A 57,671-nucleotide genomic window follows, 5' to 3' on the forward strand; every position below is an offset into this window, starting at 1 on the left:
TTTTTTTAATCATATATTCTCCTTCACCTTTCCTTCCTCCTTTAGTCATTGAAGGTCTGGGAACTACTCTTTTGAAAAATATATTGCAGTTTATAGGCGCTATGTGTTCAATTGTCTTGATTATTTATTTGCTTAGACATTTTAAAACCGCACCGAGACGCAGTATGCTATTTATTACTTCATCGATGTTCATGATCATTAGTGATGTTCTTTTCGTTACTTATAAAGATGTGTTTGATTTTTATAATTTTTTAGGTCATATATTTGAACTATTGTCATTCACAGTATTATACAGAGCTATTTATTTTTCTTCCGCAGAAGAGCCATTTAATCGACTAATCGAAGCAAATGAAAAATTAGAAGCCTCTAAAAAAGAAATGTATAACATGGCATATTTTGATGAAATTACAAGCTTACCAAATGAACGTTTTCTATACGAAAAGTTAAATGATTTGTTAACAATGAATAGAAGGCAAATGATGATTGTTTGTGAATATGATCGCCTTGATGCAATTAAATCTTCCCTTGGATCCAACTATTTAGACAAACTATTAAAAATGATAGCCGAAAGAATTCAAAATATAGTACCTAAAAATCATTTTATAAGTAAATTACGTGCTGATCAGTTTGCCATTTTTATTAGTGAAAATGTTAAGCTTCATGAAGTACGTCAAATATGTAGAGTACTTCAGAAAAGTATGAAAGCACCATTTCATATTCAGCATTTTTCCATTGTTGGAAGTTTGAATTTAGGAATTTCTCAATTTCCGAAAGATGCAAATAACGGAAGAGATTTAGTGAAGCATGCCCAATTTGCTATGTATGAAGCAGCAGACGTACCTGATCAAATGTTATTTTATGATCCAACAATGGCTGTTGGACGAACAAATCGAGTTATTTTAGAGAATGATTTACATCAAGCGTTAATAAATAATGAACTATATCTCGTTTATCAACCGCAAATTTGTCTGAAAACACGTGAAATGATATCTTTAGAAGCATTAATTCGTTGGAAGCATCCTGAAAGGGGCATTATTTCACCATTAGAATTTATTCCTATAGCAGAGGATTCGGGATTAATTGTTCCTATTGGAAATTGGGTTTTAGAAACAGCCTGTTATCAAACTAAGCTTCTGCAGAATGAATTTAATAGACCATTTAAAGTAGCTGTCAATCTATCTCTAGGACAATTATTTCAAGAAAATTTTGTCCATGTAGTACAAAGTATTTTATTTAAGACACAGCTCCCTGCAAATAGTTTAGAGTTAGAAATTACAGAAAGCATGACGATGGATAGCAACCATATCACTCCAATACTTCATCAGCTTAAGTGTATAGGAGTATCTATTGCCTTAGACGACTTTGGGACTGGCTACTCCTCTTTATCCTATTTAAAGGACTTTCCAATTGATTGTTTAAAAATAGACCGTACGTTTGTAAATAACATTCGAAGCCATAAAGGACATGAGCCAATTGTTGATATGATTCTCTCTATGGCGAAACATTTAGAACTAAAAGTTGTAGCAGAAGGAATTGAAATCGAGCAACAATTAAATTATTTATTAAGAAATGATTGTGATTTCATCCAAGGGTATTTAATGAGTAAACCATTATCATTCGAATCATTAATACAAAAGTACAATGAAATTCAGGATAGAACTAAAGACTTAATTGAACGTGTAGTGCCAATTTAAAGGGGAAGGGACAGATGATAGAGTGTCTGTCTCTTTCTTTTTGCTTATTTAAGAAAGTTTAAACATATATCAGATCAAATTGTATTATAATGGAACTAGCTGAAAATATTACGTGGATAAATTAATATATAATGAATAACATATGTGCTAATCAACTCTTTTTTGGGATGTGTGGATAATGGATAAGATTTTTGCAATTGGAGACATACATGGTAATTATGATTTATTAGAAAAAATTCTATCCAAATGGAATGAAGATGAAGAGCAGTTATTATTTTTAGGGGATTACATAGACAGAGGTCCTGATAGTTTGAAAGTGCTACATAAAGTAATGGAGCTATCTGTAGAAAAGAACGCTATTGCATTAAGTGGGAATCATGAACAAATCTTTTTATATTGGCTGAAAAATGTCGAAACCTCTTCTGAGTTTTATTTCCATGAAAAAGTTGGTGGTATTGCAACCATCAATAGCTTATTTCCCACAACCTCCTTTCATGAAAAATTAAATACAATGAAGATGACTGAACTTGCTGATGAAGTGAGGGATGTATTTACTCATGAAATTAAGTTTATGAATAAATTAAATAAGTACTATGTTTGGGAGCCTTACCTATTTGTCCATGCAGGAATTGATGCAAAAGTGGAAGATTTTAAGGATTCAAAGGATGATGATTTTTATTGGATTCGAGAGGAGTTTTATGCTGCTCCACATGAAGCGAAAGAAATCGTGGTATTTGGACATACGCCGACGACAAATTTAAATGAGGATAAAAGTCATCGGGTATGGGTATCCCCTTGTCAGAAAAAAATTGGGATAGATGGTGGGGTTATACACGAAGATGGCCAGCTTCATGGTGTCGTCTTTACAAAAAATACAAATGAATTAACGGTTTATGCAGCTAAGAAAGATGAGGACGTATTTTCATATAAAGTCACAGTTTGATGAAGAAAGAAGAGGCTATTCCATTAGTGGAAATAGCCTTCTTTTTTCTTCAAATATTACCCTCGCTCTGTTGGTATAGGTATAGAACAATACCTGCAGCAATCAGACCTAGTACTACAGCAATTGCAACTTTAATCGGTGAAATGGGTGATTGTCCACCTACTTTACCAGTTTGACCATTTACCATAAATTGATAGATTTTATCTTTATACTTAAATGAAGAAAGCCAAAGGGGTAGCATTAGATATTTAAATTTTACATTTGAGTGCACTGTATGGATATTAAGGTTAGATACACGCTGTGCATTATGTCGTCTTTTTATATGAGTAGTGATTTGACTGTATAGCATGCTTTGAATTTCACTTTTCGCATGGTCCCAGCCATCTCTAAGACCAACACTATAACGTTCCGCAATATAACCATGAAGATAATCTTGATTAAAAGTTAATGATTTATTTGTTTCAAAGGGTTCTACTTTTTTTAGAATGCTATCATTGTATCGCTTGGATGCTCGTACGAGATAATCATCTATAAACATTTTATAAGTCCCGCGAGTTGAATACCAATCCGTTACTGTATGAGTCTTTCCGTCCTTATCTGTTACACGTCTATCAATACCGTACCGCGCAGAATAATTTGTCTTTGTGTTTGTATCAAAGGTCCAATAAGGAAGATAAACGCCAGAAAATGCATCTGCCTTAGCGGACTTCTTTGCTTGATTAGGTGCAAACCATCTGCTTTTTATCCATCTTCGGAAGTTTGAGTTTGCTTGCTCTTTGTTTACAGAGAAAGGAACGATTCCATTCGGCTCTAGTGAGTTTTTAGCGGCCGCTTCCATGACATGGTTTGACCCACAATAAGGACAAACATTAGCCACTTCAAGAGCGTCGTAAATCATCTCGGCTGCACACGCATCACAGATGACAACCTTTTTTTCGCTTCCCCATTCAAAGCTTTGCTGAGCTTCTGCTGTTTCAAAGTCAATTTCTTGTGCGTATTGCTCCTCAAAGGATTCGGGTGTTTCAATTTCCTCTTCATAGCCACAATAAGGGCAAGTTAGTTTTCCTGATGATGGATCGAATTTTATCGAAGCACCGCAAGAGGGACATTTTGCGTCATGTTCTTCAACTTCTTTTAAATTATCTTCTTGTAATTCATAAGACATGAAAAATATCCCCCTTTATTGATGATCATTTTCGTTGATGACATCACCACATTCAGGACAGAATTTAGGATTCGATGTTGGGTCCTGTGGTTGCCATCCACATTTATCACAAACAATTCTTGTACTTGCTGGTTTAGGTGTACCGCACTCGGAGCAAAACTTCCCTTTGTTTTTTGCTCCACATTTACATGTCCACTTATCATCAACAGGTTTTTTATTACCGCATTCTGAACAGAATTTTCCGCTGTTTTCTTTTCCGCAAGAGCATTTCCATGTATTTGTATTTGAATTATTCGTTTGTTGTTCTTGCGATGCAGATGGTTGTGAGGCTTGTTGCTTGCCCATTTCGAATAAATTATTTGCATTAAACCCACCAGCTTGGTTTGCCATATTCATGCCAGCAAAACCAACAAAGGAGCCGGCGTCATTTTTAGCAGCAGAACGCATTGCTTCACTTTGAGCATCAACTAATGTAGCACCTGCCATGTTTGGATTACGGAAAACAGCGCTTCTTTGAAGTTGTTTAATCATATCCTCGTCTTCTTCAGATGCTTTAACTGAATTGATACCAAATGAAACGATTTCAATTCCACGAATTTTACCCCATTTTTCTGAAAGTACATCGTTTAGTGCTTTAGCAAGTTCTAACGTATGACCTGGTAGCTCACTATAACGAATCCCGCTTGCAGAAATTTTTGCAAATGCAGGTTGGAGGGCAGTTAATAATTCTGAACGAAGCTGTCCTTCAATGGAAGAACGTTTAAACTCCTCTTCAACATTACCTGATACATTTGAATAAAATAAAATTGGGTCAATTATTTTGTATGAATATTCTCCATGGCAGCGAATCGAAATATCGATATCCAGTCCGATATTTCGGTCAATGACTCTAAATGGAATTGGTGTTGGAGTGCCGTATTTGTTTCCAGGAATCTCTTTCTTATTAAAGAAATAAATACGTTGATCCTTACCTGGCTCACCACCAAATGTAAAGCGTTTTCCTAGCGATTCAAAGCTTTGTTTAATGGACTCATTTAAATCTCCATAAAAGATACTTGGCTCCGTTGAAGTATCGTAAACAAATTCGCCAGGTTCTGAACAAAATTCTACAATCTTTCCTTGTTCTACAATAATCATACACTGACCTTCGTTTACAGCAATGATTGAACCATTTGAAATTATATTTTCACTGCCTTTACGATTGAAGTTTCTTTTTCCTCCGCGCTTTTTCCCTTTTGTAATTAGGATTTCAGCCGATAGTGATTCACAATAGAAATATTCTCTCCATTGATCTGCAAGCACCCCTGATAAGGCCCCAACGCCAGCTCTTAATAAACCCATTTGAAAATCCCTCCATTGTGAATGTTTATGTATCTATTATACTGTGTAATAACTTGAATATATCTGCTGTTTTGTAAAGATTAAATCTTTTATAAAAATTACAATTACAAGTTAAGTTAGCCTATTAGTGAAATTGAAAATAGATTGTTCTATATATTAGTTCTAAAACAAAATTTAAGGAATATATTTTCTAATAAGGTAATAACATAGTTAGTTATATATTTTCTCTAATGTTTAGAAAAAGTTTTGATTTTAAAAGGTCGTTAACGATGATGTATCAAGATAACAAGGTTGAATGCGATAATTTGATTTTACCAAAATCAACTAATATTAGGAACTAAATACAAAGATTTATTTAAATACTTCTTGTAGTGAAACGAAAGTTAAATTAATGAACTTATACAAAGGGGGAGAAGAGATGTTACAAATTAGTAGAAATGTTTTCACTGTACCAACAAGTCATATTTATTTTGATGATAAAACGAAGAAAGGTCGTTTCGAAGCAAAAATTGCACATTATACTCATCGAACTAGACCAAGTCGTCAGCTACAAAAAAAGCAAACAATTCATGTTTTATTACAGCATGATGCCTCTATCTTTTTAAATCAAATCCCCGAAGAAATTAGCGAGATACTTTTTACTCATGTCATCGAGCAATATAAAACAGATACAATTAGTGATGTCTCCATTGAGCAATTAAGACAATTTCAACGTTTCTATAATGAAAATCATCATTCCAAGGACAAGCTTAACCGTACAGAGTTTAATAAACTGCTCTTACTTTGTGAAAAAAAGGGGCTTGTATTAACGAAAATTGAAAATAGTTTAGGGGAAACGATTTGTTACCGTGTTCATATTGTTGATGGTCATAATGTTTTACTACATTATGTTGTTTCTGCTGCCAATCTTCAATTAAATATCGTTGAACAAGCAAACCTTTTATTATGCTGGGAAAATTTAAAACTGTTTAAAAATCTTGGATATAAAACCTATGATTTTGGGGGTCTTGATCAAGATGGGCAATTGTTACGTTGCGGTCATATTTTCGGTGGAGAAGAAGTAACCGTATTTTCAGGATACATTGCAAACTCGTTTCCGTTGAAGGTTTTTGCTAAATTGAAAAACTGGCGAAAGAAAGTAAATTAACTAGAACTGTAAATATTACCACCATTGCAATGAGAAAAAGAGATTCATATTTTGTTATAATAAGAGAACGACAAGTTTAGAGAGGGTATTTATTATGACAAATAAACCACATTTATTAGTAGTAGATGGAATGGCTCTTTTGTTTCGTTCATTCTTTGCTACAAGTGCAATGGGGCAATATTTACGACTAGAGGATGGAACGCCAACAAATGGTGTTCAAGGATTTGCGCGGCATGTACTCACTGCCCAAAGTTTAATGAAGCCAACCCATTTAGCAGTTTGTTGGGATATGGGGATGCAAACCTTCCGCAATGAATTATTTGATGGCTATAAGGCGAATCGCCCCGCACCACCAGAAGAAATGCTTCCGCAGTTTGATATGGCAAAAGAAGTTTCTGAAATGATTGGGTGGAAAAACTTTGGAGAAGTGGGTATGGAAGCAGATGATACGATAGGCTCTATGATTGAAAAGTGGAAAGATGATGCTGATATTACTGTTATTAGTGGAGATAAAGACTTACTTCAATTATTAAATCCAACAACAAAAATTGCTTTTACTAAAAAAGGCTATACGGAATATGATGTTTATACTGAAGAGCGTTTTAAGGAAGAATATAATATCGATCCGCATCAATTTGCTTATGTAAAAGCCTTTATGGGTGACTCAAGTGATGGTTATCCAGGGGTTAAAGGCATAGGACCAAAAACGGCACTACAGCTTATTCAAAACTATGGCACAATTGATGGGGTATTGGAAAACTTGGAACTGCTAAAACCTGCTCAAAGAACGAAAATTACAGAGAACGTGGACATGCTAAAGCTATCTCATAAATTAGCAACCATTGAACGTAATATGTCAATCAACGCGGCTTTGGATGAGCTTCAAGTAAACGATTATACAACAGAACGATTTGTAGAATTGGAACAAAGAGGATTCAGATTAATCGTAAAGCACGCAAAATCATTATATTCTTTTGTATAAAATAAAGGGCCGAGATGATGTCAAAATCATTTCGGCTCTATTTTTACAAATGAAGTCACTTTTTCATTATCAGCATAACGGACTTTCCGAATTTGACTATCTCGGTATTTTCCTCCATTATCATGTATGATGAAAAATAACTCATCATTAAGAAATTCATAACCAATTAAAGGTACCCAGTGATATTTAAAGGCTGGTTTTGCATTCCATTGAAAAGAAAAGTATTTATCAAATTTTAGTGCAACAGGTCTCCCTAAATCGATTTGATTTAAAGCTTCATAAAGAGAACAGCTTGAAACATTCCACAGAGGCCCTAGGTAACGTTGTAAATTTTTTATTAACCGCCATTTAAATAAGCCAATCTTCGTACAGCCAAGACTTTGATAAAGGGCATTTATAGTTGGGATTCTAGCGGATTTATTCATCATATAATTTAAAATCACATGAATAGTCGTAGGCCCGCAAGCAGAAGACTGGTACTTCTGGTCGATTATATTACTGAACTGAGAAATTCCCTTTACATTCAGTTGTGTTTTCATTTCATCACCTTAACACATTATATCATACTATTAAATAATATAAATGGCGTAGAGAACGTATAGACAATTCGGAGGAAAATTAGTTGAAGAAATCATATAAAACTTTACTGTTTGATCTAGATGATACATTATTAGATTTTGCTGCAGCTGAAGACGCAGCATTGACAAATCTATTTAAAGAACTTCAAATTCCTTTAACAGAAGTTATGAAGGAAACTTATAAAATGTTTAATCAAGGTTTGTGGAGAGCTCATGAGAAAGGTGAAATCGGGCGTGATGAGTTAGTGAATACTAGATTTTCCATCTTTTTTGAGCACTATGGAAAAAATGTAGATGGAGCAGAATATGAACAAAAATATCGAAACTATTTGAAAGAAGGGGCTCAACTTATTGAAGGGGCTTTAGAAGTTGTTGAGCGTTTATCCCAACAATTTGATTTATATATTGTAACAAATGGTGTGAAAATAACTCAGCAAAATCGTTTGAAACGTTCTGGTCTTTTACCTTACTTTCAACATGTATTTGTCTCAGAAGAAGTTGGATTCCAAAAGCCGAGGATAGAATTTTTTAATTATGTTTTCTCGTATATTGGGATTACTGATTTAGATAGCACTATTATTATTGGAGATTCTTTAAGTTCAGATATTAAAGGTGCGAATGTTGCGGGAATCGATAGTTGTTGGTTTAATCCCTTTGAAAAAGAAAATGCAACTGACAGTGTTCCAACATATCAAATTAAGAGAATTACAGAGTTATATGAGATATTGAACAAATAAAATGTATAAAAAAAGGATGGCTCTGATTTTAATGTTGAGTCATCCTTCATATAAACTATTTGCCAGCTTTTCTTCTTTCAGTAACAGTTTCTCCACCAATTCCCCAATTGTCTGTATCAACCTCTTCAATTACGACCACAGTTGTAGCTGGGTTTTTACCGAGTACATCTACTAATAACTGTGTAGCTCCTGAAATAAGCTGAGCCTTTTTTTCAGGTGTTACATTTTCATTTGTAATTTTAATATTAACAAATGGCATACATTTCTCCCCTTTCCATTTTCTATTTTTATTGTAAACGATGTTGAAATAAACGTACAAATTGAAAGGGCGAAATAGATGAAAATAAAAAAGCTATCTTCCGATAGAATCAGAAAGATAGCATGATGGAATTATTATTGTGCTTCTAAAAATTCAATAACTTGTTCTGGTGATTTAGCATTCGCACTGTGTAAGTGTGCTAATTTTTCTCCATTTTTATAAATTAATAAACTTGGAATACCCATCACTTGATATTTTTCAGCTAGCTCTGGAAATTCATCACGATTGATTTCATACCATTTATATTGATTGTATTCCTCGATAATTGGATCAATAAACATATTCATACGCGTACAATCTGGACACCATCCAGCAAAAAATTTTACGATGACAGGTTGGTCAGAGTTAATAAGTTCATTAAATTGTTCAACTGATGTAATTGCTTCCACAATAATCACGCTCCTTAATATTAGTTTACACATTTTAGTGAAACACGAAAAGAAATCTGCCTATAAAGGATAGAAATCTATTTATATAAATCTCTTTTATACCATTAATTTTCGGAAAATTCTAAGAAAAAAAGATTGCTAAAATTGACAAAATATCCTACACTAAGAAGAGAAAAGGTGTGGTTTATTTACAGCTTTTATTTTTTACTCAAAAAATGAATGAGTATTCATTCAAAGTTGGAGAAAGGGGATGTGCACGTGTCTTACAACATTAAAAAAGTTGCCGTTCTTGGCTCAGGGGTGATGGGTTCTGGTATTGCAGCACACTTAGCAAATATCGGAATACCAACAATAATATTGGATATCGTTCCAAAAGAATTAACAAAAGAAGAGGAAGCAAAAGGATTAACACTAGAAGATAAGGTAGTGAGAAATCGATTTGCTCTATCAGCTCTTCAAAAATTACAAAAGCAAAAACCCGCACCTTTAACTTCGAAGAAAAGCTTAAGTTTACTAACAGTTGGTAATTTGGAAGATGACTTAGATAAGATAAAAGATGTTGATTGGATTATTGAAGTAGTTGTTGAAAATTTAGAAGTGAAAAAGGATTTATTTGAACGAATCGATACCTTTAGAAAAGAAGGTACTATTATAAGTTCAAACACTTCAGGTATTAGCGTTAATGCCATGGCAGAGGGTCGTACAGAGGATTTCCAAAAGCATTTTTTAGGAACTCACTTCTTCAATCCACCAAGATATTTAAAATTACTTGAGGTTATCCCTACTAAACAGACATTACCTGAAGTTGTTCAGTTTATGAAAACGTTTGCGGAAAATGTTTTAGGAAAAGGAGTCGTTATAGGGAAGGACACTCCTAACTTCGTAGCCAATCGAATTGGAACATACGGTCTTTTAGTTACTCTTCGTGAAATGTTGGAAAGAGGATATTCAGTTGGTGAGGTTGATTCAGTTACCGGACCATTAATTGGACGTCCAAAATCAGCAACATTTAGAACATTAGATGTTGTAGGGCTTGATACTTTTTTACATGTAGCAAAAACTGTTTATGATCAAACGACAGGTGATGAACAAAAAGTCTTTGATGTACCAGATATTATGAAGAAAATGGTGGAAAACGGTTGGCTAGGAGCGAAATCAGGTCAAGGATTTTTCGTTAAACGAGGTAAAGACATTTTTGAAATAGATATTGAAACCCTTGATTATGTGCCAATGAAGAAGTTACAAGCACCTTCGATTGAAATGGCGAAACAGGCAAAGGGTGTTTCTAATAAAGTTAAAACATTAGTATATGCGAATGACCGCGCTGGAGAATTACTATGGAATATTTTTGCACCGACGCTTATTTATTCAGGAGAACTAACAGGTGTAATTGCTGAAAATATCGTTGAGATTGATAATGCGATGAAATGGGGCTTTGGTTGGACTCAAGGTCCGTTTGAAATGTGGGATGCAATTGGCGTAAAAAAATCTGTTGAAAAAATGGAGCAAGAGGGTAGAGTTGTTCCTTCATTTGTAAAAGAAATGTTGGCAAACGGCTTCGAATCATTCTATACAGAAGTAGACGGGGACCTTGCATTTTATAATGGCGCACAATACGAAAAGATCCCTGTCAATGAGAAAGTAATTGATTTGAAGCGTTATAAAAAGCAGCGTGGGGTAATTAAATCAAACTCAGGTGCTAGTTTAATAGATTTAGGTGACGGGATCGCACTACTTGAATTCCATTCAAAGTCCAATGCGATTGGGTTAGACATTGTTCAAATGTTAAATTATGCGATTGATGAAGTAGAGGCAAATTATAAAGGGCTTGTCATTGGTAATCAAGGTAAAAATTTCTGTGTAGGTGCAAATCTTGGCATGATATTAATGGAAGCGCAGGATGACAACATTTTTGAATTAGATTTTGTTATTCGTTCATTCCAAAAAGCGATGAGACGAATTAAATACAGTAAAAAGCCAGTGGTGGCAGCGCCTTTTGGTATGACACTTGGTGGAGGATCAGAAGTTTGCTTACCAGCAAGCCATATTCAAGCATCGAGCGAAACATACATGGGCTTAGTTGAAGTAGGTGTAGGTTTAATTCCAGGCGGTGGTGGAAATCTCGCATTATATGAAAAGTTCTTGAAAGGAATACCAAATGGCGTAGAAATCGATTATCAAGCTATTGCAACGAAAGTATTTGAAACAATTGCACTTGCTAAGGTTTCAACTTCTGGTGAAGAAGCTCGGGATAATAATTTCCTAAGCTTTGCAGATGGCATTTCTGTTAACCCAGATCATTTGATTTATGATGCAAAACAGGCTGCTTTAGCACTTTATGAGGCGGGATATACGCCACCAGTTCCGAAAAAGGTAAAAGTGGTTGGTGCCCCAGGATATGCGACATTATTACTTGGTGCTCAAGGAATGTATCAATCAGGCTATATTAGTGAACATGATTTGAAAATAGCTAAAAAGCTAGCTTATGTTATTGCCGGTGGATTAGTACCTTATGGAACAGAAGTGACAGAGGAATATCTTTTGAATTTAGAAAGAGAAGCATTTTTACAGCTGGTTGCTGATCCATTATCCCAAGCAAGAATGCAACATATGCTTGTGAAAGGGAAACCGCTACGTAATTAACAAAGCCAAGTTAAATTTAAATCAATTAGGAAAATTAGCAAAGATGAAGGGGGATACAAAATGCGTGAAGCTGTCATAGTAGCAGGTGCACGAACGCCAATTGGAAAGGCAAAAAAGGGTTCTCTTGCTCAAATGAGACCCGATGATTTCGGGGCGCTTGTTGTGAAAGAAACATTAAATAGAGCAGGCTACGAAGGGCCAATCGATGATTTAATAATGGGCTGCGCAATGCCAGAAGCTGAACAAGGTATGAACGTAGCAAGAAACATTGGTGCTTTAGCGGGTTTGCCAGATACAACACCTGCAATTACAATCAATCGATTCTGTTCATCTGGCTTACAATCAATTGCTTATGCCGCTGAACGTGTGATGCTAGGTCATTCAAAAGCGATTATCGCAGGTGGCGTCGAATCGATGAGTATGATTCCAATGACTGGTAATACGATTCGATTAAATCCTAAACTTGCTGAGGAAGCGCCTCAGTATTATATGAGCATGGGTCATACAGCGGAAGAGGTAGCAAATCGTTATAACGTTTCAAGAGAAGATCAGGATGCTTTTGCAGTTCGTTCACATGAGTTGGCAGCAAAAGCTATTCAAGAAGGTAAGTTTAAAGAAGAGATTGTTCCAATTGAGGTTGTTCAGCAATACGTTGATGAAAATCATAAGCTTCAAAAGAAAGTATTTACCTTCGATACAGATGAAGGGATTCGACCAGATACTTCTGTTGAAGGGCTGGCAAAATTACGACCAGCATTTCATGTGAAAGGCTCTGTAACGGCTGGTAATTCATCTCAAACATCTGATGGAGCTGCCGCTGTTTTAGTAATGGATCGTGAAGAAGCTGAAGTTCAAGGCCTAAAGCCAATGGCGAAGTTTTTAGGATTCGCAGTGGGCGGTGTTCCACCAGAAGTGATGGGTATTGGCCCAATTGAAGCTGTACCAAAGGCGTTGAAAATCGCAGGTCTAAAACAGGAAGATATCGATCTTTGGGAGTTAAATGAGGCATTTGCTTCACAATCATTGCAGGTTATTCGTCATTTAGAACTTGATATGGAGAAAGTAAATGTGAATGGTGGAGCGATTGCACTAGGTCATCCACTTGGTGCAACGGGGGCTATTCTCACATTAAAACTAATTCATGAGTTAAAACGACAAGGGTTAAAATATGGGGTTGTCACGATGTGTATTGGTGGCGGAATGGGCGCTGCCGGAGTGTTTGAATTATTGTAGTTGTTAATCTTAATTGCTAGATAAGCTTGGTGTTTCATTCAAATTGCCTCCGAATTAAACACCAACGCTTTTCTATAAATCTATTTGAATTCGAATCTTGTAAAAACTGCAAGTAACCTAGTTCAAAATGTGCTAGGCACAAATAGAAAAATGGAGGGAAACGAAATGGTACAAACGACAAACATTGTTAAGGGTGGAAGCTTTTTAATTGAAGATGTAGATTTAAATCGTGTTATTACACCAGAGGACTTTACTGATGAACAAAAAATGATTGCGAAAACGACAGAGGAATTCGTTGCAAATGATGTCTTACCAGTAGTTGAAAAACTAGAAAATCATGAGTTTGAGTATTCTATTGAGTTATTAAAAAAAGCAGGGGAACTTGGCTTACTGGCAGCAGATGTTCCAGAAGAATATGAAGGATTAGGCTTAGATAAAATTTCATCAGCACTGATTGGTGAAAAAATGTCAGTTGCCGGAGGATTCTCATTAACACATGGCGCACATGTGGGGATTGGTTCACTGCCGATTGTTCTTTTCGGTAATGCAGAGCAAAAGAAAAAATACTTACCGAAATTAGCGAGTGGTGAGTTGATTGCTGCCTACGCATTAACGGAGCCGGGATCAGGTTCAGATGCATTAGGAGCTAAAACGATAGCAAAATTGAATGATGCAGGGACACATTACGTTTTAAATGGTGAAAAACAATGGATTACTAATGCCGGCTTTGCAGATGTATTTGTTGTATATGCAAAAGTAGATGGAGAAAAATTCAGTGCATTCATCGTTGAACGTTCATTCCCAGGTGTTTCCGTTGGTGCAGAAGAAAAGAAAATGGGAATTAAATCTTCTTCTACTCGTACATTAATTTTACAAGATGTTGAAGTTCCTGTAGAAAACTTACTCGGTGAAGTAGGTAGAGGTCATGTCATTGCATTTAATATTTTAAATATTGGACGCTATAAATTGGGTGTTGGTACTGTTGGTGGATCAAAACGTGCACTAGAACTTGCTATTCAATATACAAACCAACGTCAGCAATTTAAAACAAAATTATCTAGCTTTAATTTAACGAAAGAGAAGCTAGCGACAATGGCTGCAACATTGTATGCATCAGAGTCCCTAAATTATAGAACTGTTGGTTATTACGATGAAGTGATGAGCCAACTTTCAGAAGAGCAACAAAAGGATCCAAAAGCTATTGCTCAAGCTGTTGCAGAATATGCTATTGAATGCTCTATTGCAAAAGTATTTGGTTCTGAAACTTTAGACTATATTGCTGATGAAGCTGTTCAATTACATGGTGGATATGGGTTTATGTCTGAATATGAAGTGGAACGTATTTATCGTGATTCACGGATTAACCGAATTTTTGAAGGAACGAATGAAATTAACCGATTAATCGTACCTGGCACATTTATGAAAAAGGCATTAAAAGGTGAATTACCACTGCTTAAAGTAGCGCAAGATTTACAGGAAGAATTACTCATGTTAATGCCCGAGGAAATTAGTGATGAGCCATTAGCACAAGAAAAATACTTAGTAAAAAATGCTAAGAAGATTGGCATTTTAGCTGCTGGTATCGCTGCACAGAGATTTGGAACGAAATTAGAGCAAGAACAAGAAGTATTAGTTAACATTGCAAATATCGCAAACCAAATCTATGCAATGGAATCGGTTGTGATTCGAACTGCAAAAGCAATTGAGCGTGATGGAGCAGAGAAGGCCAAACAAAAAATTCTTTACGCACAAATTTTCTGTCAAGAAGCCTTTGGTGAAATCGAAAAAGAAGCAAAAGAAACAATTTTAGCATCGGCCGATGGTGATAATGGACGTATCATGCTATCTGCGCTTCGTAAACTAACAAGATATAACCCTTACAACCTTATTTTGAAAAAACGTGAGGCATCAGAAAAACTTATCGAAGCTGAAAAATATGTTGTGTAAAAATAGCCTACCATTTTAAAAGGTAGCATTCAAACATAGGTAAACTCAATGGGAATTGGGTTTGCCTATGTTTTTGTTTGAAATTGAATTGATGGAATTTATACCGAGTCACTTAAAATAAAGGACAAGCATGGTATACTTATTTCAAATCACATAAAAATGGAGGACTTGCTCATGACAGTTCAATTTATTCAATACCCAAAATGTACTACTTGTAAAAAAGCACAAAAATGGTTGGACGAAAACGGTATAAATTATAATACAATTCATATTGTGGAAGAAAGACCTTCTAAAGAACAGATTAAATCCTACTGGGAATTAAGTGGCTTACCCCTTAAGAAATTTTTCAATACTTCTGGTATGAAGTATAAAAGCTTAGGCTTAAAGGACAAATTAAGTTCTATGAGTGAAGATGAGCAATTAGAATTATTAGCTTCAGACGGTATGTTAGTAAAACGACCAATTGTTACAGACGGTAAAAAAATTACACTCGGATTTAAAGAGTCAGAATTTGCTGAAACATGGAAATAAGTAGCTGTATTAACTTGTTTTTACGGTAAAAATATGGCAAACTGAATTTGAATACTACATATATAGTTGGAGGGGTTTTATGAGCACACCGAAAGATTTACGATACTCAGAAGAACACGAATGGGTGAAAGTTGAAAATGGAAAAGTGCGAATTGGAATTACACATTTTGCACAATCTGAACTAGGCGACATTGTATTTGTTGAGCTACCTCAAGTTGGAGATGAAATTCAATCAAATGAACCATTTGGTAGTGTTGAATCTGTTAAAACAGTTTCAGAACTTTATGCACCAATTACAGGTAAAGTTGTTGAAGTGAACTCGGAACTAGAAGATAGCCCAGAACTAGTAAATGAATCCCCATATGAAAAAGCATGGATGATCATTGTAGAACCTAGTGATATTTCTGAAGTTGACCAACTACTAACTCCAGAACGATATGAAGAAATGATTGTAGAATAATTTTATGTTTAAAACTCGCCAGCTAAAAAGAACTGGCGTTTTTTTATAATATTAATATAATATAGTACCACTCGCATATTTTCACCCTTCTGTATTCTTTTCATTTGTACTTACATTTCGTGAGGTGAGCATGATGGCTGTTGAAAAGTGTATTATTGTTGAAGGCAGGTCGGATATGTTGAAATTAGCTCCAATTTTTGCAGAGGATGTCCAAATTGTTTGTACAAATGGGACAATTAGTGAAGATGCCTTAATTGAATTGATTGAACCATTTGAAGAGTGCAAACTTTACACATTCTTTGATGCTGACAAAGCAGGAGAAAAACTGAGAAGTCTTACTAAAAGAATATACTCAGAAGCCGTACATTTATTAATCCCAAGAACTTATATGGAGGTTGCTAATGCACCGAGCAAAGTTTTGGCTCAACGTTTGAGAGAAGCTAGATTTTCGGTGAATAAACAATATTTAGTATAGTTTAAGTAATATAACTTCGAAAGTTCTCGAAGATTTTATAAATAATCAAAGGTGACATAATTCGTATCAAGCGAATTTTTGTCACCTTTTTGATATGATAGATGAAAATTATTATTATTGTTTAGGATGAGTGGAATGGAAGAATGGAATCGCAACCAGTGGGAACAAGCCATTAAAAATCATAATAAAGTTGCATTTTATCTTTATACACCGATGTGTGGAACGTGTGCAGTTGCAACAAAAATGCTAGAAGTTGTAGAAAATGTCGTAACGGATGTCCCTATTGGAAAAGCAAATATTAATTTTCTTGAAGAAATAGCTAACGAGTATCGCATTGAAAGTGTTCCTTGCTTATTAATAAGCGAAAACGGTGAAATAGCAGAAAAAATTTATGCTTTCCAATCCGTACAAAATGTATATGAAAAATTGAAAAAATAGGTTGACGAAAAGAAAGTAACATGATAAAGTAACATTCGTAATCATTAAAATTAAATAACAATACTCTTATGAAGAGCGGTGGAGGGAAGTGCCCTATGAAACCCGGCAACCATCACATTTGTGAAAAGGTGCCAAGTCACGCGAAGTGGATACTTTGAAAGATAAGAGAAAGGTTAATGTGATATTATAATTATGCACTTTACACCCTTCTACTTATTAGGTAGAAGGTTTTTTTATATGTAAATACTTATAAAATAAGAACGTAGCTGTGTTATTTTGTTATTAAATGTTAGTAATTCTATAAGTTTAATAATAGATTGTGATAAATCCTTAAAAGAGTAGTTAGGATCATTCATAATAATACATTTACGTTAATTGTAATATGATTATCAAATTAAGCTATATACTAAAGCTTCCCTATTTCTAATAGGTAAGTTTGTATGATTAATAATTGTGGCAACTACTTTCGAGCAGAAGGTTCAACAAGGAATATCGATTGTATGTTGGTTACAATAAACGCATTCTGGAAACGATACGAATATCGTATTGGTAAAGGAGTTCCTAAAATGATTGAATTAAAAAATATATCCAAAATATATAAAACCAATAACGGAGAAATCGCCGCAGTTAAAGATGTAAATCTTACTATTGAAAAAGGCGAGATTTTCGGTGTAATTGGGTATAGTGGAGCAGGAAAAAGTTCATTAATACGTTTATTAAATGGCCTTGAAAAACCATCAACTGGATCGGTTAGCGTAAATGGACAAGAAATTTCATCTATTTCCGGAAAACAACTTCGGAATGCCCGTCAAAAAATAAGTATGATTTTCCAGCATTTTAATCTACTTTGGTCTCGAACTGTTGAAGAAAACATTGCATTTCCATTAGAAATTGCAGGGGTACCAAAACAAAACCGTGATACTCGGGTGAAGGAATTAATCGAGCTTGTTGGCTTAAAAGGGCGTGAAAAATCTTATCCTTCACAATTATCTGGAGGGCAAAAGCAAAGGGTTGGTATTGCTCGAGCTTTAGCAAATAATCCAGAAGTATTACTTTGTGATGAGGCGACAAGCGCACTTGATCCAGAAACAACCGATCAAATATTAGAATTATTACTTGATATTAATAAGCGATTCGGCTTAACGATTGTTCTTATTACCCATGAGATGCACGTAATCAGAAAAATTTGTCATCGTGTAGCAGTGATGGAAGCTGGACAAGTTGTAGAAGAAGGAAAAGTGTTGCAAGTATTCCAAAATCCACAGGCACCTATTACCAAAAACTTCGTCATTCAAGTTTCAGGGGCGAAGGAATCCAAAGAGTCAATGGAGCAAATTTTACAAAACTATCCTACTGGCAAGCTAGTAAAATTGACTTTTGTAGGCTCAAAAACAGAGCAACCAATTATTTCTCATTTAATTAAAGAGTTCAATGTAGAAGTAAATATCGTTCATGGAAATATTTCGCAAACAGCAAATGGGCCCTATGGGACACTAATTGTCCATGTCGATGGTGAAATACAAAATGTTCAAAAAGCAATGGAATTATTAGATTCCCTAGAAATTCAAACGGAGGTGATTGAGAATGATTAATCAATTATTTCCAAATGTAGACTGGGAAGATATGTGGCAAGCTACATATGATACCATCTACATGACGACTGTCTCAACAATCGCAACATTTATATTAGGCTTAATAATAGGGATTATTCTATTTTTAACGAGTCCTAATCAGCTTTGGGCAAACAAAGTAGCTTACTTTATCACAAGCTCATTTGTAAATATTTTTAGATCGATACCATTTATCGTTTTAATTATTTTGCTTATTCCATTTACTAAATTCTTACTTGGTACAATCCGTGGTGCAAACGCCGCATTACCAGCATTGATTGTAGGAGCTGCTCCTTTCTATGCGCGGATGGTTTTAATCGCACTACGCGAAATTGATAAAGGTGTTATTGAAGCGGTTCGTTCCATGGGGGCTAAAACCTCAACGATAATTTGGAAGTTACTTATTCCTGAATCGATGCCGGCTTTAATTTCAGGTATTACTGTTACAGCAATCACGCTAGTAGGATTTACAGCGATGGCTGGAATAATCGGAGCTGGTGGACTTGGTAACCTTGCATTTATTGACGGTTTCCAACGAAGCAGATTTGATGTAACGGTAATGTCTACAATTATTATTTTAATTATTGTATTTGTTATCCAATTTATCGGAGATTTTGTTACTTCGAAAACGGATAAGCGTTAATTCATTGGTGATTCGGGTGTTAAACGCCGTTCACATATAAATAAAAAACAAAGGAGTTTGAGGAAATGAAAAAATTATTATCATTTTTACTACTATCAGTTGTTATGTTAGTATTAGCAGCTTGTGGTTCAGGTGAAGATACAGATACAACTGCTAATGAAGGTCAACCAGCTGACAATGAAGAAGCTACTGAACAAACAACTGAAACAGTAACTATAAAAATTGGTGCTTCTCATACACCGCACGCAGTAATTTTAGAAAAAGCAAAACCAATTTTAGCTGAGCAAGGTATTGAATTACAAATTGAAGAATACCAAGATTACATTATGCCAAACCAAGATTTAGAATCTGGTGAAATTGATGCGAACTACTTCCAACACATTCCTTATTTAGAGAATCAAATTGCAGAAAATGGATATGATTTTGTAAATGCTGGATCAATTCATATTGAACCAATCGGTATTTATTCAAAAAAATATAAATCATTAGATGAGCTTCCAGACGGGGCAGAAATAATTATTTCAAACTCTGTTTCAGACCGCGGTCGTATTTTAGCGATGTTAGAAACTGAAGGTTTAATCAAATTACGTGATGATATCGAAAAAACTGCAGCAACAGTTGATGATATCGTTGAAAATCCTAAAAACTTAGTATTCAAAAGTGAAAACGAAAGTCCAGCACCAGAAATGTTAGTTTCTTTATACAATGAAGGTGAAGGTGATGCTATCGCAATCAACTCAAACTTCGCTATTGACGCTGGAATTAGCCCAATTGACGAATCAATTGCAATTGAAGGTACAGAAACTCCATACAAAAATGTAATTGCAGTTCGTGCTGAAGATAAAGATAAAGAAGCGATTAAAACATTAGTAGAAGTACTACGTTCAAAAGAAATCCAAGACTTCATTAACGAAGAATGGAAAGGTGCAGTAGTACCTGTTTCAGAATAATATATTAATAGGAAGAAACTCTTGGTAATTTAACCAAAAGTTTTCTTTTTATAATGGAAAAAGCTCATTTGTTTTTGAATGAGCTTTCATTTTATTTTAACGGAATTGAGTTAGTCGTGAGAAAAAAGAATTGATAAAATTCAAAAATACTTGTTCAGATGGTGCCATATCACGATTGTTTGGATAAATAATACCTACAGTACGCGTGATGTTGGGGTTTTCAATCGGTACTCTTACTGTATAGCGCGGTGTAGAGTCATTTAAAGAACTATCGGGCAACAATGTAATACCAATACCAGCTGCTACTAGCCCTTTTAATGCATCAAGATCTTCTCCTTCAGAAGTCACATTTGGAACAAAGCCAGCAGCTCTACATGCATCCACTGCAACCTTATTTAAAATGTATTCTTCCGGGAATAAAACAAACGCTTCATTTTTTAAGTCGGATAGGTTTAATTTTTCTCTTTTTGCTAACGGATGATTCGCAGGAAGGAGTGCATGGATATTTTCACTAAACAAAATCATTGTATCCAAAACTTCATCCTTTTGTGGAACTGGTCCTAAAAAAGCGAGGTTTAACTCTCTATTTTTAACAGCATCAATTAAATATCGATAGGATCCTTGACGTAAATGAAAAGAAACATCAGGATATTCTCTTTTAAACGCTGAAATAACTGTCGGCAATACATAGCTAGCCAAACTTGTAGGGAAACCGATTCTGATTGTTCCTTTTGCAGGATCTAAATATTCTTCTACTTGTTTAACTGCAAAGTCAATCGCTTTCAAAGCAGATACTGAATGCTCTAAAAAAATTTTACCAATCGGCGTAAGTTTAACATTTCGCCCAACACGTTCAAATAGAGGTGTCCCAAGCTCATCTTCAAGGTTTGCTATTTGTCTACTAACAGCTGACTGTGCGACATGAAGATGTTCAGCTGCTTCTGAAATATGTTCCCGCTCAGCAACTTCGACAAAGTATCTTAATTGCCTTAATTCCAACGTTCCCACCCCATTCATCTAAAAAATAGATTAATTCCATGCAAAGTATATATTGTTAATATTAATTTAAAAACCGTACAATGTAAATACGCTATTTTAGAAGATTTGGGGGGGTTATCATGACTTTTCATAAACTACCGAACGCACAAGGCCTTTATTCTCCTAGTTTTGAGCATGATGCTTGTGGTATAGGATTTTATGCAAATATTAAAGGAAAAGCTTCACATGACATTGTAAAAAACGGATTAGAAATGTTATGTCGATTAGATCATCGTGCTGGACGTGGGGGCGACGGCAAAACAGGTGATGGCGCTGGACTAATGGTTCAAATTCCAGATGCTTTTTATAAATTAAATTGTTCCGAATTACAATTGCCAAACAAAGGTGAATATGGTGTTGGACAATTGTTTTTTACTGATAATGAAGAAGATAGACTTTCTATTGAAAATAAAATTAATGAACTGATTGAACAAGTTGGGCAGAGTTTAATAGGCTGGAGAACAGTACCTACTAACAAAAGTATGTTAAGTGATACAGCAAAAGCAACTGCTCCTGTTGTTCGACAAGTATTTGTAAAAGCAAATAATGTTAAAGATTCGTTAGCATTTGAACGTAAATTATACTTAATCCGTAAACAAGCGGAATTTTGGGCGAAAGAAAATGATAAAAAATTCTATTGTCCAAGTATGTCAAGTCAAACAATGGTATTCAAAGGTTTACTTACACCAGAAGAAGTAAGTGAGTTTTATATTGATTTACAAGATGAAAGCTTTGTGTCAGCCTTTGCAATTGTTCACTCACGCTACTCAACAAATACTTTCCCTAGCTGGGAACGTGCGCATCCAAATCGCTATATCGTACACAATGGTGAAATCAATACTTTACGCGGTAATATTAACTGGATGACAGCTCGTGAACAACGTTTTATTTCAGAAGCCTTTGGTGAAGATTTACAAAAGGTATTACCTATCGTTGATAATTCAGGTTCTGACTCATCGATGCTAGATAATGCTTTTGAATTCTTTGTATTAGCTGGTCGTACACCTGCCCATACAGCTATGATGTTAATTCCAGAGCCTTGGACTGAAAACCCTCATATTTCAGAAGAGAAAAGAGCTTTCTATGAATATCATGCGAATTTAATGGAGCCTTGGGATGGACCGACTGCAATTTGTTTCACAGATGGCAAACAAATTGGATCAATCTTAGATCGTAATGGTTTACGTCCAGCACGTTACTATGTGACGAAAGATGATATGATTGTCTTTTCTTCAGAAGTAGGGGTTGTTGACATTGAAGAAGAAAACGTTTTATACAAGGAACGTTTAAGCCCTGGTCGTATGCTTTTAGTAGATTTAGAGCAAGGTAAAATCGTATCTGATGAAGAATTGAAAAGCCAAATGGCAGCTTCTGAGCCATATGCTGAATGGTTAGAAGAAAATAAAGTAACGGTAGAAGTGAAAAACGAAGAACAAAAAGAAATTGACCAGCTTACTACTCGTCAAAAAATATTTGGCTATACATTTGAAGATGTTCATAAATACATTCATCCGATCGCATCAAGTGGTAAAGATCCAATTGGTTCTATGGGGAACGACTCTCCATTAGCCGTTCTATCTGACAGACCACAATCGCTATTTAATTATTTTAAACAGTTATTTGCACAAGTAACAAATCCACCGATTGACTCAATTCGTGAGCATATCGTGACATCAACAATGACTTTACTAGGTGCAGAAGGTAACTTACTACATCCTAATGGTGAAAATGCGAGAAGAATCTTTTTAGATACACCTATTTTAACGAATAATGAATTAGAGCAAATTGTAAATATAGAAAACAAACACTTCCAAAGTGTAATCATTTCTTTAGAATTTACACAATCTTTAGAAAATGAGTTAAATAGAATTTTTGCTGAAGTAGATAAAGCAATTGATGCTGGAAAAACATTAATAGTTTTATCTGATGAGTTGGAGGATGTAAATACGCCGACAATTCCGATTCTGCTTGCTGTAAGTAGCTTACATCAATATCTAGTTCGTACAGGAAAACGTACGTTAGCAAGTATCATAGCAAATAGTGGTGAGGCTCGTGAAGTACATCACTTTGCAGCATTAATTGGTTTTGGTGTCGATGCAATTAATCCTTATTTGGCTTATGCAACGATTGGTGAATCTATTGAAAAAGGACATTTAGAGCTCAGCTACCATGACGCAGTGAAAAAATACCGTAAAGGCGCTGCGGATGGTGTTGTAAAAGTAATGTCAAAGATGGGTATTTCGACTGTTCAATCTTATCGCGGTGCTCAAATTTTTGAAGCTGTTGGTATTAGTAAAGAAGTAATTGATCAACACTTCACAGGAACAGCTTCTCAAATTGATGGAATCGATTTAGAAACAATTGGTGAAGAGGCGAAACGTCGTCATGCATTAGCCATGAATTTAAGTAAAGAGCTTGAATCAGGTAGTGATTTCCAATGGCGTGCAGATGGAGAGCATCATGCCTTTAACCCGAAAACAATTCATACATTACAATGGGCAACTCGTAAAAATGATATCGGCTTATATAGAATGTATGCTGAAATGGCAAATGAAGAACGTATAGGATTTTTAAGAAATCTATTAGAATTTAAAAAAGATTTAAAACCGATTCCTTTAGATGAAGTTGAATCAGTTGATTCGATTGTTAAACGCTTTAAAACAGGTGCGATGTCATTCGGATCAATTTCCAAGGAAGCACATGAAACGCTTGCAATCGCAATGAATCGTCTTGGTGGTCGTTCAAATTCTGGTGAAGGTGGGGAAAACCCAGCGCGCTACGAAATTGATGAGAATGGTGACAATCGAAACAGTTCCATTAAACAGATTGCTTCAGGTCGTTTTGGTGTTAAATCTCATTATTTAGTGAATGCAAAAGAGTTACAAATTAAAATGGCTCAAGGTGCTAAACCGGGTGAAGGTGGGCAATTACCTGGTAATAAAGTATACCCATGGGTAGCAGAGGTACGTGGCTCAACTCCTGGTGTTGGTTTAATTTCACCGCCTCCACACCATGATATTTATTCGATTGAAGACTTAGCGGAATTAATCTATGATTTGAAAAATTCAAATCGATATGCTCGAATTTCAGTTAAGTTAGTTGCAAAAGCAGGTGTTGGAACAATCGCTGCTGGTGTTGCTAAAGGTGGCGCTGATGTTATCGTTATTTCTGGTTATGACGGAGGTACAGGTGCATCACCAAAAACTTCAATTAAACATACTGGTTTACCCTGGGAGCTTGGATTAGCGGAAGCACACCAAACTTTAATGTTAAATGGACTTCGTGATCGAGTAACTTTAGAAACAGACGGTAAATTAATGACTGGTAAAGATGTTGTAATGGCTGCTTTATTTGGTGCAGAGGAATATGGCTTTGCAACGGCTCCATTAATTGTACTAGGTTGTATCATGATGCGTGCTTGTCACTTGGATACTTGCCCAGTTGGTGTTGCAACTCAAAACCCAGAGCTTCGTGCGAAATTCATGGGTAAACCAGAGCACATTGTAAACTATATGCGCTTTGTAGCTGAAGAAATGCGCGAATATATGGCGAAGCTTGGTTTCCGTTCAGTTGAAGAAATGGTTGGGCGGACAGATGTATTAACAGTAAGTGACCGTGCAAAATCTCATTGGAAAGCAGGTCAACTTGATTTATCTGCATTACTTTATCAAGTACAAGGTACTCGTACAAAACAAGTTAATCAAGATTTACGTATTGAAGAAACATTTGATATGCGCGAGCTTTTACCAAAAGTTGAAGAAAGCATTGACAATAAAGAAAAAATTGAGCTTGAATACGAAATTAAAAATACAGATCGTGTTGTTGGAACAATCATCGGTAGTGAGATATCAAGAAAATATGGTGAAGTAGGTTTGGCTGATAATACGATCACATTAAAATTCAATGGCCATGCAGGTCAAAGCTTTGGCGCATTTGCACCAAAAGGTATGACATTATCTTGTGTTGGTGATGTAAATGACTACTTTGGTAAAGGTTTATCTGGAGGTAAATTAGTTGCCATCGCACCAATAAAAGGCGAGCAAGAGAAAAACGTAATCGCTGGTAACGTATGCTTATACGGTGCAACAAGCGGCACAGCATATATTAATGGTCGTGCCGGAGAACGATTTGCAGTACGTAATAGTGGTGCAAATGTAGTGGTAGAAGGTATTGGAGATCATGGTTGTGAATATATGACTGGTGGCCGAGTTGTTGTATTAGGTGATGTTGGCAAAAACTTCGCAGCAGGTATGAGTGGTGGTATTGCTTACGTACTACCAACAGACGAAGAATCATTCAAAGAAAAATGCAATATGGAAATGATTCAATTTGAGAGATTAACAGATAAAGAGGAAATTAATTTAGTACGTGCTATGATAATTCAACATTTAGAGCATACAGATAGCACAGTAGCACTGGATGTTTTAGCGAAATGGGATCAAATTGTTCCTAAATTTATCAAAGTCGTACCTACAGATTATAAAGCAATGATTGAAAAAATTAATCGTCATAAATTTGAAGGATTAACAGAAGAGCTAGCAGCAATGCAGGCGTTTGTTGAAACAACTGGCGCAAAAGAGTTAGCCATTTCCAAATAAGAGGGGGGTTCTAGCATGGGAAAACCAACAGGATTCATGGAGTATAAAAGGGAAAAAACGAAAGAACAGCCTCCACAAGTTCGTATAAAAAGTTGGAATGAATATTCTACAAGGCTGTCAGATGAAGCATTACAAACGCAAGGTGCTCGTTGTATGGATTGCGGAACACCTTTCTGTCATATGGGAATTGAAATTCGTGGGACTGCTGCAGGATGCCCAATCCAAAATGTTATCCCGGAATGGAACGATTTAGTCTATAAAGGTCAATGGAAAGAAGCATTGGATCGTCTTCATATGACAAATAACTTTCCAGAATTCACAGGGCGTGTATGTCCAGCGCCTTGTGAAGGATCTTGTACATTAGGGATTAATGAACCAGCAGTAGCCATTAAGTCTATTGAACGTTCTATTATTGATAAAGGTTTTGAAAACAATTGGATTACACCAAGAATTCCTGAATCTCGCACCGGCCAAAAGGTAGCGGTTGTTGGTTCAGGTCCAGCTGGCTTAGCAGCAGCAGATCAGTTAAATCAACTTGGCCATACTGTGACAGTTTATGAACGAGCAGATCGAGTTGGTGGATTATTAATGTATGGCATCCCTAATATGAAGTTGGAAAAAGAAGTAATTGACCGTCGTGTTAACTTACTTCGTCAAGAAGGCATTGACTTCGTATTAAATACTGAAATCGGAAAAGATATTTCTGCACAAGAGCTAAAAGCACAATATGATGCAGTCATTTTATGTATCGGTGCTCAAAAGCAACGTGCCCTTCGCATTGAAGGTAGCGAAGCAGAAGGTGTTCATCTTGCAATGGATTATTTAACAGGTGTTACAAAAAGCCTATTAGATTCCAATTTCAATGATGGAAATGCGATTGATGTAAAAGGAAAAGATGTCATTGTCATTGGTGGTGGAGATACAGGTGCTGACTGTGTTGCAACAGCTATTCGTCAAAAGTGTCGCTCAGTTTATCAATTCGGTAAACATCCACAATTACCAGCCACAAGAACAGATGATACACCATGGCCACAGGATCCAAACGTGTATAAACTTGATTATGCATATGAAGAAGTTGAAGCTGTTCAAGGAAAAGATCCGCGTGAATATTGTATTCAAACGAAAAAAATTGTTGCAGACAAAAACGGTCATGTAAAAGAGCTTCATACTATTCAAATGGAAAAAATACTAGGTGATGACGGTTTCTATTTCTTTAAAGAATTACCGGGAACTGAAAAAGTTTGGCCAGCACAATATGTATTTGTAGCCATTGGATTTGAAGGTGTCGAAAAATCACTGCCAGAAGCATTTGGTGTAAATGTAACAAATAATCGAATCAAAGCTTCTTTAAGAGATTTTGAAACAAATGTTCCAGGTGTATTTGCCGCAGGTGATGCTAGACGTGGTCAAAGTCTTGTTGTATGGGCAATAAAAGAAGGTCGCGCAGTTGCAGCAAACGTTGATGCTTTTTTAGCTACAAAAGTTAAATAAGATAAGTGAAAAATAGTAGTGCAAACCGTGTAGACAGGTTTGTGCTACTTTTTTTGCGGTTATTACGAAAGAAAGGTAATATATGCAGCACCCCAATAAACACCACCCCACAAAAACCACCAATTAGCACCCCTACATCATAGACCGATAGAATCAAGATTTAAAATATACTAATATAGTTAAATTGATTTATGTTAATATTAAAAAATGCCAACAAAGATATAGGAAATAGGAGTGATTTTTAATGAAGGAGAATAAATTATTATTTTTGTTCACTCTTTGTGCACTAATACTTTCAGCTTGTTCAACTAGTGATTCAACTTTAGGGAATGAAAGATTAAAGGTTGGTATTATGCTTTCGGATGCAGGGTTAGGTGATCAATCATTTTCAGACCTGGGATTTGCAGGTTTAGAAAAAGCGCGTGATGAATTGAATATCTCTTTTGATTATAGAGAACTCGAAGAATCCGGTACTTATGAACAAGGAATTGAAGAATTAGTCCTACAAGGAAATGATCTTATCATTGGACTAGGCTTTTCTATCCAAGAAGCACTTGAAAAAGTAGCAAAGAAATATCCTGATACCTCATTTTTATTAATTGATTCTCAATCTGAATTATCGAATGTAAATAATATTACATTTAAAGAGGATGAGGGTTCTTTTTTAATAGGTGTATTAGCAGGTTTGAAGACTGAGACAAATACAGTTGGATTTGTTGGTGGTGAAGATGCCCCAATTATACATAAGTTTGAGCAAGGTTTTATAAAAGGTGTTAAAGCTGTTAATCCTGAAGCACAAATTATGACAGAATATGCCGGGACATTTGGAGATGACAAATTAGGAGGAAACATTGCAAAAGAAATGATTGTAAATGGAGCTGATTTCATTTATCCTGCAGCAGGCTTTACAGGTGTTGGAGTTTTATTAGAAACTCAACGTTCTGGGGTGTATTCCTTTGGTGTAGACAGTGATCAGTTTTATTTAGCAGAGAAGTCGGTTGTTTCTTCTATGGTGAAACAAGTAGATATTGCAATTTATGACACAGTAAAAGAACTAGTTGAGACTGGTTCAATTGCTGAAAAAAATAAAGTGTTAGGATTAAAAGAAAATGGAGTTGCACTAGCACCTATACGGGTAATTCAGCTTACAGAGGAAGAACAGTCTATTCTTGAACAACAAAAACAAAAAATATCTAATGGTAATATTTCTATAACAGAGTAAGGCGGAGAGTAAATGAAATTAAAACAAAAAATATTACTTATATCGATAATTCCATTATTGCTTTCTGCTTGTATTATTGGATTTAATATTAGTCAATTAGCGACATTGAAATCTTCCACAGAGGAGATTGTGAATTCACTCGTAAAGGTAGAAGAATTAAATAGTTCAGCAAAGAGCCTTCAAAAATCCTTAAGTGTGTACGCTTTAAATATTTCAGAAAGTAATAAAAATGATATTGAAGAAGATTTGAAATTAATGAAAACCATTTATGAGGAATTAGCGCCATCACTTGAAACTTCTGAACAGCAAGCATATGCAGAAAAGATTTCTCAAAAATATCAAGATATTTCAACGAAAGCAACTAAGGCAATAGATGAGAATAATCAAGCGGAAATTAAAAAGCAATCGTTCCGAACAAAAGGTGTCCTTAATGATGTAATTGAATTAAAACGCAATATAACAACTCAATATCAAACGATGCAGCTAGACTTACAAAATAAAATTAATAGCATTATGATCATATCAATCATATTAGTTGCGGTACTTTTAATCAGTGGAATTTCTGTTGTCGTCATTATTTTAAATCGGATCATTGGCCGTATTAGTAATTTAACACGTAATGCTGAAGAAATAGCTAATGGCAACCTAGCGATTCAACTTGAAAAGGCAACAGGTAAAGATGAAGTAGCCTCATTGCAAAATTCATTTACCAATATGACAAACAATTTAAGAGAATTGCTTCTCCATGTAAATGATAGCTCAAATCAAGTTGCAGCTTCTGCTGAACAATTGATGGCGAGTGCAGATGAAACAATGAGAGGTGCAGAGTCAATTTCTGCATCAATTCAAGAGGTTTCAAATGGTGCAGTTAAACAGTCCATTATGTCAAAAGAATCTGCACATTCAGCTAAAGAAAGTCAATCTGCTGTTGAGGAAATAGCGAATAATGCTATTGAAGCGGAAAAGTTATCTGTTTCTACAAGTGAAAAAACAATACAAGGATCCCAGTTTGTAAAAGAAACAGTATTACAAATGAATAGAATTAACGAATCTGTTGTGGAGACAGATAGCGCATTAGTTACGTTAAATAATCAAACTAAAATGATTGTACAAGTATTATCACAAATTACAGAAATAGCAGAACAAACGAATTTACTTTCGCTAAATGCTGCTATAGAAGCTGCTAGAGCCGGTGAGGCTGGAAAAGGATTTGCAGTGGTTGCCCAAGAGGTAAGAAAATTAGCAGATCAAACGAAAAATCTAGTTTCCAACATTAATCAGATTGCATCACAAATTGAAGATGATACGGAAAAAACAGTAAAGTCCATTAATGATGTCAAAGAACGGGTAAATAATGGATTAAAAATCACATCTAATACGGAAATGACATTTAATGAAATTCTTTTAGCTGTTGAACAAGTAAAAACACAAGTAAGTAATATTTCAATTGTATCGAGTAAAATTGAAAAAGAAGTATATAATGTTGTAAATCAAGCTCAAGAAATGACAAATCTGAGTGCAATAACTTCCGATAATTCGAGCAATGTTGCTGCAACATCAGATGAACAATTAGCGTCAATGGAAGAAATAACGAGTGCATCTATAGCATTAGCAAATCTTGCAGAGGATTTGCAAAAAAGGTTAGCAAAATTTACGCTATAAATAATGAAAGAAAGATCCATTATTGATGGGTCTTTCTTTTTTATATACAAGCAATTCACTTAGATTGTCCTTTTTACATATAACATTCTGCTAATTTTGAAATTCGGTAGGTTTTTCATAAACATGCAACATGTTCAGCATGATAATATTTACTTATTTTCGGGTATAGTAAATATATTGCACTTAAAACAAGACATATGTTTGGGAAGGTTATAAAATAAAGAATAAAATAGAATAATGAAATACATTCTCAATTAGAAATTCTTTATTGAAAATGAACGATTCGACTTTTTTACTACAATATTTTATGGAAAAAGCAAAAAATAATCATCATTATCTTAATTTTATTGGTTTTTATCGTTTAAAATTCATTGCAGAATAAATGTTTTGCATGACTCGATGTTTTCGGTTAAGATTAGAATGATAATAAATTAGTAATGGTTCTACCATTTAATGTTCAATTACGGAGGGAAAATAATGTCTACACTAGTAATTAAAGATCTTCATGTATCAATTGAAGACAAAGAAATTTTAAAAGGCGTTAACTTAACGATTAATACAAATGAAGTACACGCAATCATGGGTCCAAACGGAACAGGTAAATCTACTTTAGCTTCTGCAATTATGGGACACCCAAAATACGAAGTAACACAAGGTACAATTGAAATAGATGGCGAAAACGTTCTTGAAATGGAAGTTGATGAAAGAGCTAAAGCTGGTCTATTTTTAGCAATGCAATATCCTTCTGAAATCTCTGGTGTAACAAATGCTGACTTTATCCGTTCAGCTATTAATGCACGTCGAGAAGAAGGTGATGAGATTTCATTAATGAAATTCATCCGTGAATTAGATAAAACGATGGATTTCTTAGAAATGGATCAAGATATGGCTCAACGTTATTTAAATGAAGGATTCTCTGGTGGGGAAAAGAAACGTAACGAAATTCTTCAATTAATGATGATTAAGCCAAAATTTGCTATCTTAGATGAAATTGACTCAGGTCTTGATATAGATGCTTTAAAAGTTGTAGCTAAAGGTATTAATGAAATGCGCGGGGAAGGATTCGGTTGTCTTGCAATCACTCACTATCAACGCTTATTAAACTACATTACTCCTGACCATGTACATGTTATGATGCAAGGTCGCGTTGTAAAATCAGGTGGTCCTGAATTAGCTCAACGTTTAGAAGCTGAAGGTTACGACTGGATTAAAAAAGAACTAGGTATTGAAGATACAGACGCGGTAACAGAAGAAGCATAAGAGAGGACGGATTAAAATGACAGTTGAAACAAAATTGGCGTTATCAGCTGAGGAAGTACGCTCGTTCTCAAAAAACAACAATGAACCATCATGGTTTACTGATTTACGTGCTACTGCAATCGAAAAAGCGGCTGAACTACCAATGCCAAAACCAGACAAAACAAATATTACAAATTGGAACTTCTTAGATTTCCCAGTTCATACAGTTGAAAGTGCACCTTTTGCATCTCTTGATGAACTTTCTGAAGAAGTAAAAACAATTATCGATATAGAAGGTCAAGAAAACTTATATATTCAACGCAATAACACTCCATCATTCCTTAAAGTTTCTGAGGAATTAAAATCACAAGGTGTTATTTTTACAGATATTCAAACTGCTATTCGTGAACACAGCGATTTAGTGAAAAAGTATTTCATGACTGAAGCTGTAAAAGTAGACGAACATAAATTAACTGCTTATCATGCAGCTTTAGTAAACGGTGGGGTATTTGTATACGTTCCGAAAAATGTTGTATTAGAAAAACCGCTTCAAGTTGTATTTATTAACGATAATGAAGAAGCTTCTCTATTCAACCACGTATTAGTTGTTGCAGATAGTAATTCAGCAGTAACGTATGTTGAAACTTATGTATCAACAGTAGGTGAATCTCGTGGGCAAGCAAACATTATTGAAGAGGTTTTAGCTTTAGATAATGCTCAAGTGACATTTGGTACTGTTGATGTTTTAGCAAAAGGCTTTACGACTTATGTAAACCGTCGTGGGTACCTAGCTCGTGATGCAAAATTAGACTGGGCTTTAGGTTTGATGAACGATTCAGATACGATTTCAGAAAACATTACACATCTAGTTGGTGATGGTTCAACAGCAAATGCAAAAACTGTAGTTGTTGGTCGTGGTGAACAAAAACAAAACTTCACAACTGAAGTTCGCCATTGGGGTAAAAATTCTGAAGGCTTCATTTTAACTCATGGTGTTATGAAAGAAGCTGCTCAAACAATTTTCAATGGAATTGGGAAAATTGAACATGGTGCTTCTAAATCAAATGCAGAACAAGAGTCACGCGTGTTAATGCTATCTGAAAAAGCTCGTGGAGATGCCAACCCAATTTTATTAATTGATGAAGATGATGTAATGGCAGGTCACGCTGCATCAGTTGGCCGTGTAGATCCAATTCAGCTTTATTATTTAATGAGCCGTGGTATTTCGAAAACAGAAGCTGAGCGCTTAATAATTCATGGTTTCTTAGCGCCAGTAGTTTCCAGCCTTCCAATTGAAAGTGTTAAAGATCAATTGACGAAGGTAATCGAAGGGAAAGTTCGCTAATGAATGAAATTAGAAAATATTTTCCGATTTTGAATCAAGAAGTAAACGGGCATCCGCTCGTTTACCTTGATAGCGCTGCTACTTCACAAAAACCAGTTCAAGTGTTAGACGTTATAAGAAAGTATTATGATTTTGATAACTCTAACGTGCACCGCGGTGTACATACGCTTGGTAATCGTGCAACGGATTCCTACGAAGGAGCACGTGAAAAAATCCGTAAGTTTATAAATGCCAAATCTACTAAAGAAATTATATACACAAGAGGTACAACAACATCCCTTAATACAGTTGCCTCTGCTTATGGCAGACAAAATATTAATGAAGGTGATGAAATTGTCATCTCATACATGGAACACCATTCAAACTTAATTCCTTGGCAACAGCTTGCCAAAGAGAAAAAGGCAGTTTTAAAATATTTCGAACTAGAAAAAGATGGAACGATTACTCTTGAAACTGTTGAAAAAACTATTACAGACAAAACAAAAATTGTAGCTATTACAATGGCGTCTAATGTTCTAGGAACGATTAATCCAATTAAGGAAATTGCAGAGATTGCACATAAACATGATGCGATTATCGTTGTGGATGCTGCTCAAGCCGCGCCGCATATGCCGATTGATGTTCAAGATTTAGATGTTGATTTCTTAGGTTTCTCCGGACATAAAATGTGTGGTCCTACAGGAATTGGCGTACTATATGGTAAACAACAGCTTTTAGAAGAAATGGAGCCAATTGAATTTGGTGGTGAAATGATCGACTTTGTTGATTTATACGAATCAACATGGAAGGAACTACCTTGGAAATTTGAAGGCGGTACACCAAACATTGCTGGAGCAATTGGGTTAGGTGCTGCGATTGATTTTCTCACAGAGATTGGCTTAGATAAAATTGCTGAACATGAACATAAATTAGTAGAATATGCAATGAGTGAAATGGAAAAAATCGAAGGCCTAACAATTTATGGTCCACGTGATCCTAAGAAACGTTGTGGATTAATAACATTCAACTTAGAAGGCGTACATCCACATGATGTTGCAACTGTATTAGATATGAATGGTATTGCAGTAAGAGCAGGTCATCATTGCGCGCAACCATTAATGAAATGGTTAACATGTACTGCAACAGCAAGAGCAAGCTTCTATATGTATAACAATACAGAAGATATTGACCGTCTTGTTGAAGGGTTGAAGGGCGCGAAGGAGTATTTTAACGATGTCTTTTAATAATTTAGATCAACTTTATCGCTCGGTTATTATGGATCATTATAAGAAACCTCGTAATAAAGGCTCTCTTGAAGAAAACAGCGTTACAATTGATATGAATAACCCAACTTGTGGGGATCGTATTCATCTTACCTTGAAAATTAATAATGGAATCGTTGAAGATGCAAAGTTTGATGGTGAAGGTTGTTCAATCTCAATGTCATCTGCATCGATGATGACAGATATTATTAAAGGTAAAAAAGTAGAAGAAGCACTTGAATTAGCGGATATTTTTTCGAAAATGATGCTAGGCGAAGACTATGATGATAAATATGACCTAGGGGACGTAGAAGCACTTCAAGGTGTTTCAAAATTCCCAGCACGTATTAAATGTGCAACATTGGCTTGGAAAGCAATGGAGAAAGGTGTAAAAGAAGAATCAAAATAAAAGTTTGAACGGAGGAGAAAAAATGGCAAAGCAAATGCCTGAAATCGGCGATTATAAATACGGTTTCCATGATAAGGACGTATCAGTTTTCCGTTCAAAACGTGGATTAACTGAAGAAATCGTTCGAGAAATTTCAAATATGAAAAATGAACCTGAGTGGATGTTAAACTATCGCTTAAAAGCGTTAGAAATCTTCTACTCTAAACCGATGCCACAATGGGGTGGCGATCTTTCAGCTTTAAACTTTGATGAGATTACTTATTATGTAAAACCATCTGAAGCAACTCAAAAATCTTGGGATGAAGTACCTGAAGAAATCAAAGCTACATTTGATAAATTAGGTATTCCAGAGGCTGAACAAAAATACTTAGCTGGTGTTTCTGCTCAGTATGAATCTGAAGTAGTATATCATAACATGAAAAAAGACCTTGAAGATCTAGGTATCGTATTCAAAGATACTGATTCTGCATTACGTGAAAATGAAGACATCTTCAAAAAATATTGGGGTACAGTAATTCCATCTTCAGATAACAAATTTGCTGCATTAAACTCAGCTGTTTGGTCTGGGGGATCATTCATTTACGTACCACCTGGTGTTAAATTAGAAACACCTTTACAAGCATACTTCCGTATTAACTCAGAAAACATGGGTCAATTCGAACGTACATTAATCATTGTTGACGAAGGTGCAAGTGTACACTACGTAGAAGGATGTACAGCGCCTGTATACACAACAAACTCACTGCACTCTGCAGTAGTTGAAATCATCGTTAAAAAAGATGCATATTGCCGTTATACAACGATCCAAAACTGGGCAAATAACGTATATAACCTAGTGACAAAACGTACTGTTGTTGAAGAAAACGGAACGATGGAATGGGTTGATGGTAATATCGGTTCTAAACTTACAATGAAATATCCAGCATGTATCCTTAAAGGTGAGGGTGCACGTGGTATGACATTATCGATTGCGATTGCTGGTAAAGGTCAACACCAAGATGCAGGTGCAAAAATGATTCACTTAGCACCAAATACATCTTCTACAATCGTATCTAAATCGATTTCTAAACAAGGTGGTAAAGTAACTTACCGTGGTATCGTACGATTTGGTAAAAAAGCAACAGGTGCACGTTCAAATATCGAATGTGATACTTTAATTCTTGATAACCAATCGACTTCAGATACAATCCCTTACAACGAAATCTTAAATGATAACGTATCTTTAGAGCACGAAGCAAAAGTTTCAAAAGTATCTGAAGAACAATTATTCTATTTAATGAGCCGTGGTATTTCAGAACAAGAAGCAACTGAAATGATCGTAATGGGCTTCATCGAACCATTTACAAAAGAACTTCCAATGGAATATGCTGTTGAAATGAACAGATTAATCAAGTTTGAGATGGAAGGTAGTATCGGATAATTAACGAAAAACCCTTGTCTATCAAGGGTTTTTCTTATTTTTGTTACGAGCCAAGTTCATTATTTGCCGATTTCTAAAATGGTAAAGGTGACCCTTACCTTGACTTGAAATTTATTAAATAAAATAGCAGGTTTTTTCAAAAAGAAATGGTAAAATTGAAGAAAAAGTAAAGTTATTTTTTAGGGGAAAGTATTATGTTTATTCGTAAACTAAAAATAGATGAAGAGCCTCCAATAGATTTATTGTTATTAGCTGATCCTTCTAGAGTCATCGTTGAAGAATATTTGCAAAGAGGAGAATGCTTTGTAGCGGAAAGTGATAATCAACTGATTGGGGTCTATGTACTACTGCCGACTAGACCTGAAACGGTGGAATTGGTGAATATTGCAATAATCGAAACTCAGCAGGGTAAAGGGTTGGGGAAACAACTAGTAATGAATGCAATTGAAATGGCTAAGTTAAAAGGATTCAGAACCATAGAAGTCGGAACTGGAAATTCAAGCATTGGACAATTAGCCCTCTACCAAAAATGTGGTTTTAGAATTGTTAGTGTTGATACTGATTTTTTTACTAGGCACTATCCGGAAGAGATTTTCGAAAACGGTATACAATGTAGAGATATGATTCGATTATCTCAAGATTTATAATCAAGTTCGAGATAAAAATGATTAATCTTTTATCTTTTAGTGTTGGAATCAAGCTGTAGATGTTATCCTTTTAGAAGGATTCTATCTTTTATCATGTTTTATAATCATTATGACTAATAATCCAATAATGATACTAAAGTTTATCTGGAAACCTATAAATGCTCTATACTCAAACAAATAAACCATTATTCCTGTGTAAATGATCATTCCTAAAAGTAAAAAACCGATCCACTTATCATCATTCATTTATATTCCTCCCTTAAAATATAGATTCAATAACAGTTTGAAAATTCCTATATAATTTCTTTAAATTTTATAAAATAAGAAATTGGAAAAACTTTTAAAAGTGAGTTAGCATTAAGCTAGCTCGCTTTTTTCTTACATAAATGTGGCAATATTAATAAATTCATGAAATTCTAAATTTTAACTATGTTATCATAATAAAAAAGGAGTGGGGAGCTTGATTTATATTGGGCTTACTGGCTGGGGTGACCATCCAATTTTATATAGCGAGCTTTCAACAAGTCGAGATAAATTGTTTGATTACAGCGGACATTTCCCTGTTGTGGAGGTGGACACTTCATTTTATGGAATTCCATCTCTAAAGAGCGTTGAAAAATGGTGTAATGATACACCTTCGAATTTTAAATTTGTTTTAAAAGCCTATCAAGGTATCACGGGGCACTTAAGAGATGAGCTTCCCTTTGAGTCGCGTAATGACATGTTTAATGCATTTAAAGAATGTGCAAGAGGCTTTCAATTGCAAGGTAAGCTTGCCATGGTTTTAGTACAGTTTCCGCCATGGTTTGATTGTCAAAATAAAAATGTTCAATATATACGTTATGTTAAACAGCAATTAACGGATTTTCCGATTGCCATCGAATTTCGAAATCAGTCTTGGTATTTAGAAAAAAATCGAGGCGAAATGTTCAAATTTTTACAAGAAAACGAACTTATCCATACCGTATGTGATGAGCCACAAGCAGGCAGTGGTTCCATTCCTTTAGTAGGTAAAGCTACATCAAAGGAAGCGGTCTTATTACGTATACACGGGAGAAATATTCATGGTTGGCGAAATGCTGGGAACAACCAAAATTGGAGAGAAGTTCGCTTTTTATATGATTATAATGAAGAAGAACTTGAAGAAATTGCAAATGTCATACTTGAATTGAAACAGCAGTCCAGAGATGTTTTTGTACTGTTTAATAATAATTCGGGGCATCACGCTGCAAAAAATGCAAAAAGAATAATGGAAATGCTAAATATTGAATATAGCAATTTATCACCTAAGCAGTTAAATATGTTTGAAGGAGACTTTTAAATGGAATATGTAATATTACTAATCATTGCACTCTGTTCAGGAATTATCGGATCTCTTGTCGGTTTAGGTGGAGGGGTTATATTAGTCCCAGCAACTTTATTTTTTGGTATCACACTAGGATTTATTTCCGATTTAACACCTCAAACAGTCGTTGGTTTATCGGTCATCATGATGATATTTACTGGACTTTCATCAACTCTATCGTATATGAAGTCGAAAACGGTTGATTATAAAAGTGGGGTAATTTTTTTTATCGGTAGTATTCCGGGTACAATGTTTGGCGCTTGGGTGAATAAGTTTTTAGATCTGCCTTCGTTTAATTTGTATTTTGGGATATTATTAATTATTTTATCGACAATCTTATTAATAAGAGATAAATTAAATCCGGTAAATTGGTTTGTGGAGCACGGTACAAAAAGACATTTCGTAGACCTTCAAGGAAACGAACATATTTATGGATATCCAATTTGGTTTGCCATAGCTCTAACCTTTATTGTTGGTTTTTGTTCAGGCTTGTTTGGAATTGGTGGGGGATCAATGATTGTTCCAGCCATGCTATTATTATTTAGATTTCCACCTCATGTGGCTGTAGCAACTTCCATGTTTTTAGTTTTCTTATCTTCTTTAGTCAATTCTGCTAGTCACATTACTTTAGGAAATGTTCCTTGGATTTATACAATACCAGTCATTATTGGTGCATATATTGGAGCAAAGATAGGTGCTTCCTTAAACAAGAAAATGAAATCAGAAACACTTGTTTTTGCTCTTAGAATTATTTTATTGCTATTAGGTATACGTAGCATTTACGATGGTTTATTTTAACAATATTGATTGATAATTGAAAGATGGTGACGGACATGATCGAAACAATTCATATATTTCACACGAATGATGTACATAGCCATTTCGAGTATTGGCCTCGCATGCAATATTATATTAAAGAGCAAAGAAAGGCCTTTGCAAGATTAGGAGAACCAAGCTTTTTATTAGATATTGGTGACCATCTTGATCGTTCTAATATTTATACAGAAGCAACGTTAGGACAGGGCAATATCGAGTTATTGAATAAAGCGGAGTACGATGTTGTAACGATTGGGAATAACGAAGGAATAACTTTGTCCTTTGAAGATTTATATCATCTTTACGATCGTGCTGAATTTGAAGTCGTTGTTGCCAATTTGAAGGTGAAAAATGGGATTGATCCACAATGGATAAAACCATATACAATTTTAACAACGAAATATGGAACAAAAATTGGGGTAATTGGTGCAACTGCTGTATTTACTGTTTTTTATGATGAACTAAATTGGGAGATTAAGGAGCCAAGAGAAGTTATAAAAAAAATCGTAAGTGAAATACAGCATGAAGTAGATGTGATTTTTTGCCTCTCCCATTTAGGAATTACTGAAGATGAGTTACTTGCAAATGAATGTTCTGAAATAGACGTTATTTTCGGTTCACATACCCATCATTTATTTCTAGAGGGTAAAATGATTAATAATGTTTTATTAACTGGCTGCGGGAAATTTGGAGCCTATACAGGCCATTTAACAATTGAATTTGATCATCAAAAACGACAAGTCATTAAAAAAGAAGAAATCGTTGTAGAAAATGCTTTATTACCTGAAATTGAAGGGGAATCATCCTTTGTTGCTTCATTATATAACCAAGGTAAAGAATTGCTTAAACAACCAGTTTTTGAAACAATGAAAAGCTACAATAAAGAATGGTTCCATCATTCCCAAATTTCTCGTTTGTTTGCAAAGTGTTTAATGGATTATACAGATGCAGACTGTGCCATGTTTAATGCAGGTATCTTTTTAGATGGGCTGCCAAAGGGAATTGTAACTAAATATGACCTTCATAAAATACTTCCCCATCCTATCAATGCATGTGTAATAGAAATAAGCGGTAGAGAATTGAAGGAAGTATACTTGCAGTCAGCAAATGAAGATTGGCCCCTTCTTGAATTAAAAGGACTCGGTTTTAGAGGAACAATCTTTGGCAAGATGTTACTATATAAACTCTCATTAAATGAAAAAAACCAATTGTTAGTGGATAATAAAATTGCAGACCTAGATAAAACCTATCGTCTAGCTACATTAGATATGTTTACATTCGGGTATTTCTTTCCAACTTTCAAACGTGCAAAGAAAAAATATTATTTACCGCTTTTTCTACGAGATGTTTTAGCAAATTTTGGAGAAAAATATCTTTAATTGACAATTTATTGCTGAATCTTTATCATTTAACTATTCGTAATAGTTAAAATGAAACGGAGCAAAAGCAGCATGAGACTAATATCAATCGATGCGCTTCAACCTGGAATGGTAGTAGCCAGAACGATTTGGAATGAGGCAGGTCTACCTCTATTGCAAAAAGATGCGAAAATTAGCATACCGATTATTAATCGACTAAGACAACTAAACATTAAGTATTTGTACATCGATGACAAGCTCTCTCAAGGTATTGAGGTTTCTGAGTTAATTGCTCCTGAAAAACGTTTGGAAGTTGTTAAAGTGATTAAAGATTCGTTTAAAAAGCTTAGAGGGATTGAAGGTAAAGATGTATCCTATGTTTTAGACAAGCAGTCTAATGAAATAAAAATGCTCGTTGATAATTTACTTGAATCCATATTAAATAGTAATGAAATGTTGACGGTACTTACAGACTCTTATCTATATGATGAATATTTATATCAACATTCCTTCCAGGTAACATTATATTCCATTGCTATAGCAAAAGAGCTTGGCTATAAATATGATGATTTAAGATTAATTGGTATTGGCGCAATGCTACATGATGTTGGGAAATTACAAGTTCCTACTAATATAATAATGAAGCCGGGGCATTTAACGAATGAAGAATTTGACATCATGAAGGAGCATGCACGGTTTGGATTTGATATATTAAGAAACTTGCACTCTATATCTCTACTTGTTGCCCATTGTGCATTTCAACATCACGAACGATTGGATGGAAGTGGGTATCCAAGAGGGCTAGTCGACCATGAAATACACCCATTTGCTAAGATAATAGCTGTTGCAGATGTATTTGATGCTGTTACATCCAACCGGGTTTATCGTGAAAAAATGTTACCTTCACAAGGGATTGAAATCATTGAGGCTGGAAGCGGAACAATGTTTGATCAGCGTGTTGTAGATGCGTTTAAACGGAGCGTTGTGCACTTTTCAAATGGTACAATCGTATTACTATCTGATGGACGAAGAGGAATCGTGGCAAAACAAAATATGAACAACTCTGCAAGACCGTATATTCGAATTTTTGAAGAAAACAATACTATGCTAAAATCTACTTACATAATTAGTTTAGAAGAGTACCCTGAACTGTCTGTTAATAAAATTGAAACAGAATACATTTCGCATGTCGAATAGATAACTCCTCCTATTCATAAATATATAGAATAGGAGGAGATTTTTTGTTTTCTCGTCGAAATAGCGTTATGTTTTCTCGCCGAAATAACAGGAGATTAAATAGGCGAAATTTTGGAAGATCGAATCGTCTTGCCATATTCCTTATATTTTTTGTAGCATGTTTAATATTCTTTATCGTTTATATTAATGAAAAATTATTGCCAACTTATTTAGATTATGCAGAGGTACAAACATTTAAAATTGCTTCCCATGTTGTTAGTAGAGCTATTAGTGCAGGTACATCTGATGTAATGGATGTAAATGATGTTATAGAAAATATGCCTGGTGAAAATCAAATGGTTACAGTAAAGTTTAACACTGAAATTATTAATAAAGTAAGAGCAGAAACGGTTTCATTAGTAAAAGAACATTTACAACAAGCAGAACAAGGTAATTTAAGCCATCTTCCTGAATTAGATAATGTAGAATATGATGTAGGAAGCATGGAAGCAGGAGATGGTATTGTATTTTTTGTTCCGTTGGGGCAAGCTTTAAACCTCCCGATTATTGGTAATCTCGGACCTAAAATTCCAATCCGTTTTCATATCATTGGGAATGTTAGTAGTGACGTGGTTTCCAATATACAAGAATTCGGTATCAATAGTGCGAAAGTAGAAGTAGGTATAAAAGTAAGGGTAAACGTACAAATTATCATTCCTTTTGCTTCTTCGACATCAACGGTTGAACAATATATTCCTGTTGCAATAGGTCTTGTTCAAGGCACTGTACCACATATTTGGTCTGGAGGAGGAGATGGAGCACAGCCTTCAATCGAAGTTCCAGTTCCGCTTCCGCTTGAGTAAAAAAACTAGTTTATTTAGTAACATTTAGATACACTAAAAGGAAGTTAATTGTTACAATAGTTATAGTGTTTTACATTGACAAAGGTAAGATGAGAGTTAGACAGGGGCGATATTTATGACAGTAAGTAATAAAAATGAAGAAATTTTACGTAAACCCGAATGGTTAAAAATAAAGCTTAATACAAACGAAGAATACAAAGGCTTAAAAAAATTAATGCGAGAAAAAAATCTGCACACTGTTTGTGAGGAAGCTCGCTGTCCGAACATTCATGAATGTTGGGGAGAAAGAAGAACGGCGACAATGATGATCCTAGGGGCAGTTTGTACACGTGCTTGTAGATTCTGTGCTGTAAAAACAGGATTACCGAATGAACTGGACTTAGCAGAACCAGAACGTGTCGCAGATTCAGTACAATTAATGGATTTAAAGCACGTCGTTATTACAATGGTTGCTCGTGATGATTTAAAAGACGGAGGAGCAGGCGTATTAGCAGAAACTGTTCGTGCTATTCGTAGAAAATCTCCACAAACTTCAGTCGAAGTGTTACCTTCAGATTTAGGTGGAGTAGAAGAAAATTTAAAAATGCTCATGGATGCAAAACCTGATATTCTAAACCATAATATCGAAACGGTTCGACGTCTTACACCAAGAGTCCGTGCCAGAGCAAAATATGATCGTTCTTTAGAGTTTTTACGTCGAGCAAAAGAAATGCAGCCGGACATTCCAACAAAATCATCTTTAATGATTGGTCTTGGGGAAACATGGGATGAAATTTTAGAGGTTATGGATGATTTACGTGCAAATAACGTAGACATTATGACGATTGGTCAATATTTACAACCAACGAAAAAGCATTTACCAGTAAAACAATATTACACACCACTTGAGTTCGGTAAACTACGTAAAATTGCAATGGAAAAAGGCTTCAAGCATTGTCAAGCAGGGCCTTTAGTTCGCAGTAGTTATCATGCCGATGAGCAAGTAAACGAAGCTACAAAAAATAGACAATTACAAGCTGAAGGGTTAATTGAATAACCAATTTTAAATCTTAATTCAGCAGTAGAATTTTTTAGTATTATGTAGATGTAGCAAAAGGGATTTCCTTCGAATGGATTCACCTACTCTTGCATCTCTTTGTTTATTCTGTTGCAAATACTATTTAATACATGAATAAACAGTAAAAATGATCAAATGGATGTATGTACAAATAGAAGGGAGAATTTCGATGATAATAGCAGAAGGATATGCATATGAAATTATCGAAAATGTCCGAGATGGGTTTCAGGAAGAAGTGTTTCAAGCTCGTTACAGTGATGTTCTAGCAAAATATGATTATATTGTAGGCGATTGGGGTTATGGTCAATTAAGAATGAAAGGATTTTTCGATGACCGTAATCAAAAGTCGACCTTTGATACGAAAATCAGTACTTTTGAGGATTATTTATATGAGTATTGTAATTTTGGCTGTGCATATTTTGTGTTACGTAAAACAGGAAGAGCGCCAAAACAAGAAACACTACCAGTTGTTGAAGAAAGCTCAACAACGAATGAATCATCAGAAACAATTGAGCAAATTTAAAATTTTAGAAGCTAATAAAAAGTACAATCCATCAATGGATTGTACTTTTTATGCGTATAGGGATAGCCTATACCTTGCTTTTAAGCTAATAATTCTGTTAAATACTCCCGCAAATCAATAGCTTCTTCTTCTGTTTTATTATACACATGCTCTAAATATCCAGGTTCTTCAACATCGTCCGGACCGATAATCGCAAATCGATTGGATTGCATATCTAAAACTAGTACTTTTCCAAAAAATCGACTGGATTGCACAATAGCTAGGTCATAACGTAGCTTGTTTCCTGTAAAGCTAACAAATCTTGTTTTTGTATCTTCAATATCATCATATAAGAAAAAACGCTCCATATGGTTTTACTCCTCCCAATTCTCTAGAATATGTTACTATAAATAAGAAACGACTATCAACTTAATTGATTAATGGGGGCTTTAACATGTATTTTGTCGATCGTAATAAAATAATTAGCACATTAAAGCATTTAGATGAACTACTTTCTGTGTTTGAATCAAAACAAGAATGGTTAAATGATGATATTTCAAAACTTGCTCTACAAAGAATTGCACACAATACGGTAGAAGCTTTGATGGATGTGGGGAATTTGATTATTGATGGTTTTATTATGAGAGATCCTGGTAGTTATGAAGACATAATTGATATTTTAATCGATGAAAAAGTAGTATCTATAGAAATGGAAACACCATTAAAAAACGTTGTAGATCTTCGTAAAATCGTAGTAAGAGAATATGTGGATGCAGACAATGAGGTAGTAGAAAAAGTATTAAAAGAAAATCTAGCGAGCATAAAACAATTCTCATCAAGTGTTATTAATTATTTAGAAAATGAGTTGGGGCCAGTATCAGCATTTTTACCGGAGAGCGAAAAATGAAAAGATATAAAGCTTATTGCTTCGATTTAGATGGAACGGTTTATAGAGGAAATGAAGGGATTGAAACTGCAGTACGATTTATCCATCGCTTGCAGGAAGAAGGTGTTGAATATTATTTCATCACGAATAATTCTTCAAAAACACCTACACAATTGCAGAGTGCACTAGCTAAAATAAATATTGAGGCTCCAACAAGTAGAATTTATTCTAGTGCAATTACGACTGCAAAGTATATTTCTCAACATTATAAAAACGCCATCGTACATGTAATTGGTTCTGATGGATTAAAAGAAGCATTAGTCGAAGAAAATATTGCTCTGACAGATGATTTAAATGCTGATGTTGTCGTGATGGGAATTGACCAAACTGTTGACTATATGAAGCTTGCAAAAGCAACTGTCGCTGTTCAAAATGGCGCAACATTAATCGGTACAAATAAGGATATAAAGTTCCCTAGTGAGTTCGGATTTTTACCGGGAAATGGTTCATTTGTAGAGCTAGTTGCAAACGTAGGGAATACGGATCCAATCTATGTTGGAAAGCCTTCTCCAGTGATGCTTGAAGTGATTCAAGAGGAATATGGATACGATAAAGAAGACATGGTGTTAATAGGGGACAATTACGATACGGATATTTTATGTGGTATCCAATTTGGTTGTGATACAATCCATGTCAATACAGGTGTAACGAGCACGGAACAGGTGCTAAAAAAGGAAATCCAGCCTACATATTGTTTGGAAGACTTAAGCGAGATATAAATAAAGTAAAAGAAAAGATCCACGTACATATAGAATGAACAATAAACTTATGATTAACGGTTCATTCTTAAAAAGTACGTGGATTTTATGTTAGAATAAAGGATTTTCTTCAATGTATTGATAAATCTTCCCTGTTAATTCTTCAGGAGTGTCAGCCTCTACAATATCACCATTCACAAGTGCGTAAAATGTGCTGTCACATAATGTACAGTAGCTTAAACAACCGTACTCAAGTACATCTATATTAGGATCTTTTTCTAATATTTCATAAGTTTCTTGTGCGCCCTTTGCTAGATTGCTAATACAAAATTCTACTAATGGGTTCATTGGAGTCACCTCAAATAAAAATCCTACTCTGTTTTTAGGATTTCGTCAATTTATCCGATTTAAATGTGGTTTATCCATCCATCTTGTGGGGGCTATTATATTAGTGATTAGTCTATTATCAGCACGAGATTGTCTAATATCCGCCTCGGAATGTCTAATATCATACTCGGATTGTCTATTATCCTAAAGCTTTTGTCTATTATTTAGAACACGCTCCTGCTCTTGTCTAATATCCGTCCGGGATTGTCTATTATCGGATCGCCTTTGTCTATTAAACCTGCATGCTCGTCTATATCAATCCCTAGTCACAATCCAGATACCTAGCCATTTTAATTAGTAAGAATAAAGGGCTTAAAACTTTTTGTGAAATTTTTCACAAAAAATTTCGAAATGATATTGTGAAAAGTATCACAATGAGCTATACTCGAATGTGTATTATTTGTGAACGCTATAAAATTAGAGGGAGAGTTATATGAAAAACTTAGTATTATTAGGCGGAGGTTATGGCAACATGCGTATTTTACATCGCCTTTTGCCAAACAATTTCCCTGAAGACACGATGATAACATTGATTGACAGAACACCGTTTCATAGCTTAAAAACAGAGTTTTATGCATTGGCAGCAGGTACTTCTACTGATAAAGAAGTTCGTGTTACATTTCCAGAGCATCCTAGATTAGATACTGTATACGGTGAAATAACTAAAATTGATACTAAAGAGAAACTTGTTTATTTAGATAAAGATCGAACTGTACAATACGATGATTTAGTAATTGGGCTTGGTTGTGAAGATAAATATCACGATGTACCAGGAGCTGAAGAATATACATATAGTATTCAGACAATCGCTAAGTCACGTTGTACGTTTGAAAAACTATGTGGTTTGCCTGCTGGTTCAACAGTTGCGATTGTTGGAGCTGGTTTAAGTGGTATTGAATTAGCAAGTGAATTACGCGAAAGTAGAGAAGATCTTAAAATTAAGCTTTTCGATCGTTCACACCGTATATTACGAGAGTTCCCTGAGAAACTAAGTAATTATGTGAAATCATGGTTTGAAAAAAATAATGTTGAAGTGATTGCAGAATCAAACATTACAAAAGTTGAACCAAATCTTTTATTTAATCACGAAGATGTTATAGAAGTTGATTCAGTTGTTTGGACTGCGGGAGTTCAGCCTGTAAAAGTTGTAAGAGATATTGAGGATATTGAAAAGGATTCAAAGGAACGCCCGATAATAAATCAATATTTCCAATTAATCAATGATGAACATGTATATGTGATTGGTGACTGTGCTTCATCAGAGCTACCTCCAAGTGCTCAATTAGCAGAAGAACAGGCTGAGCGTGTAGTAAAAGTACTGAAAGCACGTTTTAAAAATGAACCATTACCTGAAAAAATGCCTGAAATTAAGTTGAAAGGCTATTTAGGTTCATTAGGTAAAAAGCACGGCTTTGCCCATGTTATGGATACGGCTGTAACCGGACGCCTTGCTAGATTAATGAAATCTGGCTATCTTTGGTTTTATAAACGTCAAGTTGAATCATAATAAAAACAGGAGTCTAAAATTCATTTTAGACTCCAAATTTTAAAACAGTTTATTTCAAACTTCTGAGGTAAAACCAATATCCTCTAGTGCAGAGAATACAGGCTTTAATTGAATATACCCTTCACCGATTACTTCATTATTAAGTAATACTAGTGGATAAAAGAATTCATCGTTATGTATGCGTTCTGCCCAATGTATTTCTCTAGGATCAGTCAAAGGTTGCTCGATGTCAACATAACGAATTGTAAAAGGGTGGTTAGGAAATTTACGGCTAATTGCAGCCTCTAGCCATTCATAGGTGTCTTTAGATGAAGGTGCATTAACACAGCTAGCACATAATATATCTGCGCCAAAGATTTCAATCACTGGTTTATTTTTCATTATAAATCTAACAACCTTTCTGACTTAACTATTGGATTTTTTCGTTTCTTCACATTATAATTATTTTAATGAAAGGAGTCGAGGGAAATGACAGATTTAGAACAAAAAGAACAAGTGCAAGAAGTTTTAGATAAATTACGTCCGTTCTTACTTCGCGACGGGGGCGACTGTGAATTAGTTGATGTTGAAGAAGGTATTGTTCGCTTGCGTTTATTAGGTGCATGCGGAAGCTGCCCAAGTTCAACAATCACTTTAAAAGCAGGTATTGAACGCGCACTTTTAGAAGAAGTACCTGGTATCGTGGAAGTAGAACAAGTATTTTAATTTACATGATAAATTTGGCTATCTAATGTGAAAATGTTAGATAGCCTTTTTTTAATTTTTCGGAAGTTCCTCACGCAGTTTCTCACGTTCTTCACGAACTAGCTGCCATTGTTCTTTTGCCATATCGATCAGCTTTGCCTCACCACCAATGTGCTGCTGTTCGATTACTTTAGAGAAGAATCGAGTAGCATTTTCTATATCATTGATGCGACGAGATAGTTCTGCAATCATATACATAACTCGAACACCTGACATTTGAGTACTTGCATAATCTTCATTTGAAAAAGATTCTAAATAATAGTCACGAGAAAGCTTGATAAAACGCTCTTCCTGCTCCAGATTTCCCATTGAACGGTATAGCCAGCCAATTCTTAATGATAAACCAGCAAGTGATACGTTTTTTTCTTTTTTAATCGTCCCACATAAAAGGGCAAGTTTGTAAGCTTGAACAGCTTGTGAAATCGTTCGTTCGCCACTAAAAGTATGATGTACCCACTTTTTCGTAATTTGCTCATCAATTTGTTCTTTTACACCAGGAGCAAAGTATTTATTAAAGTCTTCTGTGAAAGAAAAACCACAATGTTCACAAACAAATACATTATAAAAAAGTGCATTAACATTTGTATCAGCATATATAGGACGAAAATCACTTTCGGTTTGATTTACTTTTATAAATTTTGAACGTACCTTATAAGAAGGGAATGTCTTTTTACAGTTAATGCATTCTATTTGTTTTTCATAATACGGTGACATTTCCATAATACGTACTCCTCCAATAACATATAATAAGACTATTATAACAGTTATCAATTAAAAGTTGTTAAACCCATTGTCCTATTTTTTTCAGAAGCAGTATTGTTGAATCATCATGTGAAAACTTGATATTATATAAGATAGAAGGAAGGTGACTACAGAGATGACAAGTGAAAAAAATGTGATACATTTAACTGAAGCGGCAGCATTTCGTGTGAAAGAAATGCAAAAGCATAATGATGAGGAAGGTTCATTTTTACGTGTCGCAGTTCATGGTGGCGGATGTAGTGGACTTTCATACGGCATGAATTTTGACCAAAACCAAAGCGAAGACGATTATATAGACGAACAATTTGGCTTGAAAATTCTTGTTTCTCGCGAGGATGCACCAATCTTAACGGGGACTAAAATTGATTATAAGCAATCTCTAATGGGTGGCGGTTTTACCATCGACAATCCGAATGCAATCGCTTCATGTGGCTGTGGAACGTCTTTTAAAACGGCTAAAGTTGAAGGTACGCCGGAAGTTTGTGAGTAATAGTTAAATATCAGGTAATATTTATGAGACTTTTTTCTTTTTAATGAAGAAGGTCTCATATTTTTTATAAATTCAACTCATTATCGGAATCAATACAAGGTTTATATAATTAAATTTTAAGAATGAATTATATAATATTAAATATAGGGAATATACAAAGGGTGATTAGATGAAAAAGGATCGGGGAAAGGTTTGGCTTGGTGTTGCTGGAGTTGTTATTAATTCAGAAGGTAAGTGGCTCGTAGTGAAAAAGAAATATAGTGGATTAAAAGGGGTATGGTCACTGCCAGCAGGATTTGTAAATGACGGTGAGACAGCGGATGAGGCGGTCGTCCGTGAAGTAAAAGAAGAAACGGGCATTGATTGTGAGGTTTCGGGCTTAGTCGGTTTCAGATCAGGCGTTATTCGAGAGGAAATAAGCGATAACATGGCTATTTTTTATTGTAGACCTATTTATGATATACAGTCCATTTCCATCCAAGAACGGGAATTATCAGAAGTAGCTTGGTTAACAGTTGAAGAACTAGTTAACGGTGGAGAATCTTCCGTTATGCTTCGAGAAATGGCTAGTCATGAGTTGAAAGAACACCAGCTATTTAAAAAAGAAGGCATTAATCCAGGGGAAGTATTTGAATACTCAGCTTATAAATTATTTTTTAATAAATGACTACATAGTTGGATTGAACTAGTTGTACCGATTCGTATAACTAGTTTTTGTTGTGACGGAGAAAATCAAATAAATGTCACAAAACGTGCGTCATAACCATTTGAAAGCATTTACTGAATAGGTTACACTAGTTAAGAGAAAACGGAGGTATACATAAAATGAGTGGATCAGTTTCCATAGTACAATTGATCATATCTATCGTACTATTTTTTGTTATGTTCTTTGGAATAGGATTTTTATTAAACATGCTCCTTCGTATGACATGGTTAATGGCAATAATCTATCCTGTAGTCGTAATATTTATTATTGATGAAGTTAGTTTTTTAGACTACATATTTAAACCAGGAATGGCTTTTCCCGCTTTATGGGATAAAATTTTATCTTTACATTTAGTAGATATATTAATTTTGGCTGGTGGTTTTGGGGGAGCTATTGTAGCAGGCTTCGTTATGATGTTTTTAAGAAAAAGTGGATATCGAATGTTTTAATCAAAAAAGTGCTTTGGATATTCCCGAAGCACTTTTTGTTATCCTATAAAATTGTAATAAATAATGGCAATAAGAATTCCAGTGACTGCACCAGATAAAACTTCGCTTGGTTTATGGCCTAATAGTGTTTTTAACGCTTGGTGTTCTTCCGTCTCATTTTTATCTGGCCAACGAGAAATTTCTCTAAAAAACACATATAAATCATCGCGTATTTGATTTAAAATGGCTGCATGCTGTCCAGCTTGATAACGTACGCCACTAGCATCATACATTACAATACCTGCAAACATAGTCGCTACTGCAAAGGTAGGGGAATTCAAGCCAGTTTCAAACCCAACTGCAGTGGCGAGACTTGAGACAGCAGCAGAATGAGAACTAGGCATACCTCCTGTAGAAGTCATTAAAGCCCAATTTATTTTTTTTGTCAGGATAAAATGAATAGGTACTTTAATAAATTGAGCAAACAGAATTGAAAATAAAGCTAATAATAAAGGTGTATTCTGTAGTAAAGCCAAAAGAAAAATCCCTACCTTTCTTATTCTATGCTTAAAGTATAGCACAACTACGTTGCTAAAAATAAACGATTGTTATTAAATTTGAAGTAATCTTCAAATAACATTTACAATTACTATATTATAAATATTAAAGGAGGCTGTTAAGGATGAAAATCATACATGAGTCAAAAAATTTCGAGCAGATTAATGCGGAATTATTAATTGTTGGAGTAAGGAAAAATTCAAATCAAATAAAGAATTGGGAATCATTTGTATCCTTTTTTGGAGATTCCATTGAAGAGTGGCTAAAATCAGGTGATATACAAACTAATCAAAAAAAATTAACAAAGATTCCACTGATAAGTAAAAATCAGCATGTTAAAAGAGTTTTGTTTGTTGGAATAGGCGATCAAAAGAACTTAACTGATCAAGTATTACGTGAAGTATTTGGGACAGTGGGGAAAGAATTAGATAAATTAAAAGCGAAAAACTTTGCAATTTGGCTTGAGTCTTTTACTGCTGCACCCATTGATGAAAAGGATATTGCCTTCTTAGCTGCTGAAGGAATTACGTTAGGATATTACTCAATCCCACATTACAAAACAACGATCAATGAACCTGATTCTTATCTTGAATCAGTCGAATTTGTAACAGAAGCTGATATTGAAGAAGTAGCTTCAAGCTTTAAGGTTGGTAAAGTATATGGAGATTCAGTAAATGAAGCACGAAGTTTAATCAATATGCCACCTAATCTTTTAACGGCACCAGATTTAGCTGATTACGCTATGAAATTGGCAAAGGATTATGATTTTGAATTAGAAATTTTAACTAAAGCAGATTTAGAAGAGTTGGGTATGGGTGGTATCCTAGCAGTTAATCAAGGATCTTCCATTGAACCACGTATGATAACACTTAAATATCAAGCAAAAGATACATGGGAGGATGTCATTGGTTTAGTAGGTAAGGGAGTTACTTATGACACTGGTGGATATTCAATCAAGTCAAAAACAGGTATGGTGGGCATGAAAGGTGATATGGGTGGTGCAGCAGCTGTATTAGGAGCTATGAGAATTGTAGGTGAGCTAAGGCCAGAACAAAATGTAGTGGCGGTTATAGGTGCCACTGATAATATGATATCAAGTAAAGCGATGAAGCCAGACGATGTCATAACAACATATAGTGGTAAGACAGTAGAAATATTAAATTCTGATGCGGAAGGTCGTCTAGTTTTAGCAGATGCTGTAACCTATGCGAAACAGCATGGTGCAAATTATTTAATTGATGTAGCTACATTAACCGGTGGTGTAATTACTGCACTAGGGTATGATAAAACGGGCGCTCTTTCTAATAACGAGGCATTATTTGATGCTTTTATAGAGACAAGTATCGAAACAGGAGAATTTGTTTGGGGTATGCCTCTGACAGAAAATGATAAAAAGCGTATTCGTAAATCAGACGTTGCGGATTTAAATAATTCTCCAGGTAGTGATGGACATATGATTTTTGCAGGAGGGTTCGTAGGTGAATTTGTTGAAAATACACCATGGATACATCTTGATATTGCGGGTACCTCAGAATCGAAAACAGGGCATGATCTAGGTCCAAAAGGTGGAACTGGTGTAATGGTTAGAACATTAGCAACATTTATTGAACGTTTTGCAGATTTAAAAGAGGAAAGACAGAGTTTTTAAATAGATTCTTTCTACCGTGGGCAACTGCATAACTACATTCTTCTTTTTGACATATGTTACTAGAGAAAAGGAGGAGTAGCAGTATGACGAATTTTTATGGAGGCGGAGGATATGGTTTTGGCTATCCTTTTTTAGGAGGATTATTAGGAGGTTTTCTAGGAAACGTTCTTTATCCAGATAATCGTTATCCGTATTATTATAGACCACCATATCCTTATAATCCTTACCCACCAAACTATTATCCATATAGAAGACGTAGAAGATATTATTAAAAAGAAAAAGCGCGAAAATATTCGCGCTTTTTTGCTTTCTAAAGGTGGAACTTATTTTATACCTTGTTCCTTTTTCATACGTTCGAATTCTTCCTTTAGGTCATCACGAACGGTTCCTTTCCAAGGTTTAACTCCTGCTAAATAGGAGGAGCGGCTCATAATATGAGCGCCTACCGGACCTGTTATGAATAGAAAAAGAATTCCTAAAAGAATGCCAGGGTTGAAATGTCCCTCATTGAGCCAAAAATGAAAGAAAACCCCTAATAATATACACATAACTCCTAATGTAGAACTTTTAGATGCTGCGTGAGCTCTTGTATATAAATCTGGTAAACGGAATAATCCAATGGCTGTAACAGCTATAAATATCAAACCGACTGATATAAAGAATATAACTAGAATATTAGCGAGAATCGTCACGAGTAATGATATCTCCTTTCTCTATGAATTTAGAGAAAGCAATTGTTCCGATAAAGGATAAAATCGCTAATAATAAGATAATCTCTAGGAAAAAACTTGTCTCAACCAAGATAGTAAATAGAGCCACCAAACATATCAATGTAATGCCTAAAGAATCTAATGCAATAACTCGATCAGAAGGAGTAGGCCCTTTTACAACACGATATAGAAGGGCAACCATTGATAATGCAATAATCACAATTGCAGTCCAGATAAAGTAAATCATGAGCGGCTCACCTCCAATATCGCTTTTTCAAAGGAATTTTTAATCGAATCAATCGTTTCATCAATATCATTACTATCAATAACATGGATAAACAATGATTTTGAATCATCGGAAACATGAACTACTACTGTCCCAGGCGTTAAAGTGATTAAACTTGATAATAGAGTAATCTCCCAATCGTTTTTTAATTGGGTATCATACTTGAAAAATGCTGGCTGCATTTGTAATTTTGGTTTAAGCACAAGTACTAACACTGAAATATTTGCCAAAATTAATTCTTTAATGAAGAGAATAATCAACTTAATAACTGCCCATACACGGGTGATATATAGACGTGATTTAAAGAATTTTCTCAAAACAATGATAGATATCAAACCAAGAATATAACCAATCACAAATCCAGATGGTGTATAGTTTGATGTTAAAAACATTAAAAGAAATGCTAAAAATACATTTAATAATATTTGAAAGGACATTTTATTCTCCTCCTTTCAACACTGCATCAGTGTAAATAGAAGGATCAGATAATACCTTTGCAGCATCTTCCATGTAAGGAAGGATAAATTCTGTTCCAACTCCATATGCAACCGATACGAGTACTAAAAGCATGGTAGGGAAAAATAAACGATTATATGTTGTTTTATTTATATCACTAGATAGTTGGCCTTGTTCGCCCCAAAACGCATATATAAAGATACGAATAACAGATAGTAACACAACTAAACTGGAGGCTAATATAAAAATACTAGTCCAAATATTCCCCGCCTCGAATCCACCTTGTATAATCAATAGCTTCCCAATGAAACCACTTAATGGCGGTACACCAGTTAAACCTAGTGCTGCAATGAAGAAAAACCATCCTAATGCGGGATAGTGCTTTATTAAACCACCCATTTTTCTCAAGTTGGATGTTCCTGTTAAATAAATCACAATACCAATTAACATAAACAATGCAGCTTTTATAATCATATCGTGGACTAAATATAACATAGCTCCTTCAAGTGCCACTTCGTTCATTTGTGCCACACCAAAAAGGATGACACCTACAGCAATTACAATGTTATAAATGATAATCTGCTTCACATCGAAGTGTGCAAGTGCACCAATTCCACCAGCGATGACTGTTATTACTGCAAGTATCAATAATAAATCATGTGTGAAGGCGATATCATGTGTAAAGAATAAAGTATATGTACGCATGATTGCGTATATCCCTACTTTAGTCAGTAAGGCACCGAACAATGCTAATACCGGAATCGGTGGAGCTGCATACGCACCTGGTAACCAAAAGTACAATGGGAAAATTGCTGCTTTCATACCGAATACCAATAAGAATAATACGGCAATAACCGTAATGATCCCTGGTTGATTGAATTCAGCTATTTTAACTGAAATATCAGCCATGTTTAATGTACCAATAACGGAATATAAATAGGCTACGGTAATAACAAACAAAGCAGATGAGATTACATTTACAAGAATATATTTAATCGATTCTCTAAGCTGAGCCTTTTCTCCACCTAGAACAATTAATAGATAAGAAGCCATTAACAGCACTTCAAAGAATACGAATAGGTTGAAAATATCGCCTGTTGTGAAGGCACCGTTGACTCCAGTAACGATAAACATTACACCAGAATAATAGAAAAATTGTTCACGTTTCTTATTGATTGATTCGAATCCATACCAAACAATAAAGAAAGTGAGTACTAATGTTGTTAAAACGAGTAGGACTGAAACCATGTCTGACACCATCGAGATTCCGAATGGTGCTGGCCAATCACCGAGTGTTAAGGTTTGTGGACCGTTTTTGTAGACATTTATTAAAAGTCCAAATGCACTTAAAATTGCTAGTAGTAAACCGAATAAAGTCGTAATTCTTTGATACTTTATACTTTTTTGATTAAACATCAAAATCATACCGAAGAAAAATGGGATGATAATAGGTAATAAAAGAAAGTTAATCAATTTCCTCACTTCCTTTCATTAATGTCATATCATCCGTTTTTAGTTCATGGTAAGAACGATAGGCTAAAACTAGGAAGAAAGCCGTAACACCAAAACTAATAACGATCGCTGTTAATATAAGCGCCTGTGGAAGTGGATCCACATATTCTGTTACACCATCAGCTAACACTGGAGGGTTCTCTCCACCAAATCCACCCATCGTAAGGATAAGTAAATGTGCTCCGTGACTTAATAAACCTGTACCAATAATAATTCGAAGTAGGCTTCTCGACAAGATTAAATAAATTGCTGACATAAACAAGAAGCCACATACAAATGCCATAACTATCTCCATTATTCATCCTCCCCAATCGTTTGAATAATGGTCATCGTAACGCCAACAACAACCAAATAAACACCAAAGTCGAATAAAGCTGCTGTGTGAAGTGAAGTTTTTCCAAACAACGGCAAATAGAAATAATCGAAGAAATGTGTAAAGAACGGCTCATTTACAAACATTGCAATCGAAGCTGTCCCTAATGCAATAAGTAACCCTATTGCTACCATATAAATGTAGTTAATAGGTAGCAATGATCTGACAGTTTTTAAATCAAATGCAACTAATAACAATACAATTGCACTTGCTGTCACTAATCCTCCAACAAATCCACCGCCTGGTGTGTAATGTCCAGCAAAGAAAATGTGAACAGCAAAGAAGAAGATAATGAAAAAGACAATTTTAGTAGTAAATTGTAGTATGACGTTATTTACTTTCATGATTCTTCTCCTTTCTGCTCATCCGTAGTTTAATCATTCCGTAGATTGCAATTCCAGCGATAGCAAGAACGGCAATTTCAAATAATGTATCGAACCCACGATAGTCTACTAAAATTACGTTTACGATATTTCCTCCACCTGCGAGTGAATAAACGGTTTCTTTATAATATTCAGCAATCGAAGTAACTAACTTTTGTGAGTGTGCTGATAACGCCACAAGTGTAACCATAACCCCAACACCTACTGAGATAAACACTCTTCCAAATTTGAAACGTGTTCGCTCCTCCACCTTTTGGAATTTCGGTAAATGATAAAAGGCAAGTAAAAATAAAGCAACGGATATTGTTTCAATGACAAGCTGTGTTAATGCTAAATCAGGTGCATTAAAGATAACAAAGAATAGTGATACAGTATATCCTACAGCACCTAGTGCAATAATTGATGTTATACGGGATCTTGCATAAACTGTTGTAATTGTACCAATAACTAATACGAAAATTAGAATGATTTGGTACAAATGAATAGGTGAAGCTCCTTCAAATGAAACAACGAATGCATTTTTAATAAATAATGTTGCAATCACAATAATCGGTATTGCAGTAAACATGTATCCTAGATAATTTCGAATGGAACCTGTCATATATAGACCAGAGAAACGAGTCATCCATGATCCTAATAGTTCGTTTACTGTAAAGTCGTACAAGCGATTTAATGTGAATTGTTCAGGAAGTGTATTATAGTATTTTTGCCATTTTGATAGAGTTACAAATAATAACAGTCCGACTACAATAATTCCTAATGTCATCCAAAGCTCAGGAGAAAATCCATGCCATGCAGAGACATGAATATGCACATCTTCAGGACTTGAATATAAAAACGGTTGAATAGCCATTACTGCTGGCTTTACAAAAGTATCAGTCACTAAATTCGGAATAAAGAATATTGTGACAACTAAGCTTGCTAAAATTACTGGAGAAATTAACATGCCAATTGGAGCTTCATGTGGCTTCGTAGGTAACTCATTTTCTTGAAGCTTCCCAGTAAATGTTTTAAATACAAAATAGAAACTATAGACAAATGTAAACACACTAGCAACCCAAGCGATGATAGGGAAGAGTGGTGCCCATGTTGAAAAGTTAAATAAATCGAATTCTGTAACAGAGAGCATAGCTGTTAAAAACATTTCTTTACTTAAGAAACCATTAAACGGGGGTAACCCAGCCATTGAGAAGCTTCCTATCAATGCAACGGTAAAGCTTACAGGCATAATACTCATTAAACCACCGAGTTTTCGAATATCCCGAGTACCTGTTTCGTGGTCAACAATCCCAGCAATCATGAACAGACTACCTTTGAAAGTAGCATGATTAATCAGATGGAAAATTGCTGCAAATGAAGCATATTTAAATACAGTATCAGCAGCATCGTTTACATGGTAAGCAATTGCACCAACCCCAAGTAA

60 protein-coding genes and 1 riboswitch (2 of these 61 cut by a window edge) are annotated in these 57,671 nt (G+C 35.0%); of the genes, 41 read left to right on the plus strand and 19 right to left on the minus strand.

Annotated features, from left to right (window positions below; genetic code table 11):
* Positions 1 to 1,694, plus strand: partial view of a bifunctional diguanylate cyclase/phosphodiesterase gene (locus CD30_RS04620; RefSeq protein WP_084077643.1) — the 3' portion only. It extends 484 nt beyond the left edge of the window; only the last 1,694 of its 2,178 coding nucleotides appear in the window; the start codon falls outside the window, past its left edge; the stop codon is at positions 1,692 to 1,694.
* A 178-nt stretch (positions 1,695 to 1,872) separates the two neighbouring features.
* Positions 1,873 to 2,637 (plus strand): metallophosphoesterase, encoded by a 765-nt coding sequence (locus tag CD30_RS04625; RefSeq protein WP_052126045.1) that lies wholly within the window; start codon positions 1,873 to 1,875, stop codon positions 2,635 to 2,637.
* Between the two features lie 49 nt (positions 2,638 to 2,686).
* On the opposite strand, the gene CD30_RS04630 is transcribed toward CD30_RS04625, so the two are convergent.
* Together CD30_RS04630 and CD30_RS04635 are read right to left on the minus strand one after the other, a co-directional pair.
* Positions 2,687 to 3,802 (minus strand): hypothetical protein, encoded by a 1,116-nt coding sequence (locus CD30_RS04630; protein ID WP_036173058.1) that lies wholly within the window; start codon positions 3,800 to 3,802, stop codon positions 2,687 to 2,689.
* A 15-nt stretch (positions 3,803 to 3,817) separates the two neighbouring features.
* Positions 3,818 to 5,143 (minus strand): SPFH domain-containing protein, encoded by a 1,326-nt coding sequence (locus CD30_RS04635; RefSeq protein WP_036173061.1) that lies wholly within the window; start codon positions 5,141 to 5,143, stop codon positions 3,818 to 3,820.
* Between the two features lie 418 nt (positions 5,144 to 5,561).
* Between CD30_RS04635 and CD30_RS04640 the strand changes: the two genes are divergently transcribed.
* Entirely contained in the window at positions 5,562 to 6,290 is a 729-nt protein-coding gene (locus tag CD30_RS04640) for a hypothetical protein (RefSeq protein ID WP_036173064.1), read from the plus strand.
* A gap of 94 nt (positions 6,291 to 6,384) precedes the next feature.
* Positions 6,385 to 7,272 (plus strand): 5'-3' exonuclease, encoded by an 888-nt coding sequence (locus tag CD30_RS04645; RefSeq protein WP_036173067.1) that lies wholly within the window; start codon positions 6,385 to 6,387, stop codon positions 7,270 to 7,272.
* A gap of 26 nt (positions 7,273 to 7,298) precedes the next feature.
* Here CD30_RS04645 and CD30_RS04650 read toward each other — a convergent pair whose 3' ends face one another.
* Complete coding sequence (locus CD30_RS04650) at positions 7,299 to 7,811, minus strand: C39 family peptidase (RefSeq protein WP_036173070.1); 513 nt, start codon at positions 7,809 to 7,811, stop codon at positions 7,299 to 7,301.
* Positions 7,812 to 7,894: 83 nt separating this feature from the next.
* Here CD30_RS04650 and CD30_RS04655 point away from each other — a divergent pair, with 83 nt between their 5' ends.
* Positions 7,895 to 8,587, plus strand: a complete 693-nt coding sequence (locus tag CD30_RS04655) for a YjjG family noncanonical pyrimidine nucleotidase (protein ID WP_036173073.1) — start codon at positions 7,895 to 7,897, stop codon at positions 8,585 to 8,587.
* A gap of 55 nt (positions 8,588 to 8,642) precedes the next feature.
* On the opposite strand, the gene CD30_RS04660 is transcribed toward CD30_RS04655, so the two are convergent.
* Entirely contained in the window at positions 8,643 to 8,846 is a 204-nt protein-coding gene (locus CD30_RS04660) for a 2-hydroxymuconate tautomerase family protein (protein ID WP_036173077.1), read from the minus strand.
* Positions 8,847 to 8,980: 134 nt separating this feature from the next.
* On the minus strand, positions 8,981 to 9,328 hold the full coding sequence (locus CD30_RS04665) for a thioredoxin family protein (protein ID WP_408056730.1): 348 nt from the start codon (positions 9,326 to 9,328) through the stop codon (positions 8,981 to 8,983).
* A 225-nt stretch (positions 9,329 to 9,553) separates the two neighbouring features.
* On the opposite strand from CD30_RS04665, the gene CD30_RS04670 reads away from it, so the two are divergent.
* The 10 genes from CD30_RS04670 (at position 9,554) to CD30_RS04715 (ending at position 20,225) form a co-directional block, all read left to right on the plus strand.
* Positions 9,554 to 11,938, plus strand: a complete 2,385-nt coding sequence (locus CD30_RS04670; protein ID WP_036173082.1) for a 3-hydroxyacyl-CoA dehydrogenase/enoyl-CoA hydratase family protein — start codon at positions 9,554 to 9,556, stop codon at positions 11,936 to 11,938.
* A gap of 60 nt (positions 11,939 to 11,998) precedes the next feature.
* Positions 11,999 to 13,171: an acetyl-CoA C-acetyltransferase gene (locus tag CD30_RS04675; protein WP_036173085.1), complete on the plus strand. Its 1,173-nt coding sequence runs from the start codon at positions 11,999 to 12,001 to the stop codon at positions 13,169 to 13,171.
* A gap of 165 nt (positions 13,172 to 13,336) precedes the next feature.
* Positions 13,337 to 15,118: an acyl-CoA dehydrogenase family protein gene (locus tag CD30_RS04680; protein ID WP_036173088.1), complete on the plus strand. Its 1,782-nt coding sequence runs from the start codon at positions 13,337 to 13,339 to the stop codon at positions 15,116 to 15,118.
* A gap of 174 nt (positions 15,119 to 15,292) precedes the next feature.
* Entirely contained in the window at positions 15,293 to 15,649 is a 357-nt protein-coding gene (locus tag CD30_RS04685; protein WP_036173091.1) for an arsenate reductase family protein, read from the plus strand.
* Between the two features lie 79 nt (positions 15,650 to 15,728).
* Positions 15,729 to 16,109: a glycine cleavage system protein GcvH gene (gene gcvH, locus CD30_RS04690; protein ID WP_036173094.1), complete on the plus strand. Its 381-nt coding sequence runs from the start codon at positions 15,729 to 15,731 to the stop codon at positions 16,107 to 16,109.
* A 133-nt stretch (positions 16,110 to 16,242) separates the two neighbouring features.
* Positions 16,243 to 16,584 carry a toprim domain-containing protein gene (locus CD30_RS04695; RefSeq protein WP_084077646.1) on the plus strand — a complete coding sequence of 114 codons (342 nt, stop codon included), beginning with the start codon at positions 16,243 to 16,245 and terminating at the stop codon, positions 16,582 to 16,584.
* A gap of 135 nt (positions 16,585 to 16,719) precedes the next feature.
* A complete protein-coding gene (locus CD30_RS04700; protein ID WP_036173100.1) occupies positions 16,720 to 17,022 on the plus strand; it encodes a thioredoxin family protein in 303 nt (100 codons plus the stop codon).
* Between the two features lie 63 nt (positions 17,023 to 17,085).
* Positions 17,086 to 17,190: riboswitch (SAM riboswitch) on the plus strand.
* A gap of 398 nt (positions 17,191 to 17,588) precedes the next feature.
* Positions 17,589 to 18,614 carry a methionine ABC transporter ATP-binding protein gene (locus CD30_RS04705; RefSeq protein WP_036173103.1) on the plus strand — a complete coding sequence of 342 codons (1,026 nt, stop codon included), beginning with the start codon at positions 17,589 to 17,591 and terminating at the stop codon, positions 18,612 to 18,614.
* The gene (locus CD30_RS04710; protein WP_036173106.1) at positions 18,607 to 19,275 is read left to right on the plus strand and encodes a methionine ABC transporter permease; all 669 of its coding nucleotides are present in this window, start codon (positions 18,607 to 18,609) and stop codon (positions 19,273 to 19,275) included. The genes CD30_RS04705 and CD30_RS04710 overlap by 8 nt, the downstream gene beginning before the upstream one ends.
* Positions 19,276 to 19,340: 65 nt before the next feature.
* Complete coding sequence (locus CD30_RS04715) at positions 19,341 to 20,225, plus strand: MetQ/NlpA family ABC transporter substrate-binding protein (RefSeq protein ID WP_036173111.1); 885 nt, start codon at positions 19,341 to 19,343, stop codon at positions 20,223 to 20,225.
* A gap of 96 nt (positions 20,226 to 20,321) precedes the next feature.
* Here the strand turns inward: CD30_RS04715 and CD30_RS04720 are convergent, their stop codons facing one another.
* Positions 20,322 to 21,224, minus strand: a complete 903-nt coding sequence (locus CD30_RS04720; protein WP_036173113.1) for a LysR family transcriptional regulator — start codon at positions 21,222 to 21,224, stop codon at positions 20,322 to 20,324.
* Positions 21,225 to 21,343: 119 nt separating this feature from the next.
* Here CD30_RS04720 and gltB point away from each other — a divergent pair, with 119 nt between their 5' ends.
* From gltB to CD30_RS04770, 10 genes are all read left to right on the plus strand, one after another.
* On the plus strand, positions 21,344 to 25,861 hold the full coding sequence (gltB, locus tag CD30_RS04725) for a glutamate synthase large subunit (protein ID WP_036173116.1): 4,518 nt from the start codon (positions 21,344 to 21,346) through the stop codon (positions 25,859 to 25,861).
* A 15-nt stretch (positions 25,862 to 25,876) separates the two neighbouring features.
* On the plus strand, positions 25,877 to 27,352 hold the full coding sequence (gltD, locus tag CD30_RS04730) for a glutamate synthase small subunit (RefSeq protein WP_036173119.1): 1,476 nt from the start codon (positions 25,877 to 25,879) through the stop codon (positions 27,350 to 27,352).
* Between the two features lie 244 nt (positions 27,353 to 27,596).
* A complete protein-coding gene (locus tag CD30_RS04735; protein ID WP_036173122.1) occupies positions 27,597 to 28,574 on the plus strand; it encodes a BMP family lipoprotein in 978 nt (325 codons plus the stop codon).
* Between the two features lie 12 nt (positions 28,575 to 28,586).
* A complete protein-coding gene (locus CD30_RS04740; protein ID WP_036173125.1) occupies positions 28,587 to 30,236 on the plus strand; it encodes a methyl-accepting chemotaxis protein in 1,650 nt (549 codons plus the stop codon).
* Positions 30,237 to 30,713: 477 nt separating this feature from the next.
* Complete coding sequence (gene sufC, locus CD30_RS04745; RefSeq protein WP_036173128.1) at positions 30,714 to 31,496, plus strand: Fe-S cluster assembly ATPase SufC; 783 nt, start codon at positions 30,714 to 30,716, stop codon at positions 31,494 to 31,496.
* A 16-nt stretch (positions 31,497 to 31,512) separates the two neighbouring features.
* The gene (sufD, locus tag CD30_RS04750) at positions 31,513 to 32,820 is read left to right on the plus strand and encodes a Fe-S cluster assembly protein SufD (RefSeq protein ID WP_036173131.1); all 1,308 of its coding nucleotides are present in this window, start codon (positions 31,513 to 31,515) and stop codon (positions 32,818 to 32,820) included.
* Entirely contained in the window at positions 32,820 to 34,043 is a 1,224-nt protein-coding gene (locus CD30_RS04755; RefSeq protein WP_036173133.1) for a cysteine desulfurase, read from the plus strand. Before sufD ends, CD30_RS04755 begins: the two co-directional genes overlap by 1 nt.
* On the plus strand, positions 34,033 to 34,470 hold the full coding sequence (gene sufU, locus CD30_RS04760) for a Fe-S cluster assembly sulfur transfer protein SufU (protein ID WP_036173135.1): 438 nt from the start codon (positions 34,033 to 34,035) through the stop codon (positions 34,468 to 34,470). The genes CD30_RS04755 and sufU overlap by 11 nt, the downstream gene beginning before the upstream one ends.
* A gap of 22 nt (positions 34,471 to 34,492) precedes the next feature.
* Positions 34,493 to 35,890 (plus strand): Fe-S cluster assembly protein SufB, encoded by a 1,398-nt coding sequence (gene sufB, locus CD30_RS04765; protein ID WP_036173138.1) that lies wholly within the window; start codon positions 34,493 to 34,495, stop codon positions 35,888 to 35,890.
* Between the two features lie 194 nt (positions 35,891 to 36,084).
* Positions 36,085 to 36,537 carry a GNAT family N-acetyltransferase gene (locus tag CD30_RS04770; protein WP_036173140.1) on the plus strand — a complete coding sequence of 151 codons (453 nt, stop codon included), beginning with the start codon at positions 36,085 to 36,087 and terminating at the stop codon, positions 36,535 to 36,537.
* Positions 36,538 to 36,618: 81 nt separating this feature from the next.
* Here the strand turns inward: CD30_RS04770 and CD30_RS20285 are convergent, their stop codons facing one another.
* Positions 36,619 to 36,783 (minus strand): hypothetical protein, encoded by a 165-nt coding sequence (locus CD30_RS20285; RefSeq protein WP_170215804.1) that lies wholly within the window; start codon positions 36,781 to 36,783, stop codon positions 36,619 to 36,621.
* Positions 36,784 to 36,997: 214 nt separating this feature from the next.
* Between CD30_RS20285 and CD30_RS04775 the strand changes: the two genes are divergently transcribed.
* The 7 genes from CD30_RS04775 to CD30_RS04805 all read left to right on the plus strand — a co-directional run bounded on the left by CD30_RS04775 (position 36,998) and on the right by CD30_RS04805 (position 43,675).
* Entirely contained in the window at positions 36,998 to 37,858 is an 861-nt protein-coding gene (locus CD30_RS04775) for a DUF72 domain-containing protein (RefSeq protein WP_036173142.1), read from the plus strand.
* Positions 37,859 to 38,680, plus strand: a complete 822-nt coding sequence (locus CD30_RS04780) for a sulfite exporter TauE/SafE family protein (protein ID WP_036173145.1) — start codon at positions 37,859 to 37,861, stop codon at positions 38,678 to 38,680.
* 35 nt (positions 38,681 to 38,715) lie between these two features.
* The gene (locus CD30_RS04785) at positions 38,716 to 40,077 is read left to right on the plus strand and encodes a bifunctional metallophosphatase/5'-nucleotidase (protein ID WP_036173148.1); all 1,362 of its coding nucleotides are present in this window, start codon (positions 38,716 to 38,718) and stop codon (positions 40,075 to 40,077) included.
* Between the two features lie 72 nt (positions 40,078 to 40,149).
* Complete coding sequence (locus CD30_RS04790) at positions 40,150 to 41,253, plus strand: HD-GYP domain-containing protein (RefSeq protein ID WP_036173151.1); 1,104 nt, start codon at positions 40,150 to 40,152, stop codon at positions 41,251 to 41,253.
* Between the two features lie 68 nt (positions 41,254 to 41,321).
* Positions 41,322 to 42,095: a sporulation protein YunB gene (gene yunB, locus CD30_RS04795; RefSeq protein WP_036173307.1), complete on the plus strand. Its 774-nt coding sequence runs from the start codon at positions 41,322 to 41,324 to the stop codon at positions 42,093 to 42,095.
* Between the two features lie 115 nt (positions 42,096 to 42,210).
* Complete coding sequence (gene lipA / locus CD30_RS04800) at positions 42,211 to 43,131, plus strand: lipoyl synthase (protein WP_036173154.1); 921 nt, start codon at positions 42,211 to 42,213, stop codon at positions 43,129 to 43,131.
* Between the two features lie 190 nt (positions 43,132 to 43,321).
* Entirely contained in the window at positions 43,322 to 43,675 is a 354-nt protein-coding gene (locus CD30_RS04805) for a YutD family protein (protein WP_036173158.1), read from the plus strand.
* An 80-nt stretch (positions 43,676 to 43,755) separates the two neighbouring features.
* On the opposite strand, the gene CD30_RS04810 is transcribed toward CD30_RS04805, so the two are convergent.
* Positions 43,756 to 44,022 (minus strand): DUF3055 domain-containing protein, encoded by a 267-nt coding sequence (locus tag CD30_RS04810; RefSeq protein WP_036173161.1) that lies wholly within the window; start codon positions 44,020 to 44,022, stop codon positions 43,756 to 43,758.
* An 86-nt stretch (positions 44,023 to 44,108) separates the two neighbouring features.
* Here CD30_RS04810 and CD30_RS04815 point away from each other — a divergent pair, with 86 nt between their 5' ends.
* Positions 44,109 to 44,561, plus strand: a complete 453-nt coding sequence (locus tag CD30_RS04815) for a DUF86 domain-containing protein (protein ID WP_036173164.1) — start codon at positions 44,109 to 44,111, stop codon at positions 44,559 to 44,561.
* Positions 44,558 to 45,319 carry a TIGR01457 family HAD-type hydrolase gene (locus CD30_RS04820; RefSeq protein WP_036173167.1) on the plus strand — a complete coding sequence of 254 codons (762 nt, stop codon included), beginning with the start codon at positions 44,558 to 44,560 and terminating at the stop codon, positions 45,317 to 45,319. The genes CD30_RS04815 and CD30_RS04820 overlap by 4 nt, the downstream gene beginning before the upstream one ends.
* Positions 45,320 to 45,409: 90 nt before the next feature.
* On the opposite strand, the gene CD30_RS04825 is transcribed toward CD30_RS04820, so the two are convergent.
* Complete coding sequence (locus CD30_RS04825; RefSeq protein ID WP_036173171.1) at positions 45,410 to 45,646, minus strand: YuzB family protein; 237 nt, start codon at positions 45,644 to 45,646, stop codon at positions 45,410 to 45,412.
* Positions 45,647 to 46,118: 472 nt separating this feature from the next.
* Here CD30_RS04825 and CD30_RS04830 point away from each other — a divergent pair, with 472 nt between their 5' ends.
* Positions 46,119 to 47,192, plus strand: a complete 1,074-nt coding sequence (locus CD30_RS04830; protein ID WP_036173174.1) for an NAD(P)/FAD-dependent oxidoreductase — start codon at positions 46,119 to 46,121, stop codon at positions 47,190 to 47,192.
* A gap of 54 nt (positions 47,193 to 47,246) precedes the next feature.
* On the opposite strand, the gene CD30_RS04835 is transcribed toward CD30_RS04830, so the two are convergent.
* Entirely contained in the window at positions 47,247 to 47,573 is a 327-nt protein-coding gene (locus CD30_RS04835) for a YuzD family protein (RefSeq protein ID WP_036173178.1), read from the minus strand.
* Positions 47,574 to 47,660: 87 nt separating this feature from the next.
* Between CD30_RS04835 and CD30_RS04840 the strand changes: the two genes are divergently transcribed.
* Positions 47,661 to 47,897, plus strand: coding sequence for a NifU family protein (locus tag CD30_RS04840; protein ID WP_036173181.1), 237 nt, complete (start codon positions 47,661 to 47,663; stop codon positions 47,895 to 47,897).
* A gap of 51 nt (positions 47,898 to 47,948) precedes the next feature.
* Here CD30_RS04840 and CD30_RS04845 read toward each other — a convergent pair whose 3' ends face one another.
* Positions 47,949 to 48,656 (minus strand): DUF2225 domain-containing protein, encoded by a 708-nt coding sequence (locus CD30_RS04845; protein ID WP_036173183.1) that lies wholly within the window; start codon positions 48,654 to 48,656, stop codon positions 47,949 to 47,951.
* A 157-nt stretch (positions 48,657 to 48,813) separates the two neighbouring features.
* On the opposite strand from CD30_RS04845, the gene CD30_RS04850 reads away from it, so the two are divergent.
* From CD30_RS04850 to CD30_RS04860, 3 genes are all read left to right on the plus strand, one after another.
* A complete protein-coding gene (locus CD30_RS04850; protein ID WP_036173186.1) occupies positions 48,814 to 49,188 on the plus strand; it encodes a HesB/IscA family protein in 375 nt (124 codons plus the stop codon).
* A gap of 169 nt (positions 49,189 to 49,357) precedes the next feature.
* Positions 49,358 to 49,855: an NUDIX domain-containing protein gene (locus CD30_RS04855; protein WP_036173189.1), complete on the plus strand. Its 498-nt coding sequence runs from the start codon at positions 49,358 to 49,360 to the stop codon at positions 49,853 to 49,855.
* A 158-nt stretch (positions 49,856 to 50,013) separates the two neighbouring features.
* Positions 50,014 to 50,343, plus strand: coding sequence for a YuiB family protein (locus tag CD30_RS04860; protein WP_036173192.1), 330 nt, complete (start codon positions 50,014 to 50,016; stop codon positions 50,341 to 50,343).
* A 38-nt stretch (positions 50,344 to 50,381) separates the two neighbouring features.
* On the opposite strand, the gene CD30_RS04865 is transcribed toward CD30_RS04860, so the two are convergent.
* A complete protein-coding gene (locus CD30_RS04865; protein ID WP_036173194.1) occupies positions 50,382 to 50,858 on the minus strand; it encodes a divergent PAP2 family protein in 477 nt (158 codons plus the stop codon).
* 146 nt (positions 50,859 to 51,004) lie between these two features.
* Here CD30_RS04865 and CD30_RS04870 point away from each other — a divergent pair, with 146 nt between their 5' ends.
* Positions 51,005 to 52,528 (plus strand): leucyl aminopeptidase, encoded by a 1,524-nt coding sequence (locus tag CD30_RS04870; protein WP_036173197.1) that lies wholly within the window; start codon positions 51,005 to 51,007, stop codon positions 52,526 to 52,528.
* 83 nt (positions 52,529 to 52,611) lie between these two features.
* Positions 52,612 to 52,800, plus strand: coding sequence for a hypothetical protein (locus CD30_RS04875; protein ID WP_036173200.1), 189 nt, complete (start codon positions 52,612 to 52,614; stop codon positions 52,798 to 52,800).
* Between the two features lie 51 nt (positions 52,801 to 52,851).
* Here the strand turns inward: CD30_RS04875 and mnhG are convergent, their stop codons facing one another.
* The 7 genes in view from mnhG to CD30_RS04910 are tightly spaced (at most 1 nt apart) and all read right to left on the minus strand, a layout consistent with a single transcriptional unit that may run on beyond the window.
* Positions 52,852 to 53,220 carry a monovalent cation/H(+) antiporter subunit G gene (gene mnhG / locus CD30_RS04880; protein WP_036173203.1) on the minus strand — a complete coding sequence of 123 codons (369 nt, stop codon included), beginning with the start codon at positions 53,218 to 53,220 and terminating at the stop codon, positions 52,852 to 52,854.
* Complete coding sequence (locus CD30_RS04885; protein WP_036173206.1) at positions 53,204 to 53,485, minus strand: Na(+)/H(+) antiporter subunit F1; 282 nt, start codon at positions 53,483 to 53,485, stop codon at positions 53,204 to 53,206. The genes mnhG and CD30_RS04885 overlap by 17 nt, the downstream gene beginning before the upstream one ends.
* Entirely contained in the window at positions 53,482 to 53,961 is a 480-nt protein-coding gene (locus tag CD30_RS04890; RefSeq protein ID WP_036173209.1) for a Na+/H+ antiporter subunit E, read from the minus strand. Before CD30_RS04890 ends, CD30_RS04885 begins: the two co-directional genes overlap by 4 nt.
* Position 53,962: 1 nt before the next feature.
* A complete protein-coding gene (locus CD30_RS04895; protein WP_036173212.1) occupies positions 53,963 to 55,453 on the minus strand; it encodes a Na+/H+ antiporter subunit D in 1,491 nt (496 codons plus the stop codon).
* Positions 55,446 to 55,787, minus strand: a complete 342-nt coding sequence (locus CD30_RS04900; RefSeq protein ID WP_036173215.1) for a Na(+)/H(+) antiporter subunit C — start codon at positions 55,785 to 55,787, stop codon at positions 55,446 to 55,448. The genes CD30_RS04895 and CD30_RS04900 overlap by 8 nt, the downstream gene beginning before the upstream one ends.
* Positions 55,787 to 56,209, minus strand: a complete 423-nt coding sequence (locus CD30_RS04905; protein ID WP_036173217.1) for a Na(+)/H(+) antiporter subunit B — start codon at positions 56,207 to 56,209, stop codon at positions 55,787 to 55,789. Before CD30_RS04905 ends, CD30_RS04900 begins: the two co-directional genes overlap by 1 nt.
* Positions 56,196 to 57,671 carry the 3' portion of a Na+/H+ antiporter subunit A gene (locus tag CD30_RS04910; protein ID WP_036173221.1) on the minus strand. The gene runs 942 nt beyond the window's last position, so only the last 1,476 of its 2,418 coding nucleotides appear in the window; the start codon falls outside the window, past its right edge; the stop codon is at positions 56,196 to 56,198. The genes CD30_RS04905 and CD30_RS04910 overlap by 14 nt, the downstream gene beginning before the upstream one ends.

Source organism: Ureibacillus massiliensis 4400831 = CIP 108448 = CCUG 49529, assembly GCF_000772965.1.
Lineage (GTDB): Bacteria > Bacillota > Bacilli > Bacillales_A > Planococcaceae > Ureibacillus > Ureibacillus massiliensis.

Excerpts from the sequence above, each read along its gene's own strand:
- sufU (WP_036173135.1), top strand. The coding sequence starts at position 34,033 with ATGTCTTTTAATAATTTAGATCAACTTTATCGCTCGGTTATTATGGAT.
- sufD (WP_036173131.1), top strand. The coding sequence starts at position 31,513 with ATGACAGTTGAAACAAAATTGGCGTTATCAGCTGAGGAAGTACGCTCG.
- CD30_RS20285 (WP_170215804.1), bottom strand. The coding sequence starts at position 36,783 with ATGAATGATGATAAGTGGATCGGTTTTTTACTTTTAGGAATGATCATT.
- CD30_RS04780 (WP_036173145.1), top strand. The coding sequence starts at position 37,859 with ATGGAATATGTAATATTACTAATCATTGCACTCTGTTCAGGAATTATC.
- CD30_RS04685 (WP_036173091.1), top strand. The coding sequence starts at position 15,293 with ATGACAGTTCAATTTATTCAATACCCAAAATGTACTACTTGTAAAAAA.
- gltD (WP_036173119.1), top strand. The coding sequence starts at position 25,877 with ATGGGAAAACCAACAGGATTCATGGAGTATAAAAGGGAAAAAACGAAA.
- CD30_RS04675 (WP_036173085.1), top strand. The coding sequence starts at position 11,999 with ATGCGTGAAGCTGTCATAGTAGCAGGTGCACGAACGCCAATTGGAAAG.
- CD30_RS04635 (WP_036173061.1), bottom strand. The coding sequence starts at position 5,143 with ATGGGTTTATTAAGAGCTGGCGTTGGGGCCTTATCAGGGGTGCTTGCA.
- CD30_RS04805 (WP_036173158.1), top strand. The coding sequence starts at position 43,322 with ATGATAATAGCAGAAGGATATGCATATGAAATTATCGAAAATGTCCGA.
- CD30_RS04855 (WP_036173189.1), top strand. The coding sequence starts at position 49,358 with ATGAAAAAGGATCGGGGAAAGGTTTGGCTTGGTGTTGCTGGAGTTGTT.
- CD30_RS04890 (WP_036173209.1), bottom strand. The coding sequence starts at position 53,961 with ATGTCCTTTCAAATATTATTAAATGTATTTTTAGCATTTCTTTTAATG.
- lipA (WP_036173154.1), top strand. The coding sequence starts at position 42,211 with ATGACAGTAAGTAATAAAAATGAAGAAATTTTACGTAAACCCGAATGG.
- CD30_RS04680 (WP_036173088.1), top strand. The coding sequence starts at position 13,337 with ATGGTACAAACGACAAACATTGTTAAGGGTGGAAGCTTTTTAATTGAA.
- CD30_RS04770 (WP_036173140.1), top strand. The coding sequence starts at position 36,085 with ATGTTTATTCGTAAACTAAAAATAGATGAAGAGCCTCCAATAGATTTA.
- CD30_RS04835 (WP_036173178.1), bottom strand. The coding sequence starts at position 47,573 with ATGAAAAATAAACCAGTGATTGAAATCTTTGGCGCAGATATATTATGT.
- CD30_RS04860 (WP_036173192.1), top strand. The coding sequence starts at position 50,014 with ATGAGTGGATCAGTTTCCATAGTACAATTGATCATATCTATCGTACTA.
- CD30_RS04845 (WP_036173183.1), bottom strand. The coding sequence starts at position 48,656 with ATGGAAATGTCACCGTATTATGAAAAACAAATAGAATGCATTAACTGT.
- CD30_RS04705 (WP_036173103.1), top strand. The coding sequence starts at position 17,589 with ATGATTGAATTAAAAAATATATCCAAAATATATAAAACCAATAACGGA.
- CD30_RS04810 (WP_036173161.1), bottom strand. The coding sequence starts at position 44,022 with ATGGAGCGTTTTTTCTTATATGATGATATTGAAGATACAAAAACAAGA.
- CD30_RS04665 (WP_408056730.1), bottom strand. The coding sequence starts at position 9,328 with ATGTGTAAACTAATATTAAGGAGCGTGATTATTGTGGAAGCAATTACA.
- CD30_RS04785 (WP_036173148.1), top strand. The coding sequence starts at position 38,716 with ATGATCGAAACAATTCATATATTTCACACGAATGATGTACATAGCCAT.
- CD30_RS04790 (WP_036173151.1), top strand. The coding sequence starts at position 40,150 with ATGAGACTAATATCAATCGATGCGCTTCAACCTGGAATGGTAGTAGCC.
- gcvH (WP_036173094.1), top strand. The coding sequence starts at position 15,729 with ATGAGCACACCGAAAGATTTACGATACTCAGAAGAACACGAATGGGTG.
- CD30_RS04695 (WP_084077646.1), top strand. The coding sequence starts at position 16,243 with ATGGCTGTTGAAAAGTGTATTATTGTTGAAGGCAGGTCGGATATGTTG.
- CD30_RS04715 (WP_036173111.1), top strand. The coding sequence starts at position 19,341 with ATGAAAAAATTATTATCATTTTTACTACTATCAGTTGTTATGTTAGTA.
- CD30_RS04905 (WP_036173217.1), bottom strand. The coding sequence starts at position 56,209 with ATGAAAGTAAATAACGTCATACTACAATTTACTACTAAAATTGTCTTT.
- CD30_RS04630 (WP_036173058.1), bottom strand. The coding sequence starts at position 3,802 with ATGTCTTATGAATTACAAGAAGATAATTTAAAAGAAGTTGAAGAACAT.
- CD30_RS04755 (WP_036173133.1), top strand. The coding sequence starts at position 32,820 with ATGAATGAAATTAGAAAATATTTTCCGATTTTGAATCAAGAAGTAAAC.
- CD30_RS04650 (WP_036173070.1), bottom strand. The coding sequence starts at position 7,811 with ATGAAAACACAACTGAATGTAAAGGGAATTTCTCAGTTCAGTAATATA.
- CD30_RS04700 (WP_036173100.1), top strand. The coding sequence starts at position 16,720 with ATGGAAGAATGGAATCGCAACCAGTGGGAACAAGCCATTAAAAATCAT.
- CD30_RS04885 (WP_036173206.1), bottom strand. The coding sequence starts at position 53,485 with ATGATTTACTTTATCTGGACTGCAATTGTGATTATTGCATTATCAATG.
- CD30_RS04850 (WP_036173186.1), top strand. The coding sequence starts at position 48,814 with ATGACAAGTGAAAAAAATGTGATACATTTAACTGAAGCGGCAGCATTT.
- CD30_RS04825 (WP_036173171.1), bottom strand. The coding sequence starts at position 45,646 with ATGAACCCATTAGTAGAATTTTGTATTAGCAATCTAGCAAAGGGCGCA.
- sufC (WP_036173128.1), top strand. The coding sequence starts at position 30,714 with ATGTCTACACTAGTAATTAAAGATCTTCATGTATCAATTGAAGACAAA.
- CD30_RS04735 (WP_036173122.1), top strand. The coding sequence starts at position 27,597 with ATGAAGGAGAATAAATTATTATTTTTGTTCACTCTTTGTGCACTAATA.
- yunB (WP_036173307.1), top strand. The coding sequence starts at position 41,322 with ATGTTTTCTCGCCGAAATAACAGGAGATTAAATAGGCGAAATTTTGGA.
- CD30_RS04740 (WP_036173125.1), top strand. The coding sequence starts at position 28,587 with ATGAAATTAAAACAAAAAATATTACTTATATCGATAATTCCATTATTG.
- gltB (WP_036173116.1), top strand. The coding sequence starts at position 21,344 with ATGACTTTTCATAAACTACCGAACGCACAAGGCCTTTATTCTCCTAGT.
- CD30_RS04710 (WP_036173106.1), top strand. The coding sequence starts at position 18,607 with ATGATTAATCAATTATTTCCAAATGTAGACTGGGAAGATATGTGGCAA.
- sufB (WP_036173138.1), top strand. The coding sequence starts at position 34,493 with ATGGCAAAGCAAATGCCTGAAATCGGCGATTATAAATACGGTTTCCAT.
- CD30_RS04830 (WP_036173174.1), top strand. The coding sequence starts at position 46,119 with ATGAAAAACTTAGTATTATTAGGCGGAGGTTATGGCAACATGCGTATT.
- CD30_RS04645 (WP_036173067.1), top strand. The coding sequence starts at position 6,385 with ATGACAAATAAACCACATTTATTAGTAGTAGATGGAATGGCTCTTTTG.
- CD30_RS04815 (WP_036173164.1), top strand. The coding sequence starts at position 44,109 with ATGTATTTTGTCGATCGTAATAAAATAATTAGCACATTAAAGCATTTA.
- CD30_RS04840 (WP_036173181.1), top strand. The coding sequence starts at position 47,661 with ATGACAGATTTAGAACAAAAAGAACAAGTGCAAGAAGTTTTAGATAAA.
- CD30_RS04625 (WP_052126045.1), top strand. The coding sequence starts at position 1,873 with ATGGATAAGATTTTTGCAATTGGAGACATACATGGTAATTATGATTTA.
- CD30_RS04875 (WP_036173200.1), top strand. The coding sequence starts at position 52,612 with ATGACGAATTTTTATGGAGGCGGAGGATATGGTTTTGGCTATCCTTTT.
- CD30_RS04870 (WP_036173197.1), top strand. The coding sequence starts at position 51,005 with ATGAAAATCATACATGAGTCAAAAAATTTCGAGCAGATTAATGCGGAA.
- CD30_RS04820 (WP_036173167.1), top strand. The coding sequence starts at position 44,558 with ATGAAAAGATATAAAGCTTATTGCTTCGATTTAGATGGAACGGTTTAT.
- CD30_RS04640 (WP_036173064.1), top strand. The coding sequence starts at position 5,562 with ATGTTACAAATTAGTAGAAATGTTTTCACTGTACCAACAAGTCATATT.
- CD30_RS04660 (WP_036173077.1), bottom strand. The coding sequence starts at position 8,846 with ATGCCATTTGTTAATATTAAAATTACAAATGAAAATGTAACACCTGAA.
- CD30_RS04900 (WP_036173215.1), bottom strand. The coding sequence starts at position 55,787 with ATGGAGATAGTTATGGCATTTGTATGTGGCTTCTTGTTTATGTCAGCA.